The following is a 57671-nucleotide window of genomic DNA, read 5'->3' on the forward strand; positions in this document are numbered from 1 at the left end:
GAGGGCGGTCCGGTGAGCAGGTTCCTGGTCGTGGTACCGCCGTTCACCGGTCATGTGAACCCCGTGATCGGGGTCGCCGAGGAACTGCGCGACCGCGGGCACGAGGTCGCCTGGGCGGGCGACGCGTCCGTGCTGGCCAGAACGCTGCCCGGCCGCTGGCCCGTGCACGACACCGGCCGGGCGCCGTTGACTCCGCGGTCTTCGGGCCTGCGAGGGTTCGCGGCGCTCGAACACCTCTGGGAACGAGTGCTGATCCCGCTGGCGTGCTGGATGGAGCCTGGAGTTCGGCAGGCGGTCGCACGCGCGAGGCCGGACGTCGTGCTCACCGATCAGCAGGCACTGGCCGGTGCACTGGTCTCCGAGCGGGCCGGCATCCCGTGGGCGACCATGGCGACCACCTCGTCCGAACTGGTGGATCCACTGGCGATGCTGCCTCAGCTCCGGGTCTGGTTGGCGGGCCTGCTGGGCTGTCTGCGGACGCAGTTCGGCGATCCTGCGGCCGAAGGTGATCTCCGGTTCTCGCCGCACCTGGTCGTCGCGTTCAGCACGACGGCACTGGTCGGTGATCCCGTTGTGCCCGTGCACTTCGTGGGTCCCGTTCGGCGACGTGCCGACGGCGGCGGATTCCCGTGGGACGCGCTCGACCCCGCCCGGCCCAAGGTGCTCGTCACCATGGGCACGGAGAACGTCGACGTCTCCGCCGGTTTCCTGCGCGAGTGCGCGTCGGCGCTGCGGGACCGGCCTGGTGTGCAGGGCGTGTTCGCCGATCCTGGTCACAGCCTGCGCGACGTGGAAGGCGCCTTCGTCCGCGTGCCCTGGCTGCCGCAGCAGGCCCTGTTGCCGCACATGGCGGCCGTCGTCTGTCATGCGGGACACAACACCACCTGTGAGGCACTCGCGCAGGCGGTACCACTGGTGCTCGCCCCGATCAGAGACGATCAGCCGGTCGTCGCTGCCCAGGTCGCACGGGCGGGTGCGGGGGTGCGGCTTCGCTTCTCGCACGCGAAAGCCGCTCACATCGGCAAGGCGCTCGACGACGTGCTGACCGAACCGTCGTTCACCGCCGCGGCACGGCGCGTCCGGGACTCCTTCGTCGCCGCCGGGGGTGCGTGCGCGGCCGCGGACGTGGTGGAGAGGTTGGTTTGATCCGGCGCATTTCCCGCGGGTGTCACCGCCTGCGGGACACACGCAGACAGGTCGCGGTCGCTCCGATCAGTGCGCATGCCGCGGTCAGCGCCAAAGCCATGATCAGCGCGTCTTCGGCGGGGGCGCCGACCACGAGAGCCCTCGTCGCGTCGACTGAGTAGGTCACCGGGTTGAACCTCGTCACGACGCGGAGCCACGGCGGCATGGTCTCGACGGGCATGTAGGCGCTGGAGGTGAACATCAACGGGAACATCACCACGAACGTCACCGCCTGCATCGCTTCCAGTCTCGGCCGCCATGCCGCAATCGCGAGGAACAGCCAGCTCATGGACCAGCCGATCACCACGGTCACGCCAAGGGCGGCGAGCAGTCCCGACCAGGTCCCCGGCCGGTAACCGAGCACGACCACGGCGATCAGCACGACCGCGGCCAGCTGCACCACCAGCCTGACGGCGTCGGCGAGGGTGCGGGCCAGCACCAAGGACATCCTGGTCACCGGCATCGTGTGCAGTCGCCCCGCGAAACCCGTGTAGCCATCGCCGAGCAGGCCGTAGCCGGCGCTCATCGCGGCGCTGAGCGCGATGTTGACCAAGGTCGTGGGTAGCAGGAAGTGGAGATAACCGTCGTAGCGGGCGACACCGGGCATCACAGCGACTCCCGCGAAGACCTGGCTGAACAGCAGGAGCAGCACCGTGGGCTGGGCCAGGCCGAGGAAGAACAGCCGGGCGTCGCCGAAGGACTGCCGCAGGTAGCGGCCAGTGAGAACGCGGACCTGGTGCGCCAAGCCGCCCCGCGTTCGGTGCGAGGCTCGCCGCGCCGCGCGCATCAGCGTTTCCTCTGGGGGTCCCGGTACAGGCTGAGGTACACGTCCTCCAAAGTGGGCTCGGTGACCCGCACGTCGGTCACCACCAGCCTCATCGCATCCACCACCCGCATCGCGGCGACCGCCTGCTGGGCGTGGCGCAACGGGACCGTCAGCGTGCTGCCCTCGTGGTTCCGCACTGCCTCCAAGCCGCTCCTGTGCAGCCAGTTCGTCGCGGCCGCACCCTGCCCCGGGTTGAGGAACGTCAGGGTCAGCAGCCTTCTGCCGACGCCCTCCTTCAAGGTCCGCGGCGTACCCGCCGCCACCACTCGGCCACCTGCCAGCACGATCACGTCGTCGGCCAGGCGCTCTGCCTCTTCGAGGTACTGGGTGGTCAGCACGATGGTGATGCCCTCCTCGGCGAGTTTCTTGATCTTGTGCCACAGCCGGCGGCACGCCACCGGGTCGAGGCCCGTGCTCGGTTCGTCGAGGAACAGCACCAGCGGGCGGCCGAGCATGCACGCCGCCAGGTCCGTCCGGCGGCGCATTCCACCGGAATAGGTACGGACCAAGCGGTTCGCTGCCCTGGTGAGCCCGAACGCCGCCAACTGCTCGTCTGCCGCCGCCTGAGCCTGTCTGCGGCTGTCTCCGAGCAGGCGGGCGAGCAGGATGAGGTTGTCCCTGCCGGACAGCGCGTCGTCGAGGGCGGTGAACTGCGTCGCGACGCCGATCCTCCGGCGGACCTGGTTCCCCTGCCGTGCGACGTCGAATCCGCACACCCGCGCGACACCGGAGTCCGCGACACATCGGGTCGAGAGAACGTCGACCAACGTCGTCTTACCGGCGCCGTTGTGGCCCAGCACGGCCAGCACCCGGCCCGCCCCGACCGAGACGGAGACGTCGACGAGGGCATCGACGTCGCCATAGGACTTGCTCAGCCCTTCAGTGAGAACGCGGGGTTCCACGCAACCCCTCTCGGCGGCATACGTTGGGACAGATTGCCGATCACGATCTTCGATGAACACGATTTCGAGCGGCGAATCAGGGTATCCGCAGGCACCTCAGGGGAAAACCCTCGGCAGTGCCGAAACGGAATGAAGTGATTTCGCCGACAGTCGACACCTCGAGGAAGTGTGTGAAATGTGCGCGGGAAGTGCCGGCTCCGCGCCGTGGCGAGCTCCGGGGGCTGAATGTGACGACGGGGAGTCCCGGCCGGACCGGGGTGTGCGGAAGAACAAGTCCTGCCACGACTTCCCGCCGTCACCTGTCATGTCGCGCTGGGCGGAGCCAGTGACGGGGATCAGTTCGTGATCTTCACCTGGCGGTATCCGTCGATGCCTGCTCCGAGCCAGCGAACAGTCGCGGACGTCTGAGTGTTGCCTTCGCACTTGCTGCCGCGGTAGGTCTTGGTTTCCGGAGTGCCGTTGACGCTGACCGAGACGTCGCCGTGGTACCCGCTCGGACCCACCAGGCACCGGCCGTTGACGCGGATGCTCTTCACCGGAGTGTTGTTGTAGATGACCACGACGCAAGCCTTGTTGGCGGTGTCCGACTCGTTGCAGGGGGGCGGCCCTGCAAGGGCCGGGCCCGCCGCCAGCACCACGATGCCGACCGAGGCCGTGGTCGCGGCCACGATGCCCGCCAGCACTGCGCGTTTCCGATTCATGATCCCTGGATCCTATCGTTGATGATTATGAGTAAAATTTTCCGAACTTTTCTGAAATTGATCGCTCGGGTTGCCGGGGCAGCCGGTGCGACCGACACTCGCATTTGCGGCGACTGTGGATGTGGAGTTTTGTCATGAACAATGCAATTCGTCAAGCTGCAATCTCGGCACTCTGCGCCGCGGCCTTTGTCGGCGTGGTGACGACGTCGGCACAGGCTGCCGACGAGTGGACCGTCCACGGACCCGACCGCACTTCGTTCGAGGCGGCGAGCGCGGACAAGTCTGCAACCGAGGCCCTGTGCCAGAAAGAAGACGGGCAAGCGGTGGACAGCTACGACATGCCGACCGTGGGAAAAAACCAGTTCGTCGCCTACGTCCAGTGTCGAAGCAAGCGTGGATGAGCTGTGACCGCCCCTGGGGTTAAGGTGGCCCGATGAATGATTTGGAAAAGAACAAGGCGACTGCCAAGGCCTTCTACGAACTGATGTTCAACGAATGCCGGCCCGCCGAAGCCATCGCCCTGTACGCCGGCGACACGTACATCCAGCACAACCCGCACGTCGGTGACGGCAAGCCGGCGTTCATCGACTACTTCGAGCGCATGGCGGCCGAGTACCCCGGCAAGCGCGTCACCTTCAAGCGCGCCCTCGCCGAAAAGGACCACGTCGTCCTGCACTGCCACCAGAGCTGGCCGGACGAGGACTACGCGGGCATCGACATCTTCCGGTTCGACGAGAACGGGAAGATCGTCGAGCACTGGGACGTGCTGCAGGTCATCCCGGCCACGTCCAAGAACGACAACACGATGTTCTGATCGCCGTGGCGGTGGTCACGGCGCGACGGGTGCCCTATGGGGTGCGGCGCGCGAATGCGCCGCACTCCGCCTGTCGCATCAGTGGTTTCCGGCCTCGGGCGAGGCGAGCAGCGGCGCCGCCATGCTGCGGACCCAGCCGTCCAAGGTCGCTCTGTCCGCGCCGGTGAGGGCTGTGGTGCCGATCTTGCGGTAGAGAAACGCGATCCCGGTGATCATCGCGGCGACCAGTTCGGCGCGCAGGGCGGCATCCGGACCGTCGAGCCGCTGGGCGAGTCGATCGCCGAAGCCGCGCTCGATCCGCTCGCGGATGATCGCCCGGACGGTTTCGTCGTTGGCGGCGGAGGCGAGTGCCGCGATGTCCGTGTCTGCTCCGGACGTCGCGGACATGCCGAGGACGCGGGTGAGCAACGCGGAGACCAGTTCGTCCAGCGGTGTCTGCTCGATGATGAGGTCGGCCCCGGTGACGTTGCTCTCCGCGGCCTCGGAGAAGAGCTTCTCCTTCGAGCCGAAGTAGCGGTACACCAGCGTCTGGTTGACGCCCGCCGCGGTCGCGACATCGCGGGTGCTCGTTCCCGCGACGCCGTGCTCGGCCATCAGCGCGCGTGCCGCGTCCAGCAGGGCCTTGCGGGTCGCCACCGCGTCCCGGCGGCGAGGTCGGGCGACCTGATCGCTTTCCGTTGCCATCGCTGCCCTCCTGGGAAATCGTCGATCGACGACTTGAGTCTAGACCAGCGCAAACGCCTGGTGACGACCATCACGGACAAGTAAGTAGTCAATCGTTGACTTATGTTCGTCGCAGAGCTTATCGTCTAAGTCGTCAGTTGACTACTTAGGAGCCCCGCAATGGCCGAACTGCTCGCGTCGCGACCCGGAGCCGCGACATCCCACCGCAAGGGCACAGCGCCTACAGCCGTGCTGCTCGTGCTCGCGCTCTCGACGTTCGCCATCGTGGTGATGCAGAGCCTGGTGATGCCGATCCTCCCCGGACTGGCGAAGTCGCTGGAAGTCTCGATGGCGGACGTGTCCTGGGTGGTCACGGTCAACCTGTTGTCGGCGGCCGTGTTCACCCCGTTCCTCGGTTCCCTCGGTGACGCACTGGGCCGCAAGCGGGTTCTGATGATGACGTTGGGGCTCGCCACCGCGGGCTCGGTGCTCGCGGCGGTGTCCACCACCCTGCCGCTCGTGCTGGCAGGTCGTGCGCTGCAGGGCATGGGCTTCGCCGCGATGCCCCTCGCGATCGGGATCGTGCGATCGATCTTCCCGCCGCACCGGGTGCCCTCCAGCCTCGCGCTGCTCAGCGCGCTCACCGGGATCGGCGCAGGCGCCGGTCTGCTGATCTCCGGCGTCCTGGTGAACGCCGGCATGACGGCTCAGGGCATGTTCTGGATCTCCGCTGCCGCCACCGCGACTGGCCTGCTCGGCGTCGCCACCCTCATCCGGCTGCCCGAGCGGGTGAACGACTTCCGCGTCGACGTATGGGGCCTGCTGACGCTGAGCGGCGGCCTGGTGTGCCTCGTGCTCGGCATCAACCGCGGTCCGAGCTGGGGCTGGGGCTCCGCGACCGTGCTCGGCCTGTTCGTCGGCGCGCTGGTGCTGCTGGTGGCCTGCTACCTCGTCGAGCAGCGCGTGAGCAAGCCGCTCATCGACATGTCGATGATGCGCAAGCCGGTGGTGCTCGGCACCAACCTCACTGCCTTCCTGACCGGAGCCGGCATGTACGGCGCGTTCGTGCTCGTCATCCAGTTCGTGCAGACGCCGAGCCGTTTCGGTTACGGGTTCGGTGCCGACGCTCTCGGCGCCGGTCTGACCCTGCTCCCGCTGACCGCCGGAACCCTGGTCGCGGCCGCCGCCGTCTCGATGCTGATCAAGCACATCGGCCCGAAGTGGCCCATGGTGATCGGCACCGTCGTCGCCACGGCCACGTTCGCCTTCCTGCTGGTCCTGCACACCGAGCACTGGCACTTCTACGTCGCGACCGGCCTGCTCGGCCTCGGCCTGGGACTGGCGATGGGGGCGATGCCGACGTTGCTCAACAGCGGTGTGTCCCCGGAGCAGACCAGCGTCGCAAACAGCGTCAACCAGACGCTTCGGTCCGTCGGTGGTTCGATCGGAACGGCTGTCGCCACCGCGATCCTCGCGGCCAACACCTCGGCCGGTGTTCCGCTGCCTACCATCGACGGCTACACCACGTCGTTCGTGATCTCGGGCGCCATCTGCGTCCTCGCGATCGTCGCCGCTCTGGCCGTTCCCTACCGCCATCGTTCGAACGGTGAAACCGTCGTGGCGATCGAAGAGTCCGAGACCGAGGCTCGTCCGTCCGAGCTCTCGCTCGCGACCGCCCAGCGCTCCGGTGTGAGCGTCTGAACCGCAGAAAGCTCCAGAGGGGTCCCGCGGGCAAGCCCGCGGGACCCCTCTGGCGGTTGTCGCCGGTCGAACGGACCGTCAACTCGCCTTTTCGCCGGTGATCGAGACGACGAGGTATCGACCCTGGTGGTACGAGGGGTTTTGCGACGTACCGGACTGGCTGTCGCCCGCGCAGGCGGTCTTCCGGTAGGCCTTGATCCTGGGGTACTTCTCGTCGGCCACGTGGACGTCCCATCCGACCGTGTCGCCCGGACCCCAGTCGCCCTTGTAGGTCATGCAGGTGCCGTTGGGGGCGCGGAAGCTGTAGAGCCCGTAAGCGTCCCTGGCACTCCTGTTGTGGACGGCCAGGCAGAACTGTCCCTGCGGCGCGCTGCACTGGTTGTCGGGAAGATGCGTGGCGGCCTCGGCGGGAACCGCGAGAAGCGTTGCGGCTGCGACGATTGCGGCACTACCGGCCAGTGCCGCGCGAACTGAACGAATCATGATCTCTCCTCGTTTGTCGGACTGCTGCAAGAAGATCAGACCGGTTCGCTGACCATGACGGTCCACGCGCAGGTGGTCGCGTCGAACTCCAGGTGACCACTGGCCGGGCTGGTGGGAACCGTGGACTTGCACTGTTTTCCGGCGCCATCCGTGCAGCCGCTGTTGTTGTTGAAGAGAATCGTGTCGATCTGAGCCCCCGGTGCGACCGAGCTCCATCCGCCGGATGGGACGCAGGCGCCCTTGGCTCCGGGGGTGCTGAACCAGATGTACCTGCCGCCGGTCAGTTGCCACTGCGTCGCGGCTGTGGCGGGCAACGAGCTCGCCAGGGAGAAGACGCCGACGATCAGTGTGACGCCGCAGGTTCTGACGATGCCTCGGACACGAGGCTTGGTGTTCATGGTGGACAGTGTGGAAGTGAGATGTGCGCCACTCGGTCGAGTTTCACGCGCGCTGGATCTTTTTCCCTGTTCTGCGGACGTGAACCGAAGGCGTTCAGCTGTGCCCCTGTCGTTCGGTGGCTACTGAACGACCCACTGGCAGGTGGCGGCGTTGAAGCGCAGGTGCCCGACGTCGGGGCCGACGGGAACTGTCGATTTGCACTGAGTCCCTGCGCCGTTCGAACAGCTGCTGTCGTTCGTGAAGAGGAGCGTGCTGATTCGTGCTCCCGGTTCGTCCGAGTACGTTCCGCCCGACGAGATGCAGGCGCCGTTGGGAACGCTCGGAGAGACGAACCAGATGTACCTGCCCCCGAAGAGTTCCCACTGGGTCGCCGCGTGAGCGGACACCGAGGTCGCCATTGCGAGAGCACCGGCGACGAGGACGATTCCGCAACTCCGTGCGAGCCTGCGGGCGTGCGTACGAGTGTTCATATTGGACAGTCTGGGACGGCATGGAGCACGACCAGGTCGCATGCTCGATTTTCGTGTTTTCTTCCGCGTTCAGCGGACGAAGTGCGCCGATGTTCGGGGGCGCCGCCAGCGATGTGCGGAAATCATCTGCGACTCCGCGCAAATCCGGCACCCGACCGGCCAGAGGAGGGTGACCTGAAGGAAAGTTGCGGTGTGGAGACGGACAAGGGATGGGGATGATCACATCACGCCGGTCCCGGCGGCTGTGGCGCTGGTCGGCGACGTTGTTCGCCGGCGTGCTCATAGCCGCCGTCGCGGGTGCGCCGACGGCGACAGCGCAGGCGGCGAAGCTCGCACAGGGCGTGCGCAGCGCCAGGATCGAGCGAGCCCTGCTGACGGACAAGATCGAGCCTCGCCTGAGCTCCGCACGCGGCCAGGTGACCGCGTTTGTCGAACTGACCCGGACGCCCGCGGTCGACGCCTTCAACGGAGAACGGAGAAAGGGCACGGGCAAGGAGAAGGCCAAACAGGCCGTGCGCGAGGTCAGGGACGGCACCGTCCGTGCTGTCGACTCGGTCGTCCGGCAGTTGAAGGCAGCCGATGCCGGCGCCCGGCTCATCACCCAGACTGCGAACGCGGTTCCCGGCGCGGTCGTGACCGCTGACGCGGCTACCCTGCGGGACCTGGCCAAACGCTCCGATGTCGTCTCGATGCGGACCGTCGTACCGATGAGGCGGACCAACGCCGGCGCGGTGCAGCTGACGAGGACGCTCAACACCTGGCAGCAGACCGGGAAGTTCGGCGACGGCGTGCGCGTCGGCGTCGTCGACGACGGCATCGACTACACGCACGCCGACTTCGGTGGTCCCGGCACGCCCCAGGCCTACCAGGAGACCGACCGCACCAAGCCCAGCCCGTTGTTCCCCTCCGCCAAGGTGATCGGCGGTGTTGATCTCGTGGGTGACGATTACGACGCCAGCGGGACGACAGGAGGATCGCTGGTGCCCGAGCCGGATTCGAACCCGTTGCCGTGCAGCACCCACGGCACACACGTGGCGGGCACCGCCGCCGGGTTCGGCGTCAACGCCGATGGCAGCACCTTCACCGGTGACTACGCGAAGCTGACCGCCGACGAGCTCAACGCGATGAAGATCGGACCCGGCACGGCACCGAAGGCACTGCTGTACGCCATCAAGGTGTTCGGTTGTGACGGGTCGAGCGCCGTCGTCCCCCAGGCGCTCGACCTGGCGCTCGACCCTGACGGCGACGGAGACTTCTCCGACCGCCTCGACGTCCTGAACCTCTCGCTCGGTGAGGACTTCGGCATGGCGGACGACCCGAACTCGCTCTTCGTGCGCAAGCTGGCCGAGAACAACGTCTTGACGGTCGTTTCCGCGGGCAACAGCGGTGACGTCAACGACGCGGGTGGAACGCCGGCCAACGTGGTCGAGGCGCTGGCGGTGGGAAGCACGCTCGACGCGGCGATCAAGACCGACGTGATCGACATGACCGCGCCGGTCCCCGGACGGTTGACCGGGCAGTTCAGCAAGGCGTACACCCACTTCGGCACCCTCGACCTGACCGCACCCGCCGCCGCCCTGTCGCAGGCGAACAACGACGGTTGCGCGCCTTACTCCGCCGCGGACTCTGCCAAGGCGGCAGGCAACATCGTGTGGCTCGAGTGGGACGACAACGACGCGACCCGCGCGTGCGGGACCGCGGTGCGTGCGGGACACGCCCAGAACGCCGGCGCGAAGGGAGTGATTCTCGCGTCCACTTTGGAGCGATTCCGGGCCGCGATCACCGGAAACCAGGACGTTCCCATGTTCCAGCTGCGCGGCAGTGCCACGGCCGCGGCCCGCCCCGCGCTCATCGCCGGTTCGCTGCGGCTGCGGATGGCCGGAACGGGGATCGAGAGCGGACTGTCGTACTACCAGCCCGACGCGGACACCGCGAGCGGGTTCACCTCCAGGGGCGGCCGGCGTCCCGCGGTCAAGCCCGATCTCGCGGCGCCCGGCGACACCATCGTCTCGGCGTTGCGCGGCAGCGGAACCGGCTGGGGTGAGTTCTCCGGAACGTCCATGGCGGCACCACACACCACGGGTATCGCGGCGCTGGTTCGTCAGATCCATCCGGACTGGTCGGTCGAAGAGGTGAAGGCGGCGTTGATGGGCACCGCCGGACACGACGTGCACGACTCCTCCGGCCGCACCTTCGGACCGCAGCGCGTCGGCAGCGGGCGGATCGACGCCCAAGCCGCTGTCGACAACCTGGTGCTGCCTTACGTGACCGACGATCCCGGCGCGGTGTCGGTCAACTTCGGTGTGGTGGAAGTGTCCGGCCCGCTCGCCGTGACCAAGACCCTCAAGATCGTCAACAAGGGCGCTGCCCCGGCCGAGTACGCCGTCGGCTACGAAGCGGTGCACACGCTCCCAGGCGTCGAGTACACAGTGAACAAGAAGTCGCTCGCGCTGACCCCGCGCGGCGTCGCGAACGTCGAGGTGACGTTGAAGATCACCGATCCGAAGGCGTTGCGCAAGGTCATGGACCCGACGATGCAGGCGATGCAGTCCGGGCTGGCCCGGCAGTTCGTCGCGGACGCTTCAGGACGTGTCGTGTTCGTGCCGAAGAGCGGTGCCACCGTGCCGCTGCGGGTGTCCGTGTACTCGGCACCGAAGCCCGTGTCGTCAGTGAGGGCTCCGGACTCCGTGAGGTTCGCACCCGGTCGGGACCAAGCGGTGCTCAACCTGACCGGCGGGGGTCTCGACCAGGGTGCCGGTGCCGAGCGTTACCGATCGCTGGTCAGCGTTTTCGAGTTGCAGGCGAAATCACCGAAGCTTCGTGACTGCGGTCCCGATGTCGTGATCGAGTGCGCGGTCAACGAAACCGCGAAGGGCGGCGACCTGAGGTACGTCGGTGCGGCGTCAACGGCACAGCACACGAAAGCGGCGGGCAAACCGGACGACTCGCTGCTCGCGTTCGGTGTCGCCACATGGGGTGACTGGGCCAACATCGGCTCCACCACGCAGATATTCGTCGACATCGACACCAATGCCGACGGCAAGCCGGAGTTCCAGACCATCGTGGCCAAGATGCCCGACACCGACGTGCTGGTGGCCAACACCGTGTCTTTGACACAGCCTGACAACCCGAGCGTCGACGTGCAGCCTGTGAACGGGCAGTTCGGCGATGTCGACACCAACGTGTTCGACACGAACGTGCTGGTGCTGCCGGTGAGGATCGCGGCGCTCGGAATCGACCCGAACGAGTCGTCTCACCGAATCAGCTACACCGCGGGTTCCTTCGGTTTCTACCCGGCTCCGGGACAGGACACTGCGGAGATCGACCGGCTCAGTGGGTGGCTCTCGTATGACGTGCTGGCGCCCGGCTACTCCGTGCGGGGCGGGGGCGTCCCCGCGATCACCTACGTGGCCAAGCCGGGGACCGCACTCGTCGTGAACCGGAACCAGAACTCAGTCGTGGCGGACAAGCCGCTCGGCCTGCTCGTGCTGGAGCACCACAACGCCGCCCGCGACCGGGCGCGCGTGACGAACCTGGTGGCCGTCGGCGGATGACGTGCCACAGGACGAGAAATGTTGATTCAGTTGGTTTTCTCAGGAGGAGACCTTGTTCAAGCGAGTGCTGTCCACGCTTTCCGCTGCAGCGATCTTCTGCACGGGTGCTGTCCTGATCGCTTCGCCGGCGCAAGCCGCGGACACGCAGTTCAGGATCATCTTCGTCGGTTCCAAGATCCCGTCCTGGGCGAAGAGTGCTGAGGTGAACCTCTTCGACGGGCTGGGGGTCCGCTGCGTGAAGGATCTCACTCCAGGCCAGGACCTCGACACGGGAATCGTCAAGTCGGTTCCGGACGGGAGCAGGCCGGGCTCGGAGGCCAGGTCGGTTCGGATCGGCGTTTACAGCGCGAGGCGGTGCGACGAGGGCAACATCGACCCCCGTTTCTCGGGAACGTGGGAGGCCCCGCAGGCCGCTCTGTCGGGCGTCAACAGGTGGCGGATCGAGCTCAGCTGACTGCTCTGGCCGCTCGTGGACTCTCTCAGGAGGAGATCGTGTTCAAGCGTTTCATGTCCGTGTTGACGTCCTGCGCGATGTTCTGCGCGGGTGCCGTTCTCGTCTCTTCGCCGGCGCACGCCGCAGGCACCCAGTTCGCCATCATGTTGACCGGATCGAGGATTCCGGCCTACGCGAAGAGCGTGCAGCTAGACTTCCTCGACGGCACCTTTCGCTGTGTCAAGGGCTTCAAGGCGGGTCAGGACTTCAACACCGGAGTCGTCAGGGTGGTGCGGGACGGAAGTGCGCCGGGATCGCAGGAGCGGCAGATCTGGGTTGTGACCTTCGACAACGACCGATGTGGCTATCCCGCTGTCGGTGGCGGGACGTACCAGGAGGCTCCGCAGGCCGCCACGTCCGGTGTCAACAAGTGGTGGATCAACCTCTCCTGAGTCTTCGCTCGTACACGTCGAGCTCGACGAACATGTGAACTGAAGGAGGGAAGCAGGACGTACCGTCCACTTTGGAGCGCGTTGTGCGCGCTCCTGTTGTCCGACGACTCCTCAGCCGCGCATTCGGCTGAGGAGTCGTCGTCGATCTCGGGGCCGGTGACGGGAGAGAAGGGAGCACCGGTCCTGGCTTCTCACACCACGTTCGACCTGGCGCGGTTCGGGTACGTCCAATCGGAGTACTTCGTCGCCGGTGTGGCTGAGGTTTACGCGTCGGCACACCGGCGACGCCCGACGGCAGGTGGACTGTCACCACGTCGTCGCCGGCGGCCTTCAAGACGCGCGTGGTGGTGAACCGCCCGGTGCGCAGTTCTGCTTTCTCTTCGGCACGACCGAACCGTTTTCGCAGGAGCAGCTCAAGGCTCTCCACGGCAGTCATGGCGGGTTCGTTCGGGCTTGGACCCAGGCGACCTGTGCCGCGGTCACCGCGGGCTTCCTGCGTCCAGTGGACGGCTTGCAGATGCGAATCGTCGGTGCCCAGTCCGATGTCTTGAAGCCGTAGTGGCAGGTCGTGCTGTAGGCCCGCCTCACGTCCGTCACCGAGGCTCCTCGCGGCCTGACACGGCCGCGAGGAGCTGAGGCGAGATCAGGGCGCTCATCCGCTCCGGGGTGCCAGGGCATCCCCATCGGAGCCAGTCGACCACGGCGCCGACCACAGCGCCCGCGGTGAAGGCCGCCGTCGGGTCGTGAGAGCGCGCGACGAGATCGTCGTGGTGCCCGGCGGAGCCCCCGCCGGCGGGTTCGACCCGGCTATGGGCGCCTGCCGTGATGCGATCGAGCAGGTGGTTGATCACCCGAGCGCTGCCGTCCGGCCCGAGCAGGACTCGGTAGAGGCGCGCGTGCTCGGCGACGTGGGTGAACAGGCCCGTCAGCGAGTTCTGGGCCTCTCGGACGTTCGTGGTCGTGTCCGAGCCGGACAGCGGGGCGGACGTGACCAGTTCGTCGAACAGCGCGGTGCACGCCGAGGCCGCCAGGTCGTCCAGACCGGTGTAGTGCTCGTAGAACGTCGAGCGGTTGACGTCCGCCCTCTTGGTGACGTCCGAGATCGAGATCTGGGCGAGCTCGCGTTCGGTGATCAGCTCCATCAGGGCGGCCTCGAGGGCCGTTCTGGAGCGACGGGTGCGGCGGTCCGCGGGTTGCGCTGGCACCGCCCCAGCGTATGTCGCTCGGCGGCGGCACGAACTCCACGTCCGTGTCGGGGGGTGCAGGTGAAGGCCGCTGGAGGGGAGAGGCGGCCTTCACCTGCGCGGACCGCATTGCGGTGGCTGGTGGCGGGTGCGTCAGACGGTGACCGTCTGGATGGCGGTCTCCCACGGAGTCGCGGCTGCGATCAGGGCACGCCAGGCGCGCAACGTCTTGGGCGGCATGCCGATGGCGAGCACTCCCGTCAGCCGGTCCGCCCTGCGGTAGGCGATGAGGAACCGCTGCTGGTTCGGATCGCCGTCCACCACGAGCGCCTCGTCGTAGGCGCGCAGGTAGCCGTAGGCCTGGATCTTCAGGCCGTACTGGTCTGACCAGAAGTACGGGATCGGGGCGAACGGCTTCCGCTCGTCGGGGTTGAGCAGGTTGCGGGCGACGGCCATGCCCTGCTCGGCGGCGTTGGTGCGGTGCTCGACGCGCATCGTGGTGCCGAAGAGCGGGTTGTGCCAGGACGCCACGTCGCCGACCCCGTACACGTCGGGTGCGGCGGCGCTGAACTGGTCGCACACCAGCCCGCCGGTGATGGTGAGACCGCTGCCGGTCAGCCATTCGGTGTTCGGTGTGCCGCCGATGGCCACCAGCACGTCGTCCGCGGGGAGCAGTGTGCCGTCGGCGAGCCTCACACCGGACAGCGCGCCGTGGGCGGTGACGATCTCATCGACAGCGACCTCGGTTCTCAGATCGACGCCTCGGTCACGGTGGACCGAGGCCAGGAAACGACCTGCCTCGTCGCCGATGGCCTGGGCCATCGGGAGCGGGCCGGCTTCCAGCATCGTCACCTCGACACCCAGCCCGACCGCGACGGCAGCTACCTCGGCGCCGACGAACCCGGCACCGATGATCACGAGCCGCCGCCCGGGAACCAGCCGCGCCTTCAGCGTGAGGGCGTCCTCCAGCGTGCGCAACGTGTGCACGCCCGGTACCGACTCCGCGCCCGCCAGGGTGCGAGGGCGAACTCCCGTCGCTACGACGAGAGCGTCGTAGGACAGTTCGGTTCCGTCGGCCAGCGCCACGGTGCCGTTCGCCACGTCCAGCCCGCTCGCGGGCACGCCCAGTCGCAGGTCCAGGTCGAGCGCGTCGATGTCGGCGGTGGCGCGCAGAGCCAGCCGGTCAGGCTGCCACTCCCCGGTCAGGATTTGCTTGGACAGCGGCGGGCGGTCGTAGGGCAGGTGCGACTCGGCGCCGACGAACGTGATGGTGCCCTGATGTCCCGCTCGACGGAGCGCCTCCGCAGTGGCCAGGCCACCGGCGGAGGCACCCACGACGACGACCCGGTTCACGCTTCGGCCAGGTGGATCGCGGCGGCGGGGCACACGGCCGCGGCTTCGCGGACGGAGTCGTGCAACCCCGGTTCCGGTGTCTCGGTGAGCAGGATCGCGATGCCGTCCTCGTCCCGCTGGTCGAACACGTCGGGCGCGATCAGCACGCACTGTCCAGCCGCCACGCACGCGGGCTCGTCGACCGTGACCTTCATCGGACTCTCCTCTGTTCCTGTGGTCGCCCAGTAAGTGGTAGCCAACTACCGCTTACTGCATCTGAAGGTAGCATAAATGGTAGTTGGCTACCGGTTGCTAAGCTGGAGCGATGACCACAGGGGCGCGACGACTCCGTGCCGACGCGGCGCGCAACGCCGAACGGATCCTGAGGGCCGCTCGGGCGGCCTACGCCGAGATCGGCCCGGACGTGTCGCTCAACGAGATCGCCGATCGTGCGGGCGTGGGTGCCACCACCCTCTTTCGCCGGTTTCCCAACAAAGAATCGGTCGCCAGGGCGGCCTTCGGCCAGTGCATCGCCGAGGAGATTTCGCCCGCCATCGAACGCGCGCTGGCCGACGACGACCCCAGGCACGGCATGGTGACCCTGATGGAGGCGGCGGTCGCCATGGCAGCCAGGGAGCCCGGCACCGTGGGTGCGGCGCGCAACGCCGGTGCTGTCTCGCCGAAGATCTCCCCGCCGTTCTTCGAGGCGCTGACCGAACTCGCCCAGCGTGCGCAGCAGGCAGGTCGGCTGCGCGCCGATCTCGTCCCCGACGACCTCTACCGGATCATGGTGATGGTGTTGAGCCTGCTGTTCACCATGGACTTGGGGAGCAATGGCTGGAGCCGCTACATCAGCCTCGTTCTGGAGGGTCTTTCGCCAGTCGGCGCAGGTCTCCTCCCGCCCGCGGTCCCGCTGGCGGAGGCTCCTGCGCGATCGGGCGGTTGACATGGGGTTGACCTGCACCTCTCCGCTGGGAGCTCGAGTCACTCTCGTGCTGTTCTTGTCGGGTGACTGGAGATCGACCTGAAAAGGAATGCGCGCATCGCGGATGGTTTCTCGCGATGCGCGGAAATCCGCCTCGGGTGTGCTGAACAGCGGGCGAACTAGCGGAATCTGTGCTCCAAGAGGATGAGCATCCCCCGTTGGAAGCCTGATCGAATGGACTGGTTCGCGTGAGTGGTTATGTCAGGTGGGTCGTGCTCGTGGGCTCGTTCGTGGCCTACATGTTCGACGCACTGGAGATCCTGCTGCTGTCGTTCGCGTTGCCCGCGATCCGCGCAGAACTGGGCCTCACGACGACGCAGGGAGGTCTGCTCGCCACAGCGACGTTGCTCGGCATCGGGGTGAGCAGCGTGACCGTCGGATGGCTCGCCGACAACTTCGGGCGCAAGCGGGCGTTGATGGCGTCGCTGCTCGTGTTCGGGGTGTTCACCGCTGCCCTCGCGGTGGTGCCAGGTTTCACGGCGTTCCTGGTCCTGCGCTTCCTGGCGGGCCTGGGGCTGGGCGGGGTCTGGGGCGTGGTGTCGACCTACGTGGTCGAGACCTGGCCGGCCGCGCAACGGGGCCGAGCGGCAGCGTTCGTGCTGAGCTCGTTCCCGATCGGCGGAGTGGTCGCCGCGCTGCTGTCCGCTGTCCTGCTGCCGGACTGGCGCCTGCTCTTCCTCGTCGCTGGCGTGGGCACGGTGGTCCCGCTGGTCATCGTCGGTCTGTTCTTCGGCGAGTCGGCCGAATGGGCTCGGCAGAAGACGACTCCGGTGCGGGTGGCGGAGATCTTCTCCCCAGAGTTGCGCAGGCGATCTCTGCTCGGGGCGACCGTGGCCGGGCTGGCGTTGTTCGGCTGGTGGGGCGCGTCCACGTGGTTGCCGACGTACCTGCAGACCAGCAAGGGCATCGCGGCGGGGGTGGTCGCGGTGTTCATGCTGGTGCTGAACCTCGGGATGTTCGTGGGCTACAACGTCTTCGGGCTGATCGCCGACCGGATCGGGCGCAAGCGCGCGCTGGTCCTGTCGCTCGCGGGAATGGCGCCGACCTTGCCGCTGTACGTCGTCGCGGCCGACCGCGCGACGTTGATGTGGCTGGGCCCGATGTTCGCCTTCTTCGCGGCCTTCGCCGGTGTCTTCGGTGCCTACCTGGGTGAGCTGTTCCCGACCAGGGTGCGCGCGACCGGCACGGGCTTCTGCTTCAACGCGGGCCGTGGAGTCTCGGCTCTCGCTCCGCTCACCCTCGGCGCTCTGGCGGCGAGTGCGGGGTTCGGAGTCGGCCTGCTGGTCTGCGCGGGTTTCATCGCCTGTGCGGCCGTCGTCATGACATTCCTGCCCGATTTGCGCTACTCGGCCCCGGTGTCCGAAATCGCAGCGCGATCGCTCTGACCGAAATTGCGTGGGTGGCTTCCTTTGAATTCGGAATCAAGCCCAGGTTAAATCAGCGCCTCGGCTGATGTGGTCTCAATTATCGTCAGCGCCGGTCAAATTCACCGGTCGTCGAGGAGATCACGTGAGCGGTTCGGCGTCAGTTGGTTCGGACGGCTATGAGAAGTCGCTGAGCAACCGCCAGGTGCAGATGATCGCGATCGGCGGCGCGATCGGCGTCGGCCTCTTCCTCGGTGCGGGAGGGCGACTCGCGACGGCGGGACCATCGCTGATCTTGTCGTACGCCGTGTGCGGTCTCGCCGCGTTCTTCGTGATGCGGGCGTTGGGTGAGCTGGTGATGCACAGGCCGGTGTCCGGCAGTTTCGTCGAGTACGCGCGGGAGTTCATCGGTCCGTGGGCAGGGTTTAGCGCGGGTTGGCTGTACTGGATGCACTGGGCGATGAGTGGCATCGCCGAGATCACCGCGGTCGCGATCTACATGCACAAGTGGTTCCCGGACCTGCCGCAATGGGCGACCGCGCTGGTCTCGCTCGTCGCGCTGGTCACGATCAACCTGATCTCGGTGAAGTTGTTCGGTGAGCTGGAGTTCTGGTTCTCCCTCATCAAGGTGACCGCGATCGCGGTCTTCCTGGTCATCGGCGCCGCGCTGGTGATCGGTGCCGCGGACGTCGGCGGCACGCAGGCCGGTGCGCACAACCTGACCGACCACGGCGGCCTGTTCCCGGCAGGGTTCGGCGTTGCGCTGATGACGTTGCAGGCGGTCGTGTTCGCGTACGCCTCGATCGAGCTGATCGGTGTCGCGGCAGGGGAGACCAAAAACCCCGCGAAGGTCCTGCCCCGTGCCATCAACGGCGTGGTCTACCGCATCGCGATCTTCTACGTCGGTTCGGTGTTGCTGCTCGCCATGTTGCTGCCGTGGCACCACTTCACGGGCACGGAGTCGCCGTTCGTCACCGTGTTCTCGGCGCTGGGCGTTCCGGTCGCGGGCGACGTGATGAACGCGGTCGTGCTGACCGCCGCGTTGTCGTCGTGCAACTCCGGTCTCTACGCCACCGGTCGCATCCTGCGTTCGCTGGCGCAGAAAGGCGAGGCGCCGGAGTTCACCGCCAGGATGAGCTCGTCGCACGTGCCGTACGGCGGCATCCTCTTCACCGGTGCCGCCTACCTGCTCGGCGTGGTGCTGAACTACCTGGTGCCCAAGGAGGCGTTCGACGTCGCCATCGCGATCTCGTCGCTGGGCGTGGTGTCGACCTGGAGCACACTGATCATCTGCCAGATGCGTTTGCGGCAGAAGGCCTTGAGGGGGGAGCTCGAACGGCCTTCGTACCGGATGCCAGGCGCGCCGTACACCTCGTGGCTGACGCTCGCCTTCCTCACGGTGGTGATCGGGCAGATGGCGTTCGCCGGTGACGCGGAGAAGGTCGCGTTCTGGTCGATTCCCGTGCTGCTACTGGTGCTCGCCGTCGGGTGGCGGCTGGTGTGCAGGCGTGAGCGCACGGTCTCGTCTGCCGCTCTCGGGTCGGTTCCGCTTGACCGCGGGTGAGTCGGTGAACTCGGCGGCCGGTCACACGGCGGTGTGGCAGGCCGCCGGTCCGGGTGCCTGGGCGCTCGCCCATCTCGACACCTCGCTCCGGTTCGTCGCCGTCGACCCGTTGTTCCGTCGGGATTTCGGGTCCTCGGTCCTGGGCGGCGCGTTCAGCAGTGTCGTGCACCCAGGGTTCGCCGCGCAGCTGTGTGAACGGCTCGACGACCTGACGGCTGGACGTGTGAACAACGTCGTGCAGCACGCGGTGATGTTGAGGCGCGATCGGACGTCGGTGATCGTGGAGATGACGGCGCACGTCGCTCGTGTGCGCGGGACTGCGTGTGTCGTGCTTTCGGTGCGTCCGGAGCAGGCCGGGCGGCTGTCCGAGGCGTTGCGGTCCGTGCAGCTCAGCGAGATCAGCGCCTCGATCCTCGAACGCGTGGCAGCGGGCGTGTCCACCGCCGAGATGGCCAAGTCGCTCTGCCTGAGCAGGCACGGCGTCGACTACCACGTCGCCTTGCTCGTGCGGAAGCTCGGAGCGAGCAATCGGACCGGACTGGTGGCGATGGCCTACTCGGCAGGAGTGCTGCTGGCTGGACAGTGGCCGCCGAAGGTGAATCCGGATCTTGTCGTGTGAATGCGCGAGTGTTTCCGCAGAATGCGGAGAATCATGTCGGTTCGAGTGTGATTTCCCTAATCTCGCGCGATTCCTGAACTTTCGGGTTACCGGCCCGCAGGCACGTTCGTAGCCTCGAATTCGATGGACATTCCTGGAACGAACCGAGCTGCCGGCGCCGTTCTCGCGGTGGGCGCCTTCGCGGTGGGCATGGATCCCTCCGCGATCGCAGGCGTGCTCCCGTCGGTCGCCGCCGACCTCCAGGTCGACGTCGAAGCGGCGGGGCAGCTGGTGACGGTGTTCGCGGTCGCCTACGCCCTTCTCGGGCCGGTGCTCGCCATGCTGACCGGTGCCGTGCGGCGGCGGCCGGTGCTGCTCGCAGGGCTGGGGATCTTTTCACTCGGCAACGCGCTGACCGCTGTGGCGCCCTCCTACAGCTGGGCCCTGGGAGCCATGGCGGTGGCAGCGGCGGGCGCGGCGCTGTACACCCCGTCGGCGATCGCCACGATCGCCGCGCTCACCGGGCCGGGAGACCGATCCCGGCGGATGTCGACGGTCGTGCTCGGGTTGACGCTGTCCGCGGCCTTCGGGGTGCCGATCGGCACCGTGTTCGGGGCGGAATGGGGCTGGCGCGGCACCATGTGGTTCGTCGTCGCGCTCGGTGGGGCGGCGGCGGTCGTGGTCGCGTGCTTCGTGGACGCGCCGGGGTCAGCGCGTCATCACGGTCTCGCCGAACGGCTCGCCCCGCTGCGTGATCGCAGGGTGCTCCTGTTGCTCGCGGTAACGCTGACCGCGTTCACCGGAACGTACGCGGTCTCGTCGTACGTCAGCCTGGTGTTCGGCGAGGCGACCGGGGGCAGCGGCTACCGGCTCGCCGTACTCCTGTTCGTGTCCGGTGTGGCAGGTGCGGTGGGAAACGTGCTGGCCGGCCTGCTGACCGACCGGTTCGGAGCACGTCTGGTGCTCCTCGTCGTCCTGCCGGTACTCGCCGTCGACCTCGCGCTCGTTCCGTTGGCCGGCAAGACGATGACGGGCGCGCTGGCGGCGCTGGCCGTGTACGGGCTCACGGTGTGGAGTGTCACCGTTCCGCAGCAGCGGCGGCTCATCGCCGCCGCCTCCTCGGCACCGTCGGTGGTCCTGTCGCTCAACTCGTCGGCCATCCACGTCGCGGTCGCGCTGGGCACCGCCGCCGGAGGGGTGATCACGCGTTTCGCCGGAGCGGCGTTCGTGACCGCGTTCGCCGCCGTCCTCGTCGCCGCAGGCCTTGGGATCTCGGAAAAAGCCGAACGGATCCGGCTGGAAACACCACGAGTCGATGAGAGAAGTCAATGATCTTCGAAGACTGCGCGTACTTGAGCACGTTGTTCGGCTCCTTCCGGCGAAACGCGGACAGGGTGGCGGTGATCCACCCCGGTGGTTCACTCACCTACGCCGAACTGCTCGCTGAGGTGTTCCGCGTGGCCCGTGCGCTGGAAGGTCTCGGCCTGAGACGTGGTGACGGCGTGGCGGCGATCGCGCACAACACACCGGGAATCCTGGTCACCAACCTGGCGAGCCAGGTCCTCGGTTGTTACTTCGCCGGAATCTCCACCAGTGCCGCGACCGCCGAGCAGGCCAGGATGATCGAGTTCACCGAGGTCGCGGCCGTGGTGTACGAGCCCGCGCTGGCCGCGGACCGTTCCGAGGAACTCGCTGAGACCTACGGTGTCGAGGGCCTCCTGTCACTTGGCCCCTCGTCGACGGGGACCGACCTGCTGGCGCTTGCCGCCGACCTGCCGAGCACCGCGCTCACTCCGCGTGCCGGAGAACAGGACATCGCCGACCTCGTGTTCACCGGCGGCAGCACGGGCGGCAAACCCAAGGCGGCGGCCTACACCTTCGAACGGATGGGGGAGCTGGCCGAGTCCTGGCTCTCCATCGGCGACCAGGACGCGGCCGACGCCGCCTACCGCGCGGATGACTGCCGACTGTTGCGCTGCTTCGCGGTCACCGACGCTCCCGGCGTCGCCGTGCTGCCCGCGCTCCTGCACGGAGCCACACTCGTTCTCCAGCAAGGGTTCGACGCCTCGGCGGTGCTTCACGCGATCGAGCGGCAACGCGTCACCGTGCTCTCGCTCTACCCGTCGGACCTCTACCGCCTGCTCGACCACCCCGACGTGACCCGCACCGATCTTTCGACGCTGCGACTGGTGGTCTACTACGGCGCGCCGATGTCCCCGGCCCGGCTCCGGCAGGCGATCGAGGTCTTCGGGACCGTGTTCTATCAGATCTACGGGCAGTCCGAGACCCGCATGCTGTGCACGCTCCAGCCGGAGGATCACCGCGTGGACCGGCCGGAGCTGCTGCGGTCGGTCGGACGCCCTCGTCCCGGCGTGAAACTGGAAATCCGTGCGAGCACTGGGAATGCCGCCGTCGGCGAGCTTGGTGAGATCCACGCGCGAACGCCTTACCGGATGAACCACTACTGGCGGGAACCGCATCTGACGGCCGAGACCGTCGACGGCGACTGGACGCGGACCGCTGATCTCGGCTACCGCGACGCCGCCGGGTATGTCTACGTCGCCGGGCGCCTGCGGGACGTCGTGGTCGTGGGAGGCTTCAACTGCCACGCGGTCGAGATCGAGAACGTGCTCATGACCCATCCGTCGGTGCGCGCGGCGGTCGTCGTCGGGCTGGAGGATCCGCGGACCGGAGAGGCAGTACACGCCGCGGTGGTGCGCCGGCCGGGAACGGAAGTGTCCGAAGTGGAGCTCGGCGAGCTCGTGCGGCTGGATCTCGGTGAACTTCAGCGGCCCAGGTCGGTGCTGTTCCTCGACGAGCTTCCTGTGACTCGGTCCGGAAAGCCGGACAAGAACGCGGTCCGGCAGCTGTTGATGCTCCAGGGCGCGTCCGGTCGGGGTGTCGAGCCGAGATAGCCGGACGAGTGGCGACGAGGAGGCCGGACTTCTGATTGTCGCCGCGAGGCTGTCGCATCGCTGTCAGCCTCTCCGCCAGGCGAATTGTGATGTCGACGGCGTGAATCATTCGGAGGCGCTGGGCGAAACCCGCCGGCTGCGTGTGGTGACAGCCGAAGAGTTTAGGTCGTGACGACCGTAAATGAGAACCGTTGCAGTTGTGGCTGGTGTAAGCCCGGAAGCCGTGCGCTCGGGTTCAGTCGCCAGTTGCTTGAGCGGTGAGTGCGGTGTCGCGATCAGTTTCGATCACAACGCCGCCGATGCAGAACTCTGGTGAGCCTTTTTCGTCTTGTTTCCGCTGGTCGCACCTGGCCTTGACCGGGTGGGAGCCGACTGGGTTCGTCCGGATCGGCGTGCTGCTGATCCGCAGGCCGGTCGCGATCTTGTTGGTCGCGCTCTCATGGCGATCACCAGGCAGGTTTGTAGTAGGTAGCGCGATCTGACCACGTTGTCATCAGCACAACCCGCCGCGCCATTACCGTCGTAACAGCACAATCACACGCGCCGACCAGCTGCAACAGGATGAAAAGGCTCGGTACCTTCAGATGTGGCGTGATTCTCAAGCCGGCCGTGCAGCTTGGTATCTTTGTTCACTCGGCTGGCTCCGCAGGGGTGTTGAGAACATCGTGTGAGCTAGCGCAATTGCCTGCCGAGGCCCCTGAAGGGCTGCCGACAGGCTGCGCGACTCCTGTTCTTCTGAAATGGTGGTTCGTGCCTGCGGAACTCTGGAGGAAGTGGTTCCTGTCAGCTGAGATTGACCCACCAGTTCTTGGTCTTGATGCCGTCCGGAAGGTTGCGCGTCACCCGGTTGCTCGTGTGTCCGGATTTGCAGTGACTGTCACTGAAGAGGTAGAAGTCCAGGACGTGGGGACGACCGTCGTCGATCGGGTTGAAGCTGATCCCGGAGTTGCGGTCCTTGTCCGCCACGAGATTGTGAACGCATTGCCTGGCCAGTGCGCCCACCTCGACGCTACCCACGTTGGCCGGGATGGCTGTGCCGACGAACATGATGTTGTACGTGCGAGATGCGGCTTGTGCCGGTGATACGGCGACGAGCGTCCCGCGCAGAAGATCGCCGTCGCTGTGAAAGTGGCGGCGATCCGCCTGATCGTCTTTATCCTGCTGACTCCTCGGTTGCGAAGAAGGTTCGCCTGGACAGGTTCTCTGCCGGAGGGGTCCTGAGAGGCTGTCGATGGGTGGCGAGCCGAGGTGAGTGCGCACTGCGTTGCCCGACTCCGGTGTTGTCGGGAGTTGTGCCCTGAGGACAGCCTGTACGGCGGCGCCGTCTGCTAGTCCGGCGTGCACCGCTGCTCTCTTGCTTCGTGCACCGTTGCTGTCCTGGTTGCCCTCAAGCACAGGTCGTACACGTTCGGGTGGTTGCTGGCCCAGCGCTGTTCTCCTGCGTCAGCAATCGTCACGCGAGTCTCGGTGGCTTCCCTTGGAATCCAGAAGGTGGACTGGCCCCTCAACTTGACCTGGTCGCAGTCGTGGGCCAGTTCCCTGCCGTACCCGTTGTACGAGGTGTAGCAGGCGTTCATGACGAGGTCGGACTTGTTGCTGAACAGGATGAAGTGCTGATCCGTGCCAGCGGCCTCGGCCGGTGTGGACGCCAGTGCGGTGCACACCGCGAACGCCAGTGCCGCGCCGGCGTGGACGATTCTCTTCATGGTTCTTCCTTTGGGGAGTGGACGCCGACGCTGTACCGCGGGGCTGGATGTGAACGGGCAACAGGCTGCTTTTCGGTGGTTGACCCCCGAAAAGCAGCCTGTGGGGCGGCGCCTGCTAGTCCGGCGTGCACGGCTGCTCGGTGGCTTCGTGCACCTTCCCCGTCCGGGTCGCCCTCAGGCACAGATCGCGGTTGTTCGGGAGGTTGCTGCCCCATAGTTGTCCCCATTGGTCGCTCACCGTCACTCGCGTGTCGGCGGCTTCCCGAGGAACGAAGAAGGTGGACTGGCTGTTCAGCCTGACCTGGTCGCAGTCGTGGGCCAGTTCCTTGCCATTTTTGTCGCGCGAGGTGTAGCAGGCGGTCATGATGATATCGGATTTGTTGCTGAAGAGAGCGAAGTGCTGTTCAGCGGCGGCAACCGCAGCCGGGGTCGACGCCAGTGCGGTGCCGACTACGAACGCCAGTGCCGCGCCGCCGTGGGTGATCCTCTTCATGGCTCTTTCCTTTGCTCTATTCTTGTAGTTGAGAGCGGTTCTATGCGCATCTATGGCTGATGCGTTGGTCAGTCTTTGCGGAAAATATTTCGTAGTTCTCGGAGAAGGTCTCTGCGGCACGAGAACGGGTGAAGTGTGCCGTTGCTGGACTTTCGCTGAAATAGTCCGGCCGGTGGATGAACTGACGGCAGGCCGCTTTCGGCAGCCGATTTCCGAGAGTGGCCTGCAGGGGTGGCGACTGCTAGTCCGGCGTGCACGGCTGCTCGGTGGCTTCGTGCACTGACGCAGACCTGCTCGCCCGGAGGCACAGGTTGTACGAGTTCGTGTGGTCTCTGGCCCAGAGCTGGATCAGTCCGTCGCTCACCGTCACTCGCGTTTTGGACGTCGCGAGCGGAATCCAGTAGGTGGACTTGCCTCCAATCCTGACCGCGTCGCAGTCGTGGGCCAGCTCCGTGCCGTTTCCGTCGCGCGAGGTGTAGCAGGCGTTCATGACGACGTCGGACTTGTTGCTGAACAGGACGAATCGCTGTTCCTGGGCGAGTGCGGCCGGGGTTGACGTCAGTGCGGCGCCGGCCACGAAGGTCAGAGCTGTGACGACGTGGAGTGTTCTCTTCATGGCATGGTTTCCTTGTGCGTTACTGTTTCTGCTGTGCGCGAGTTCTACCTCTAGCGCCTCGTGGTTCGTTCCTGTTTCGCGCTCTGCGGAAATTAGTTCGAAGTCGGCGGAGTGGAAGGTGACTTTGAGTCGCCGTTTTCCGAGGTGACCTGCGGCGGCGCCCGCGAGCGGGCCGCGCCGGCTCCTGGATGGTGTCCGGGATACCTCTGCCGGTGTGCTTGATCGCGACTGACCGGGATTTCGAAGAAACTGGGCGACAAGGAGGCGGATTACCTCTTGCGGTGAGTGTCCTGTGTCACTAATCTCCGGAGCAGTGCGGGTGTTAACGCTAACACTCACTGTGGAGGTTGGTGCGATGATGCACGACCGAAGGACATTTCTCGCCGCGGGAGCCGCTGGACTGGCTGGGCTGGCACTGGGCGGCCGCGCGAACGCGATGGCGAATGCCGCGGCGTACGAAACGGTGCTGAGCGGCAGTTTCGCCAACTACGGCGCCCTCGACGGCGCGTGGAACTACCGCTACCCCTGGGGATCGGACCACAACGGATCCGCCAGGATGTACGCGAGCCCGTCGGATCGCAGTCACGTGTTTCTCGAGTCCGGGGGCGTGCTGGCGCTGAAGGCGGTCCGCGTCAACGGGGAGGAGGGCAAGAGTTCTCACGACCCTCATCTGCCGATCCACTACCGCTCCGGGGCGCTGCACGCCAAGGAGCAGCTCCTGGTGAACGCCACGTATCCGACCTGGGAGGTCAAGGGCGAGTTCCAGGCCCCGTCCGCGAAGGGGACCTGGCCGGCCTTCTGGCTCACCGCGGTCAACGGCTGGCCTCCGGAGAGCGACATTCTCGAGTTCAAGGGGGATGACCGGAACTGGTTCAACACCTTCCGGACTCCCAGTGATGTGTCGAACTCGATCGCCACCGTGTCCTCGCCTGGCTCATGGCACGGCTATCGGGCCTGGATCACCAAGGTGAACGCCACCGACGTCGACATCCACTACTACCTCGACGGCAAGTGGATCGGGCAGCACCGCGGCGCGAACTTCGTCGGCAAGCCCATGTGGTTGATCATCAACCTGCAGATGGAGGGGTCGTCCGGGTCGCCGGGGCCGACCTCACCGACCTTCTTCCGTGCTCGCAACGTCTACATGGGACGTGAGCGTGCCTGACCCGGCCGGTTGAGTCCGAAGACCAGGAAGAGCCCGTGGGCGAAGGCTCTTCCTGGTCGGCGCGGCGGCGGCTCGCGGTCAGTAGTGGCCGTGGTTCGTGAACGTCGAGGGCGAACCGTTGACGTACCACCTGACGTAGTACAGCGAGTCCATCGTCATGCCGGGGCACGGGTCGGAGGGGGTCCGGAACCTGTCGCCGAACTCCTCGCAGGTGATCTTCTCCCACGACGTGCTGGTCGCGGTGTTGCGGAGCGACTCCGCGTTCCCGTTCGTCGGGCAACCGCCCTTCTTCTTGTAGTTCAGGGCCCACTGGCCGTAGGACGCGACGGCCCCGTTGCTGGAGTACCAGGTCTCCACTCCGCTGTAGGTGCAGATGCGCCGGTTGGTCTGGGCGTCCGCGGCAGGGGCGGCGATGGTGGTGATGCCGATCCCGGCGAGGAAAGTCAGGGCGAGTGCCGTGACGCGACGAGCGCGGTTCGTTGTCTTCACTGCGCGACTCCGTTCAACAGGTTCTCGTTGGTGCATCACCAGCGTGTCGGAGAAAGTCGGCCGGGGACGCCGTCGGACGGCGCTTCCTCAAGCGTGGCAAAGAACTTCCGCATCACGCGGAGGCCGGCGTCACAGTGTTCGATGAACCGTGGTGAGGGATTACCCCCGGCTGAGTCCCTGGCTTCCCGGACCGTGACTGCGCGGGTGCTCGTGGTGGCTAGCGTGACGCCGTTCACCCGGCCGGGTGACATTCTGTCCAGTGTGGACTTTGTTGTCGCACCGATCGGAGCAGGAGAATTTGTGATGGCAAGCAGGGTTGTCGGCGCGTTCGTGGTGGCTGCCACGGCCACTATCGCATCGCTGGCGCTGGCCACTCCGGCGAGTGCGCACACGGCTGCGGCGAAAGCCGAGTGCGTCAAGGAAGATGCGGTGCTGAGCATCGACCTCCGCGCCTACGTCGGAAACACGAACACGGTCCTGGTGAAGGACGGGACCGAGGTGCTCGTCGACACCAAGTTCGGTGAGACCTACACGAAGAAGTTCGTTCGTGACGGCAGCGTCGCGCACACGTTCACGGTGGTTGTGAAGGCTTCCGACGACCCGCAGTACAACCACGAGGGGACGTACAAGACGCCGCCCTGCGTCGAGAAGCCGCCGGTGAAGCCGAGCAGCAGCACGCCGCCGTCGCCCTCGAAGCCGCCGGTGGTCCCCTCGACGCCGTCGTCGGTGCCGTCCACGCCTGTCTCGTCGTCGGTCCCGCCGCCCGTCGTCCCCGCGCCGGAACCGCCGCTTGCGAACACCGGTGCGTCGACGACCTGGCTGCTGCTGTCTGGCCTCGGCCTCGTGGGCGCAGGTGCCGCCACGGTGCTGTTGGTCCGCCGCCGCAGGGCCTGATCTGCTGCACGCGAAGGGACCGCTGGTACGCCGGCGGTCCCTTCGTCGTTCCCGGCTTCAGCTCCTGCTGCCGGCTTTGGTCGGAGCACCACTGAGGAACGTGCGCAGATCCACCACCTTCGCCGGACCGGCCGTCGCCTCGTCCCGGTGCACCCGCGCGCCGAGAGCGTCGCGCAGGGCGGGGTGCTCGCTGAGCGAGACGGGCAGCATCAGGTACAGGCCTCGGGGGAACGTCACTCGCAGCCAGCCGTGCCGCCTCGAGTAGAAGACCATCTCGACGTCGGCCCGGTAGTAGCGGAACGCCCGCGTGCTCGCGGCGTTGCGCTCCAGGATCTCCTGGGACTCGGCGGCGTGTTCGAAGGACTTCTCCGTCTCGAACCCACCAGGCATCCGCTCCACCAGATCCGATCCGCCGGAGAGGTCGCCACCGCCCTCGGGCCCGAATCCGGCGTACCAGCCTCGGGATTCGCCGCGCAGGAGCTCCTGCGCTTCCCGCGCCTGGTTGTATTGACGTGACAGCATGACCACGTCGTGCTCGGCCATGGGTTCGACCCGGAGAACACGCATTCCGACGTTGACCTTCTCGCCGCCCACCGGTACCACGTAACGGTTGCGCAGCAGGGACGGCATGTTGAGGCGCAGCAGCACCTCGTGGGTGAAGACCTCGTACTCCATGCCGGCCAGGCTGGTGCTGTCCGGCCGCCAGAACTCGGGTGTCGCGAGGCTCGGGCGTGACAACGACGACGCCGTCAGCAGCGCTGCCCACCGGTTCACCCCGGAGGCCGCCGGCAGAGCCCACGGATGGCCCTGCTCGAACACCAGGTTCGTCAGCTCCTGATTGACAGGGCTCGGCATGTCGTTCTCCCACAACGGATCCACGCCCGTGGAACGGGATTCTGCCCGCACGGGCGGCGCGCCGGGGACGACCAGCTGAGAGGGAACGAGCACCCGCACGTCACCTTCGACGGTTCCGGAGAACCGGGAGGCGGTCGGATCCTTGCTCTGCCACCAGGTCTCGGCTTCCCGGCGGTTGCCGGCCAGTCCCGCCACGGCGAACGCGGCCGCCCGCACACCGCGCACGGGTGCGCTGAGCACTTCGGGCGCCTGCCAGGACACTCGCATCTCGACCAGGAAGCGCTGCCGCAGCTGGAACTCGGTGGACGCGGACTTGGTCTGTCCCCAGTAGATCTGGAGGTGGTCGTCGTTCTGCTCGATCGACGACTCCCTGCCGAGGCGGTATCCCGCGCCGGCCTCCAGGCCTCCGTGTCCCGAGGCACCGGTCCTGCCGCGCAGGTCGGCGGAGACCTCCAGCTCCTCCGACCGCGACGTGCTGCTGGGGTGTTCGGTGAAGGCCTTGCCTCGCAACATCATGGACATCTCGGGCCGGTCCAGTTGGGACGTCGTTCCCGTGGTCTCGGCCGTGACCCTGACCCAGAGATACCGCGTGGACCCCAGAACGGACGGGATCGGCCACCAGCGCACGACACCGCCGGCGTTGAGAAGGGTGAACTGGTTCAGCAGAGCCGAGGAAGAAAGCGACGCCTCCAGCTCACCGAGCAACGGGGTGGGCAGGTGACCGGCCCCGTTCGGACCCTGACGCAGCACACCCTGCTCGGTGAGCCATCCCTTGACGAGTTCCAGCACGCCCTCCGCGTGCAGCACTTCCGGGTGCGACGACCCGGGAAGCATCGCCAGGTCGAAGTGCCCCTCCGGTGCTTTCGGCTCGGCGCGGGACACCCCGTCCGGCACGGGCAGCCCGAGGTCGGAGATCCGTCGTTCGGGCACGACGAACTCCAGCCCGTCCCGGACCTCCAGAACCCGTGTCGTCGTGGTCATGTCCGGTGAACGGCCGGTGATCTGGTTGACCACGCCGCCGTTCCGCCACCGGATCAGGCTGACCTCGAAGACGGGATCCGCTCGGTAGGTGTGCATCGGCCCGCTGTACGTCCCGCGGGTGATGCCCATCGGGTACGTCGCCGAGCCGTGGTCGGCGGTGAACTTCCGGTGCGCCGACGCACCACCGACGGCGGAGACCCGCCCGTTCAGGGAGTGGCCGCCTCCTCCCTCAGCGCCCTCGTCCTTGCCGGAGCCGAAGTTCGTCACCACGCCCACGTCGAGCCGGCCTCCGTGGCTGTGAGAACTCTCTTCCGCGCGCTTGTACTTGGTGGACGCGCTGGTGTTCTGCCAGATCTGCAACGGAGCACCGTCGCCGTGGGCGGTCATGTGGCGTGGATGCGCCGCGACCACCCGCACTTGTAGAACCTGATGCCGGCCGTCGGGTCCGTGAGGCAACTCGACCCGCCTGCCGGAGCGGCCGGCGAGTGCCGGGAAGTGCGCGGCTACTTCGGTGAGGGAGAAGACCTTCTTCAGCGCGGCCGGCCAGTTCCCGCGGTCCTGCAACCACTCCGCAGGCATCTTGTTGGCGATCGCGTACATGTGCGCCGCGGCCCTTTCCACGCCGGAGACGTCGAGGAACGAGCGGAAGACCGCTCCGGTGCCGTTGCTGAGGAAGTCCACCGTGCCGTGCACGGGCAGGGCCGGTCGTGGCGTGATCCGGCCCGCGTTCGCCAAGACGTCCGCGGTGACCGGCTCACGGGGCACGTGCAGGTGCGGAACGACGACGCGGGCGACCACCTCGCCAGGCCTGTCGATCCACCAGCGCTCCACTCGGTCCCCGGAACGCACGGCCAGCTCGTAGACGACGTTGATGATGTGCTCGTCGGCTTTGCCACCCATGTCGATCCGCTGGCCGGTCTTCGCGGAGCCGGAGACCTCCTGCTTGGTTCCCCGGCCGAAGCTCGCGGACAACCCGGCCTGCCCGAGCTGCAGATCGATCAACGGGTCCACGTCGAGCCGGGCCCGCACGCCGAGGAAGCCGCCCACGTTCCAGCTGTTGTTCCGGTGCCCGCCAACGGCGGAGACCTGCGATGCGCGCAGGTTGATCGACATGGCCCGAGCGTCATCACCCGTCACGCCGCCGACGCGTTCCAGGAACCTCGCCCTCACGGACAGCTGGTAGGTCTCGCCGCCCAGTCGCACCGACCGTTCCAGCCCGGACAGCAGGCTCGCCACGTCGCCTTCGAGCACGGCGCGTCCGAAACCGCCCAGCAGCACGAGGTCCGCGCCTGACAGATCGACGCGCCGCTGACCGGTCCATTCCTGGTGCTTCTGCACCAGGACCGTGCGGAGCTGGTCGTGGACGAGCTCTGCACCGGGAAGGACGAGGGCTGTGCCGAAGCCCATTCCACGCCGCGCCGCGAGGGCGAGAGGTTCGCGTGGGTGCGGTGGCGGCAACGGTGTGTCCAACCGCTCCGGGCGCCGATAGGCCGACTCCGGCACGCCCAGGCCCGGCTCGGCGGCCTCGGCGAGCGGCGCACGTACGTAGGGCGGCGTCGGCCCGGGACCGTCGGAGCCGGTGGGCAGCTCCCTCAGCCGGCTGGCGTCCGGGCCGAGCACGCGGCGCTCGAAGTCCGCCGCCTCCGGGCGGGGCACCGCGATCTCGGTCGGCACGATCCGGGTGACCGGTTCGATGTCGTGCGTGGTGCTGTGCGGTCGCACGGTCACCCGCAGCCAGGCTCGATAGCGCGAGTGGTCGTCGGTCGTCTGCAACACGGTGTGGACGCTGGTCTCCTCGGTGTGGCTGTGGCCGGCCTTGCGGCTCAGCCCCGCCCTCACCGAGACGAACTCCATCGGGGCGGCGAGCACCCGCCCGCCGAGAGTGACCGAGCTCTTGCCGTCCCACCGGCGTTGCACCTTGGTCGAGCCCCCGACGTCCTCGCGCACGGCGACTTTGGCGCTGTCGCCCAGGTACTCCAGGCCTTCGATCACCGCGCGGAACGTGACGTGCCCCTGGAACGAGCTCCCGTGGCCGGTGGTGAACGTGACTCGGTCCGTCGCGATCTCGTTGCCGAGGAAGTACCGGCTGCGGTTCATCACCGCCCTCTCGTTCAGCAGTCCGAGAGTCCGGTTCATCAGCTCCCGCACCCCGTGCCCGGGAAGCCCTGCGGAGTGCAACCGCCGCTGGAACTCCGCGGTCACCGGGATCAGGTCGACGGCGTTGACGATCTCGCGCGCCCGGTGCGGACCGGCGGCCGGTTCTCCTGCGGCGTCCAGGGGTTCGGGGTGGGGGACGTGCCGCAACCCACCTGGAGCGGTCAGCGATTTCGGGAGGTCCACGGTCAGCCGGGCGGGCGTCACCACGTCGTGGAGGCGTTCGACACCGTTGAGGAACACCTTGACGTGCAGGCCACCGCGGAACGGCGTTCCCGGTTGCATCCAGATCTTCCGGTCGAAGATGACGTAGTTGTGCTGGTGCGTGGATCCGGAGCGGTGCGCCGCGAGTTCCAGGAACGGGCCGGAAGTCAGCGATGACAGGGTTTTGAGACCGGTGGAGGCCGTCGCGAGGAAGATCGACTCGGCTGACCGGCCCTTCTCCCACTCCGCCTTCTCCGACGTGGTGAGGCTTCCCCAGTTCACGTTGTACCGCTGGACGTCCGAGGCCTCGCGCGGCGGCAGCGGGCGGACGTCACGCAGCACCGGCCGCAGCCACAGCACCTGTCCGTCCGCCGTGGTCAGCTGTCCCTGTTGCAGGACCGTCTCCCAGAAGTCCAGTTCGCGGTTCTGCTCGGCCTCCAGCGTGCGCACGGCGTTGTCGGGAGCGGGGCCCTGGAGCAGCGTGCGCAGTGCCGACCGGAGATCGGCTTCGAGAGCGGGACTGTCCCCGCCACGTCGCACCTCGCGGACGATCTCGTCCGTCCACGAGCGCACCAGGTGCTCGTCCCAGGAGTCGACCGCGCGGATGGCGACCTCTCCCAGGGAGTCCATGCCGTCCTGGCCCACGTACCAGGGGAGCTCCGCATGTGCCGTCTCGGCGGTGCTCTCGCTTCCCATGAGCTCCTGGAGCGTTGGTCCGCGTTGCGCCGCAACGGGTTCGGGATCACGAACCTCCGTTCGGAGGTCGTCGCCGGCAGGTTCCGCGCCGTCCTCGTGGGACGGTGCCGGTTCGGTCTCGGAATGGGCACGTTCGTCGGAGACACGTGGCGGCGTCTCGCTGTCCACGCTCGGCCGAGGCAGGTCTGTGCGGGCCGGGCCTGCCGTCACGGTGATCACGGCTTGACGCCGGGCATCGGGGCCGTCCTCCCGGTGGGTGCCTGCCGGATACTCCCTGCCCCGCGACCGGGCCTCGACCTCGAAGTCGGCCGCCGCGGGCGTCAGCGCCCGCCCGGAGGCCGCTGTGGTCAGGTGCCGGTCCACGCTGCGGGCGAAGGCCTTCCGCACCGCCTCGGCACGGTGCAGTCCGTTCTGGACGGCCCTGGACTCGACGGGCTGACCGAGCAGCGTGCCGTTGCCGTGTCCGTCGACGGTCACCTTGGGCAGCGCACGCCCCTCGTCGAACGCCGCCAGCCCTTCGTGGACGGTACGTGCTGCCAGGTCGTCGATCGCGCGCAGCTCGGCGTTCGAGAGCCGGTTCGACCCGGCACCGAAGGGGATTCGCCGCCCGAACGACGACTTCTCGACGGTCGTGCCGGTGGCCGGGTCCACCACCAGCCGCTCGAGCGCGCGGCCGTCGGGGGAGGTGGCCATCACCGCGACCTTGCCGTCCGGCAACACCGTGACGGGGAAGCGGTCGAGCGGTCGTCGCCGGACATCGCGGAGGACCGGACCGCCTCCCTCCCCGCAGAAGTCGTGGTGCAGCACACCGAGGTCGTTCTCCAGCCGCATCTCCGCCCCGGTGAGCGTGCCGTCTCCCGAGAAGTGGAATCGGGCGCCGGTGACTCCGTCGGACACCGTGAAGCCGCCGGCAGAGCCTTCGGAGGAAGCCACGCTGAACCGGCGCAGGGCCTCGCGCGAACCGAGCAGCTCGAACGACCGGGCCCCGTCGCCCTCGTCCAGCACGCGCACGGCCAGATCGCGTGGCATCCCGCTGAACCCGGTCTCCGCGCTGCGCAAGGAGATCTCGGGGAAGACCTCCTCGGGAATCGACGCGAGCGGGACCGGCGTGCCGGTCTCCCGCGCCGGCCTGACCTGTTCCGGTGGGAACGTGGCCCACTCGCCGCCGTTGGTCACCACCGTGGTGGCGCCGCGTTGCCCCGAGGTGACGAGCCTGAGGAAGTTCGTCGGGGCGTACACCGGCTTGTCCTGACCGAACCGCTCGGCGAGCGCCCGCTGGAATCCTGCCGCCGGACCGCCTTCGGCTCCGGTCTTCGACGCCAGCAGGGTGATCGCGCGAGCCTGGCCCGCCGTGATCGCCTGGCGGAACGGTTCGGACTGGGCGACGAGCGCCGCCAGGTTCTCCCCGTCGACGCCGTACCTCTGCTGTCCTACCTTGACGGAGAACAGCGTTCCGGCCCCGGCCGCGTCGACGTAGAAGGTGCTGCTCGGCCACGGCGCCGGTCGCGCGGTCTCCACGCCCGACCGCTGGGTCGCGTTGACGTCGTGCTGCCGCAGTGGAAGCTGGTGCGTGACGCCCTTGCCAGGGCGTCCGGCCCACTCCTGCACCCGCTGAGGGTCGGGTCCGAAGGTGATCCCGACGACCTGATCGCCTTCCCGCAGCGGAGAGGCTTGGACGTCGCCGGCGCGGAACCATGTCTGCCGACCGGCCAGGTCCCGGCCGGACACCGGCAGAGGCCCCTGGGGAAACGACAGCCACTGGCCGTTCTCGGACACGGCGACGGCGGTGCGGACCTGCCCTTCGCCGCCGAACTCCACCCTGCCTGACGGCGCGAACACCGGTTGCCCGTAGCCGAACCGCTCCGCCAGCGCCTGCTGGAAGTCGCGTGCCGCACCACCGGGGCCGGTCAGCCGGCCGGAGGCGGACGCCAGCAACGGGAAAGCGGTTACCTCGGGCGACGAGTGCGGGCCCCGTCCGGTCGCCGACTCCAGCACGGCGCGGAACGGAACCGACTCCGCGACGACCCGTGCGAACGTCTCCCCGTCGATCCGCAGCGACCGACCGTCGCCGAGGCGGACCTGGAAACCGCTCGGCCCCGCAGGGGACGCGATGAAGAAGGCGTCGTCGGACCAGGGAGCATCGCGGTGCCGGGTCGTGCCGTTGTCCTCGATCCACCGTCCGAGTGCCGCGTGGTCGCTGGAACCGGTGTCGTGGAACGACAACGCCCGCGGCCGGGCGCCGTCGTGAACCAGTTCCGCCTGCACGTCGGCGGTTCGGAACAGCTGGGGAAGACCGCTGTCGTCCAGCCCGTGCAGTGAATCGGGCGCGAGATGCGCGCGCCACCGAACACCATCGTCCAGCAGTACTGGCCGCCCGTCCGCTCCCTCGGCCGGCAGAACCCTTCCATCGGGGGCGAACACCGGACGCTGGAACCCGAACTCCTGCTCCAACGCCCGCGCGAACTCGACCGAACGACTGTCCGCGGCCGGGAGGTCAGGAGCCTTGGCCGCGTCCGACGTCAGCAGCGCGAGTGCCTGGGGCCCATCACGCAAAGCATCGCGGAACACCTCGGTGTTCGCCACCACCCTGCCGAACACGCCGCCCTCGACGGCGAGCCGGCGGCCGTCCTCGGTGTGCACGATCGCGCGTCCGTCCGAAGTGGACTCCGCGTCCACGAACAACGTCCGCTGCGGAAACGGTGCCGCGCCACTCACCTGCGCGCCGCCCGCCGCCCAGCTCACCGCCCGGTCGAGCGCTGAGCCCTGGCGGTAGGAGACGCCGGTCACCCGCCCGTCGCTGATCAGCGGTGTCGCCCGCACAGCGGCGGGGTCGAACGACGTCAGCTGCCGGAACCGGTCCTCGCCCAGCACCCGCGCGGGTCCCGAGGAGAATGTCCGCCAGACGCCACCGTCGGTGACGTGGGTGCCCCAGGTTGCCTTCTCGCCGTTCCACCTCTGTCCCATCACCTTGGTGGCCGCGACCACCGGCTGCTCGTAGCCCAGCTGACCGAGCACGCGCTGGAAGTCGTGGCCGCCACCACCAGGACCGTTCACCGCCCCCACGAGGCAGACGATCAGGCTGACGGCCTCGGGCTTGAGCCTGTCCATCGAGTCGCGGAACGGTCGCAGGTCGTGGAGCAGGTGCCCGAAGGTCTCGCCGCTGACCTTGAGCGGCTGCCCGTCTCCCGTGGTCACCACGAACGACCCGGTGAATCCGTGCGCGTGGACGTAGAAGCTGTTCTCCGGCCACGGCGCCGCGATGGTCCGCGCGACCGCGCGACCGCCTTCTGTGACGAGGTTGGGTGCCAGTCGCGTCGTTCCGTCGTACGCCGTTCGCGTGACGGACAGGACCTCTCCCAGTTCGGCCCCGGTCACGAACGTGATTCCGACCGGCTCGCCGTTCTTGTCCCGCAGCCTGTGCACCTGCAGCTCGGACGACCGGAAGGCCACCTCACGTCCGGACGCGTCGATGCCGGTGAAGCGCGGAGCGACGGGCGTCGAGGGTTCCGTGCCCTCGGCGACGGGTTCCAGGCGTCCGGTGACCCGCGGATCTGGTGGGGTGACTGGGGAATTGGGTGCCACCGCGGCGAACCGGGACAACGCGCCTGTTGACTGCTCACGCGGTCCGGCGCCGCGACGGTCGTCCACCGGTGGTGTGGCCGGGTCGGAGCCATGGCGGACCGGCCCACCGGCCGCCGTCTGGGGAACAGAGCCGGGGAGACCACGAGAGGGAGACTCTACCGCGATCGCCGGAAAGCCGGTCCGCGCCCCTGTTTCGGGCCGGGTGACATCGCTTCCGGAAACCTTCTCCGCTCCGGACAGGCGGTCGGCGCCGGGCCTGCCGGGGTGTGCCTGGGGTGCTGTGGATCCCGGCCGGATCGGGTCTCGGCCGATGCCGGCAGAGGTGCCCGCGGGGAGAGCGGCGGCACGGATGCCGGCCGCCGTGGTCACAGCGGAAGGTGTTTCGGGGTGAACGACTTCGCCCGGCGGTGTGGTCGTCGTACGCCGCTCGACCGTCCGTCCGATCGGATCCGTGGCTGGATGGTCGGTCGCGGTCTCACTGTGAACGGATTCGGTTCGCACTCGTACGTCGTCACCGCTCGTCGCGGGGTTGTGAACGTCGGCGGGGGCGGTCCCACGGCGGAGGTTCGCTGAGGGGGCGAGGTGGGCCTGGAGAGCCGCCTGGCCGGGCGAGCCGCCGGTACCTGGTGCCGGGTGGGCTGCTGAGGTGGAGCTGGAACCGGGGCGGGCAGGGAGCGCTGCCTGGGCAGGAGGGGAGAGGAAGTCCATGTGGAGGGCTGGTGGGGTCGACGCTGCGCGGGTGCGGCTGTCGGCCGGTGTCACCGCCTGGCCGACGGGAGCGTGTGGGGTGCTGCCGGCCTGCTCGCGCGGGGCGGTGCCGCGTCGCGTGTCCGCGGGCTGCGAGGTGGTGTCCAAGGTGTGGATATCGGGTCGGGTTTCTCGATGAGGCGAGGCAGGAGCGTTCGGCGTGGGAAGAGCGGGTCGGGTTGCTCGGCGGGGTGGGGCCGCTGTGGTTTCTTCACCTGGACGCACTGGTCCGGTTCCCTGATGCGATGCCGGGACCGCACCAGCGACGCCGCTGTCGGCCCGCGGCGCGTTCACATCGCCGGCAAGCAGCCGTTCCGGCACATCTGAGGGCTCGCTCGCGGCAGGGACGGTGACCGGTTCCGCTGTTCGCGCCGGTGTGTGGCGCTCGCGCGTGACCGCGTGCGGTGCGGAGTTCTCGCCGACGCCGGTGTCGGCTGCCTTCACATCGGCCATCACGCGTGCCGGCCTCGCGTCGCCGCGCTCGACGTCGTGGAAGTCACCGAGAGCCCTGGAGTCCCGGTCGGCGCCTGCCTCCGGCGCACCGCCCCTGCCCCGGCTGTCGGCCGGACGTGAGGCGTCCGCAGGACGTGTCACGAACTGGCCGCCCGTGACGGTGTTCTCGTGCACACCGGACTGTTCCGGAGACACTCCGGAGCCGGGGACGGTTCGCTCGGCGACGACCGGACGACCGTCCTCCGAGGACTCGACGGCGGGACGGTCAGCCTCTGGGGTGCTCCGTCCCTCACCGACGTCCCGGTTGGTGTCACCGGACCAGCCCGTGCCGCCCAGACGCGACTCGGAGACCAGACCCGAGGCGTGACGCCGGTTGCCGCCGGCCGATGGTTCGACGGGACCCGCCTCGGATCCGACGGGGACGCCTGCTCCGTTCACCTGGTCGCCGGGGCCGGCGGCAGGCTTGACCGCCACCGGCTGAGCGCCACCTGAGCTCGCTTCCGCGGGGAACGTCAAGCCCTTCAACGGTTTTACATCGGCAGCGGGGATGTTCGGTGCCGTGGGGCGTCCCTTGCCGCTGCCTTCGAGCGCGCCGAAGATGCCGTCCATCACGCCACCAGGACTGCCGGTGGCCGCGTTGGTCACGGGATTGCTGATGGCGGCGGCTGGAATCTGCAAGACCGAGTGCCCGAGTGAACCGAAGGCGCGGATCCCTCGCGGCATGGTCCGCCACGCCTGACCACCGGCCTTGGCCAGGGCACGGCCGAAGCCTGACGCGAAGCCGCCGAGCGCGCCACCGATCAGGCCGCCGATGGCGCCGCCCTTCACCGAGGCGACGTCGAAACCCTTGCGCTGACCGCGGGCGATCTGCAGACCTTGGATGGCGGAGTCCAAACCCACCATGAAGGACGCGCCCAGCGCGGCGCCAGTGAGGGTCGAGATCGCCAGTCGGCGTCCGAGGTTGACGATGCCGACCTCGAGCAACCTGGCCATCAGGCCACGCAGCAGTGTGCCGATACCGACTCTGGCGGCCGCGATCACCGAGGGCACGGCGAAGGCTCCGAAGATCGAGGCGAGCAGTGACGCGATCGCCGCGGCGAGCATTGCCAGCATCGCCACGACCATGATCTTGGTCTTCTGGATGTCGGCCGCCGCGTTCTCCAGCATCTCGGAGAACACCGCGGCCTGGTCCTTGAGCTGCGCCGCGCCGTTGTGCAACTCGACCGCGAGCAGGTCTCGGACGCTGGTGCCGGTGGTGCCCTGCAGTACCTGGGAGAAGTTGTTCGCTGACGCGGTCAGATCTGCCGCGAACTGGTCGAGCTCCTGGACGAGCCTGTCCCAGGCCGCGCTCAGCGCCCACAGATCGTTCTCGTCGCCCTCCGGCCACGGCATGCCGACCGTGTACTCGAGCAACTTCTGCAGCCTGTGTGGCAGATGAGTGACCATGAGCCCCTTGTCCCGCTGAGGAGGGCACTCACAGGACACCTGACCCGAAGGCCGTACACGTGCACGCTGACGGTTCCTCGAAGGGCCCTCGCTGGATGCAGCGCCACATCGCGCCGCAGTTCGTCCGAAATGGACGCTGCGGCGACGTTGTCCGGAGGGCGAGCAACGGCCGGGTCGTCACGGGCTGCCCGCAGAGCACCGGATCGTCGGGCATTGTGGACAAGCCCTCCTTCACCGGGTCGCCGTGTCGGGTGCTCGCGAGGTCGGAACGTCGGCGCCTCGTTGCGCGTTGTCCAGCAGTGAACCTCACCGCCGCGACATGGGGTGGCGTTCGGGCTCAGGTGCCGGGAAATCCTTCACGAACGGGCCTGGGGTTGCTGAGGGGAAACCCGCGAGCAGGTGATCGGGGATCGCCGCCGGGCATCGGGAGTCAGGAATCGCCGACACTGTGTCGTTCCCGTTGTGTTCCGGGCAACGGCACCCGCGGCAGACGCGGTCCGGGGCGAAGGCTGGTAGCGGAGGTTGTCCTGTGAGTTGGCGCAGGCGGGTCGGATTGTTCTCGGTCGTCAGCTCGATGGTGGTGGTGAGCACCGTGTTCCCGTTGTCGGCGGCCGAAGCGGCGCCCAAGCAGCAATGTCTGCCACCGCCGCTGCTGAGCGTGCCCACGGTGCCGTGGGCGCAGAAACGGCTTGCGGCACATCAGGTGTGGCAGTTCACCAAGGGTGAAGGGCAGATCGTCGGTGTGGTGGACACCGGTGTGGACGCGGGTGCGGCACAGCTGTCCGGGCGTGTCCTGCCGGGAGTGGACGTTCGCGTCAACGGGTCGAGCAAGGCCGACAACGACTGCTTCGGCCACGGGACCTTCGTGGCGGGCATCGTCGCGGCCGCGCCCGTGCCCACCACGCCGTTCAGCGGTATCGCACCGGCGGCACAGGTCCTGCCGATCCGGATCGCGGACAACTCGACCGACACGTCACCCGACGCGCTGGCGAAAGGTATCCGAGCCGCGGTCGATCTCGGAGCCAAGGTCATCAACGTCTCCGCCAGCACCAACTCCGTCGACCCGGAGATCGACACGGCGGTCGACTACGCGACCGCCAAGGACGTGCTCATCGTCGCTTCCGCCGGAAACAGCGCGGAACAGGGAAATCCGACCCCGTACCCGGCTTCTGAAGGCGCGGTCATCGCGGTCGGGGCGGTCGACAGCGCGGGACTGCGGGCTCAGTTCTCGCAGACCGGCAAGTACCTGTCGCTGGCGGCTCCCGGCGTCGACGTGGCCAGCCTCGGGCCGGGCGGGCCCGGACAGTGGCAGGCGAGCGGGACCAGCTACGCCGCGCCGTTCGTGACCGGAGTCGCGGTGCTGGTGCGGGCCTACCACCCCCATCTCACCGCAGCCCAGGTCAAGCACCGGCTGGAGGTGACCGCCGACCGGCCGCCGGCGAACGTGCCGGATCCCGGCCTGGGCTGGGGAATCGTCAACCCCATGACCGCGGTCACGGCGATCCTGCCGGAGGAGAACGCTGGCGCGACGGCGTCGGCGCGGGCACCCGGAACGGCCCCACGCCCCGACCGTCCCAGCAGGGACGTCATCGGCGACCTGCTGGTGGCAAGCGGTTTGTTCCTGGCGATGGTGATCATCGGGGCGGTCCTTCTCGCCGTGCGTCTGGGGCCGACCGGCACGCGCCGCAAATGGGCGCCGGCCCGGCGAGTGGTGATCGCGGAACCGAAGAGCGAACCAGAGGCCGCCACCGCCCTAGTGCCGCGTGATCCCGCTGTGCTTGCTTGACGTTGTTGTCCACGAGCTTCCTGACGTTCTGTTGGACCAGGCGGGCCTTGCCGAGGACTTCGTCGGCGGTAGCGGTCCATCGGAACGGTCGCGCGTTGGTGTTCCGGTGGATGACTTGGTGGTGACGCTCCCGAACCAGATCTCGATCTGGGCATCCAGAACGAGCCGATCTGGCGGAGCAGCGACCCACGTGCGGTTCTCCTGCAGCCAGGATGCCATCTCGGGCGTGTCGTGGTTGAGAGGTTGTCCAGCACCGCGTGGACCTCCTGGCTGGCGTGAGGCGCGACGGCCTTCTTGAGCAACGCCAGGGAGTCCGCTCAACCGCAGGTGGGTTTGCACTCGCCGAAGACCTCGCCGGTGGTGATGTTCAACGCGGCGAACAGGTTCGTGGCGCCGTGCCGTTTGTGGTCGTGGGAGCGTTTTCGGTCGCGCCGAAGCTGAGCGGCAGGAGCGAGCGGGGTGAGATAGAGCCCGACCACGTCGGCGATCTTTCGGCGAACAAGGGATCCTCGGACAACTTGAACGTGCCTTGCCGGTGGGGTTTGAGCCCGTTGTCGCGCCACGGCTTCGCCATGTGGCGTGCGGCATGGGACCGATCGGTCAGTCCGGCTTGGTCGTTCTGCGGAATTTGGTCCGCAGAAGGCGCGAAACGCCACCGCTGGGCTGAGCTGGCTATATGAGGTGGTTCAATGGGTCGTGAAGGCACAAGTCCCTGATTCAAGGTTCCGACTCACGAACCAGAAAGCGGACATCGCCATGACCCTCTCCGTCATGGCGACGAAGTTCCGCAAGCCGGGACGACTCGCCACCGCCGCGCTGCTGGCCATCGGAGCCGTCGTCGCGCTCGCTCAACCATCCTCGGCTGCGACGCCGTACAACGTCATGATCATCGGCAAGGACATCCCTGCCGGCGTGGGCAGCGTCGCCCTCCAGATCGATGGCAACTTTGACTTCGTTTGTGTCAAGAATCTCCAGACCGGTGTGGACAAGAACACCCACTTCTCCATCAGTCCCGGGCAGAGGCTGTTCTTCGATGTCGCCCACGACAGTGTCTGCGGAAAGCGAGAATGGGACCCCAGTCATGTCGTAGCGCCTTGGGACAACGGTGGCCTCAAGAACTGGTGGCTTTCGTTGCGCGGTACCGTCTGACGGACGACGTGGTCTCATGGCCTGACCGGGTCGATGTCCGGAGTCGGCCGTACGTCCATACGCCACCGGGCAGTTCTTGACGGTGACGTCGCGCGGTCGCGCCCAGGGGCCGGCTGGCGCGACGTACCAGGTGACGCTGTCGCTCGACGTGCTCGCACGCTGAGGACAGTCTCGTCGACGAGGTTCTCTCGCTGCTCCTGGTGTCGGCACGGACTGCCTGACCAGCCGGGGAATCGGGACTGTGGTCGGTGACGTCTGCCGACCGCCTGGGGTGAATCCTGCCGCTCCTACCTGCTCCGGCAGGGTCTTCGGCGTGAGGTCGACGCGGACGAGGTGCTGATGCGGGAAGCGCGTTCCCTCGACGCATGTGCGGCTGATCCTCTCCGGCTACGTCCGAGTGTCCACGATGCTCAGTGGCGGACCCGGCTGGGTTGCAGTGTGGTGAGGGGGCAGCTTTGGTGCGAAGGATTTGATCCGGTTCAGCTCTGCGGTGGTTGTCGGAGTGCTTCGTGAGGTGGCGTTTTTACCCGAGGCCGGCATCGCGATCACACCGGCGAAAGCGAGCGCGGCCGCCTGCGTGATGCAGAGGGCCGCATACGTGGGTGCGTTGAGTGGCATCTTCCGCCGGTCTTCCGCACGCCAGAACACGATCCGAGCCCGAGCAAGGTCACCGGAGACACCAGGTGGCCGAGTTTGTCGAGTTCAGTGCGCAGCTGCATTCTGCGCAGATCTTTCCGAATTTATCGGAAATTGAATCGCGTGAAGTCACTGTGCCTGTATGGATACCTACACTCCGTTCACGGTGACCGTGAAATGGAGTTGATGATGAAGAACAGCGCACGTCGGGTGGCGGTCTCAACGCTGGTTGCCGCCGCGTTCATAGGTGTGGCGGTAACGCCGGCGCAGGCCGCCGTCCTGTGGGAGGTCTCAGGTCCGGTGCGCACCTCGGCGCAGGTTGCGTTCGACGAGGACATTCCTCCCCTCGAGGCGAAGTGCAGGCGCGATGACGGAGTGCCCAAGAGTCGGGTGACCGGGGTCGAGGGACAGCCCAGGTACTGGGCCACGGTCACGTGCAACAGCAAGCGGGTCTAGCGCACTACAGCCGGACGTGACTCAGGGACAGCGGCAGCTGTCCCTGAGTCACGTCCGGTTTCGTTATCACTTCATGACGGGCGTCTGCAACAGGCTGATCGACCGGCGGCGGTTGATGAACTGCGCCCGGCCGACCGGCAGTGTCTTCGGCCGGATGTTGCCCAGGAACATGCCTTCGTCCTTCGGGCACGAGAACAGGGCGACCGCGGTGCCCAGCTCCCAGATCCGCCGCAGCACCGGGCCCATCATGGCGCGCCCCACACCCGAAGTGCTGCGGGCGATGACGAGGTGCAGGCCGATGTCAGCGCCGTGCGGCAGCAACGGCACCAGCGGCTGCAGCGGATCCATCAGGCCGCCGCCTTCCGCCAGTTCGAAGTCGTCGATCAGGATGAACAGGCGTCCGCCCGTCCACCAGTCGCGCTTGCGCAGCCGGCTCGGCGCGATGTCCGCGCCGGGAACCCTGCTGGACAACAACTGCGCCATCTCCTGGATCGTCGTCGAGAGTGCCTCGGTGCCGACGGTGTAGTTGACCTGGTTGTCCTGCGGAACGGCGTCGTGCAGCTCGCGCCGGAAGTCGACGAGCATGACGCGACCCTCGTCCGGCTGGTAGTGCCGGGCGACGGATGCCGCGATGTGCCGCAGGAGGTTCGTCTTCCCCGTCTCCGCGTCACCGAAGATCAGCAGGTGCGGGTTCGTGTCGAAGTCGTGCAGCAACGGCCCGAGCGTGTTGTCCTCGAGGCCCAGCGCGACGGTCATGTCGATCTCCGGTGCGGAGGACACCGGACCGGGGAGTTCGCTGACGGCGAGCTCGTGCGGGAGCAGCCGGACCTTGGGGGCCGCAGGAGCCCCTGGCACGGCCAGCGCCTCGGCCAGTGCGGCGGTCGCCTCCGCGACGTCGTCGGTACTGCCCGCGCCGTCGATGCGCGGGAGCGCTGTCAGGAAGTGCTTGCCGTCGCGGGTCAGACCGCGTCCCTTGATCGCCGGGACGGTCGCGGCGAGCCTGCTGTTCACCTCGGACTCGATCGGGTCTCCCAGCCGGAGCTCGAAGCGGGTGCCGAGAACGTCCCGCAGCCACGGCCGCATCTCCGACCACCTGTTGGTGCTGATCATGAGGTGGATGCCGAAACTGAGCCCGCGCGCGGCGAGCTCGCTGAACTTGTCCTCGAGCTCCTCGTAATCCTGCTTGACCGAGAACCAGCCGTCCACCACGAGGAACACGTCACCGTAGGGATCTTCGTCGGCGAACCTGCCCTGCTGCCGGGCTTTCCGGTAGGTGGTCATCGAGTCGATGTTGTGCAGCGCGAACAGCTGTTCACGCTTGGCGAGCAGGTTCCCCATCTCCAGCACGGTGCGGGTGACGCGGTCCCGGTCGAGCCTGTTCGCGAGGCTGCCCATGTGGGGAAGTCGTGCCAACGAGCTGAGCGTGCCGCCGAAGTCCAAGCAGTAGAACTGGACCTCGCGCGCGGTGTGCGTCAGCGCGAGGGCACCGATCAGCGTCCGCAGCAAGGTGCTCTTGCCGCTCTGCGGACCGCCCGCGACACCGACGTTGCCGTTCTCCGATGCGAGATCTGCGACCAGCAGGTCCCTCTTCTGCTGCACCGGGAGGTCGATCAGACCGACCGGAATGGACAGAGCAGGCGTCTGGTAGTCGCCGACAGGGCGCGGCCCGAGTTCTGGGTGGTCGACCAGAGGCGGGAGGAGCTGGTCCAGGGAGGGGGCCTGTTTCAACGGCGGGAGCCAGACCTGGTGAGCGAGCGGACCGATGCCGCGAAGCCGTGAGATCACCACCTCCAGCATCGAACCCGGTGACTCCTCCACCTGCGAGGGTTCCACCTCCGGCAGAGCCGCGACACGAGGAGCGAGGTACTCGGTGCCGAAGGCGACCAGTTGCTGCTCGACCTCCGCGCGCCGGCGCCGTCTGCCGACGGGGGCGTGGTACGGGCCCGAGCAGTAGGCGCCCTTGAAGCGAATCAGGGTCTGCGTGTCGGACTTCAGGTAGCCGTTGCCCGGGGTGCTCGGAAGCTCGTAGGCGTCCGGTACACCGAGCACGCTGCGGCTTTCCATGGCGGAGAAGGTGCGCAGGCCGATGCGGTATGAGAGATGGCTCTCGATCTTGTGGATGCGCCCCTCGTCGAGCCGCTGACTGGCGAGCAGCAGGTGCACTCCCAGACTTCGGCCGAGCCTGCCGATCATGGCGAACACGTCGACGAACTCCGGCTTGCTGGCGAGCATCTCGCTGAACTCGTCCACGACGATGAACAGCGCTGGCATCGGTTCCAGGGGCACACCTTGCGAGCGGGCCTGTTCGTATTCACGCCGCGAGGCGTAGTTCCCCGCCGCGCGCAGGTGCTCCTGGCGGCGGCTGAGCTCGCCGGTCAGCGCGTCCTGCATGCGGTCCACCAGTTCCAGCTCGTCCGCGAGGTTGGTGATGACCGCCGACGTGTGCGGCAACTCGTCGAAACCGAGGAAGGCGGCACCGCCCTTGAAGTCGACGAGGACGAGGTTCAGCTCCTCCGGCGAGTGAGTCGTCACCAGCGACAGGACCAAAGTGCGCAGGAGCTCGCTCTTTCCCGACCCTGTGGCGCCGACCATCATGCCGTGCGGACCCATGCCCCCTTCCGCGGACTCCTTGAGGTCGAGCTCGATCGGAGTGCCGGTCGACGTCATGCCGATCGGCACCCGCAGACGTTTGCGGGCGGTGGCTCGCGCCTTGCGGTACGAGACCGCGTCGAAGGTGCGGAGGTCGCCCAGACCGAGCAGGCTGGGCAGTTCGTAGTCGCTCGCGAGCGGTTCCTCGGTGTCCTGGACCTCGCCGACCCGGTAGCGGGCGAGAAGCCGGGCGAGGGCGCTCGTCTCGTCCAGGCTCAGGGCGTCCGCCCGGCACAGCGGGGTGGAGACGGGCTTGCCCAGCCGGTTGAACGAGACGGTGCTGAGCTCGTCTCCGGCGACTTCGAGATGAAGTGTGTGCGGGCGTTGTTGCCACGCCAGGGATTCGGAGACGTCGAGGATGACCGTGTTGCGGTAACCCTCTTCTCCGACACGGTGTTCTGAGGGGAGGGACACGCCGTCGAGCACGATGACGACGAACGGCTCGGTGGCCGAGATGGGACTGTCCGGTTCGTACGGTGGCCGACCGGTGAACTCGGCGCCTCCGAGCAGACCCTCGATCTCAGTGACGCTGTCCGCGACCAGGCGCCGGGGCCCGGTGGCGTCCAACGAGTCCGTGCTCTGGTTGTGCGGCAACCACTTCACCCAGTCCCATTCCTGGCGGGTGTCGTCGGAGACGCACAACGCGACACGCACGTCGGCAGGGCTGTGCACGGTCACCAGCTGGGCCAGCATGGACCTGGCCAGGTTGCGCACCTCGCCGGTCTTACCGCGGACCTGGACCCTCGCGAAGCCGCGCAGGTAGACCGCGATCGGTGCTCTGTCCAAAGTGGAGTACGCGCGGACGAACCGGCGAAGCGCGTGCGCGGACAGGGGTTCCAGGTCGTCCAGCGGTTTCGACTCGGGAGGCAGCAGCTTCGTCGAACTGCGCTGCTTGCCGAGGCCGAGGCGAACCTCGCTGAAGTCCTCGTGCGTGGAACGCCGTTCCCAGAGACGATGGCTCAGGGACAACGACCACAGGGAGTGCGGGTCCGGGTGCGTCCACAGGGCCGCCCTGAGCTGGGTCGACAAGGCAGATCGCAGTTTGCCGCGAAGCTGCCCGAGGTAGCGCACGTAGTCGCGTCGGTCACCGTGCAGCTTCTGCTTGTGATCGACGCCCGCGCGCAGCATCTGCGCCACCAGCATGCCGATCGCGGACAGCAGCATCAGGCCGCCGCCGACGTAGGCGAGCGCGCCGGACCCCGGGCGGACGAACATCAGCACCATTGCCAACGAGCTCAAGGCCATTGGTGCGTACATCAGAACCGAGCTCACTCCGCCTCCCGTGTTCTCGGGGATGGAGGGAGGCGGTTGCAGTTCGATCTCGTCGCTGGGCGCGACAGGACCAGGCCGCCGCGCCCGCCGAGTGAACACCTCGGTGGCCATGATGATCTCCTTGGTGAAGGGTTTCCCTTGACGTCTTCGCCCGAGTGCCCGCGGTAGAGATCGCGAGGCGGACGAGCAATAGGTTCCGCGCCAGGTGGTCAGCCTGTTTTCGCCAGGAAGAATCCGGGGCCTTGATGGAAGAACGTACACAGCATCGCACAAATGTGCCGGCAAGGCTAAGGTTCGCCCTTGGTGATAAGGCGGTGGACGTAGCCTTGCCCGGTGATGTGCAGCTGATCGATCTGCTGCCGTCGGTGTTGTCTCAGTTCGGCAAAGAATGGGCCGATCAGGGCGTCGAACACGAGGGCTGGATCGCGCAAAGAGTGGGCGGCCAGCCGATGCGCGAAGATCAGTCGATCACCGAGCTGAATCTGCTGGACGGGGAAACCGTTCACCTCCTTCCGCGCAATGCGGATGCGGCCGCTCTCGACTACGACGATTTGGTCGACGGGGTGGCCGAACGGATCCGATCCGATTCGGCCCAGTGGTCACCGCCCCGCACGCGCTGGATGTTGCGATTCATCGCGCAGCTGGCGTTCCTCATCGGGCTGGGCGTGTTCGTCGCGGGCGACGAGGCGCCCTCGTTGTGGGTGCTGCCCGGCGTGCTCGGCCTGGTGATGCTGATCAGCGCGGGCGCCGTCGCGCGAGCTCTGAAGTGGGTCGTGGATGGAACCCTGATCGCCGGTGCGGGCGTGCTGTACACGACCGCGGGCGCTTGGCTGGCTGCGGTGTCGATCGCTCCGGACAGCGGTCTCAGGGTGTGGCTCACGGTCGGTGCCGCGGCGGCGGTGGTGGCGATCGTGCTGGGTGTCGTCGCTGTCGCTGACGGAGCGATGCTCTTCGCCTGTGCTCTCGTGTTCTCCCTGTTCACCCTGATCGCGGCGGTGTTCTGGAGCGTGGCGGGATTCCCTCCGGTCAGGGCGGCGGCGATCAGCGTCGTCGTGAACCTGGTCGCGAGCCTCTTCCTCCCGGGCACGGCGTTCCGCCTCGGCCGGCTGAAACTGCCGATGCTGCCGACGGAGGCGGCCGAGGTGCGGGAGGACATCGATCCCGTCCCTCATCGCGTGGTGATCGAGCGGAGCGCCCTCGTCTCCGGTTACCTGAAGGCGCTGTATCTCGGCTACGGGGCCGCGCAGGCCGTTCTGCTGGTCGTGGTCGTTCGTTCCGGGGGCAAGTGGGAGCTCTGGACGGCGATCGCCGTCGCGTCGTTGCTGGTGCTCCGATCACGACACCTCTCGGGAACGTTGCCTCGATGGTCGCTGCTCGCGCCGGCGCTGGTGGCCACCACGGGCGTGCTCATCGCCCTGGCCGCCGGTGGTGACCTGCTCCACCGGACTCTTGCCTTCACCGCGCCGATGTTCCTCGCCGGAGCCGGTCTGGTCGTGTTGAGCGGCTACCTGCCCGGAAGGAGGCTGCGACCGTACTGGGGACGGATCGTGGACATCCTCGAATACGCCGCGGCTCTGTCGGTCGTTCCTCTGCTGCTGGCCGTTCTGGACGTGTACTCGCTCGTCCGGGGGTTGAGCGGCTGATGCAGTCCCGTCGAGATCAAGTCCAGGCGTACTTCTTCGTGGTTGGACGCCTCGTGGCCGGACTCATGCAGGGACGTCCCGACGTCCTGGAGCATCCGAACAAGAGGTTCAACAACGGCACCGTTCTGGGCATCCTCCTGGCAGGCCTGCTGGTCGCCGTCTTCGGCATCGTCGGGTTGTTCGCCCCCTCCGGCAACAACTCCTGGCGCGCGGACGGAACCATCGTCATGGAGAAGGAGACCGGCGCCCGCTACGTCTACGTGGCGGGCCAGTTGCGACCGGTGCTCAACACGACGTCGGCGTTCCTCGCTGTCGGTCAGCACTCGAAGCCGGTCGCCGTCAGCAGGAACTCCTTGACCGGTGTGGCGGTGGGCGCGCCGATCGGCATACCGGGAGCGCCGGACGGGCTGCCCGCCACCGATCGGCTGAACACCGGGGAATGGACGGTTTGTGCCCGCCCGCCGGACGGCAGCAGCGTGGCCAGTCCTCCGACCGTCACGGTGCACCTGGGTCAGCCGGCGGTCCACCGGCTCGCCGGTGACAAGGGGCTCGTGGTCGTCACCCCTGACAAGACTAGCTATCTCGTGTGGAAGGGCAGTCGCTACCGCATTACCGAGAAACTCGTTCTCGAGGCGTTGGGCTACGACGCCGAGAGGATGCTGACCGTTGCCCCTGCCTGGCTGAACACGATCCGCGCCGGTGCGGACCTGAAGGCACCGGTGATCGCCGGCGTCGGTGAGCCGGGGGCCACCGTCTCCGGCAGACCAGGGCGAGTGGGGCAGCTGTACGAGGTGGACAACCCCACCTTGTCGTCCGTGCAGTTCTACGTGCTGACCGGCAACGGGCTTCTCCCCGTCAGTCGCACCGTGGCCGCGATGCTGGTTGTCGCACCAGCCACGAAGGCTGCTTATCCGGGTGAACCGGTGCGCATCATCAAGACCGGACCGGACGTGCTCGCCAGTGTGCAACTGGCGGCCGGCGCGCTGGGAACGGACCTGCCGCAGTCACCCCCGGACGTGGCCGACGTCGATGAGGGCATGTTGCTGTGCATGAACTTCAGTGGATCGCCGGGAGAAGGCGGGACGTTGGTGACGGTTCCGCGGTCCGCCGAGACGACCGCCGTCGCTCCGGCCGGCAAAACAGTAGAGGGCGCTACCGCCGATCACTTTGTCATTCCGGCGGGGCTCGGTGCGCTGGTGACGTCGTCGCCGGCCCCAGGAGTGACCGGCGGAACCGAGTACTTGATCACCGATCTCGGGGTCAAGTTTCCACTGGCCAATGATTCGGTGGGGACCTCACTGGGTTACGGGAATGTGTCCAGAAGGTTGACTTCACCCGTCCTGTTGAACCTTCTTCCGACCGGGCCGGCGCTGGATCCCGCGTTCGCCGTGACCGAGAGGTTGATCAGTCCCTGATTCAAGAAGCCCTCGTGAGGGTTTTTCCTTGGTTTGGGTCGCCGGTCAGTTCTCTCGCCGCGGCGAGCGGGTGTGAACAACTCTAATTAACGCCACAACGCGCCTTGAATGTGCCGATGCAGGTTTCGGCTCAAACAAGATCGAAAAAGAAGGTAGAGGAAATGGCTCAGAACACCAGGCTCACTCCCGAAGACGTGATCGCGATGGCGAACAAGCACACCGCGGTCGCCGACGACATCTCCTCGCAGCAGCGGCTCCTCGACGGCAACATCCAGAACCTGGTCAGCACCAACCAGGGTGCGCTGATGACCAAGCTGACCAGCGTGCACGCCGACTGGAACACCAGCACGACCGACATCGTCACCAACCTCCGCACGATGGCGACGACCCTCCAGAGCGTCGCTCAGCGCCTGCGCACCGAGGATGAGCAGAACGCCCAGGCCGTCAACATCTGACGCCGGCCTTTCGAGTCAACTTCACAATTCTCACGAGGAGACAGCCGTGACGAGCGGATTGATCAACTACCAGTACGCCGCGATCTCTGAGGGCGTCAGCCAGATGCGCCGGGTCAACGGCAACATCCAGCAGCAGGTCGGTGACCTCCAGACCCAGGTCAAGACCCTGATCGGCGACTTCATGGGTGCGAGCTCGCAGAGCTACGACGCCTGCGCCAGCAAGATCACGCAGGACCTGAACACGAGCAACGACAAGCTCAACACGCTCAGCACCCAGGTCAACAACGGCGCGGAGAACATGAACTCCGCCGACGGTCGCGAGGCCAACCGGTTCGCGTTCTGACAGCACGGGTGGTGCCGGGGCGAGCCTGCCCCGGCACCACCCGTTCGCATTGCGTTCTTCTTGAACCCCGGCAGGAAAGGTGTACGTGATGGCCAAATCAGAGAACCGGACCTATGTCGATCCGGAAGCGGTGCGGTCGACCGCTGATCGGATCGGCGTGTTGATGGACGACCTCCAGACCTTCTACACGCTCGGTGGTCTGGAAACCAAGGCGGGCAACTTCTCGACCGCGTCCTGGCTGCAGAACCTCGTGCACAACCGGCAGCAGGGAATCGTCCAGCACGCCACCGACGTCAAGATGGTCGCGGGCGACATCAAGGACGGGCTGCACCAGATCGTGTCCACGTTCGAGAAGACGGACAAGGACAACGCGGACAGCCTCGAGCGAAGCCTCTACCACGGCGTGAACGAGATGAGGATCGACGCGTACAAGTCCTCCGAGGGCGCGAAGGGGTCCGGGGAGCCGGCGCATCCCAACGGCCAGGCCTAGGAGTACGGAGCTGGAGGCGGGCCTGACTGCCCTTCAGGTGCACGTTGTGGCTCGCCGGCCCCGCTGACGCATCGGCGCCTTCGGAGTTTCTTGAACTGGAAGTAGCGAGGAAGAACAGGTATGACTGCCCCCCAAGGTCAAAACGGCACGAACCCGCAGAACGACACGGCTGCTCCTGGTCTGGACGTTGACCAGATCAAGAACATCCCGCAGTTCAGGGCTGCCGCCGGGGACGCGCTGAACAAGGACGCGGTTAATTCCTGGTCTACTCTTCGCGGCTACCTCCAGGCTGCGGTCGAGCAGTTCGAGCAGTTCGAGCAAGGGTTCACCGCAGAGGTCAAGAACCTGTCCTTCGCCTTTCAGGGGACGGCTGGCGACCAGTTCCAGAGTTTCGCGGTCGATTCCGTGCTCAAGCGGAGTCAGGCCGTCACGAACGCGGTGAGGGCCTACCCGAAAGCCGCGGAAGCCGTGCAGCAGGGAGTGACCTTCTTCCAGACGAAGGTCGCCGAGATCGAGGCGCAGGCCGCGGCGCGGGTGAAGGTTCTGGTGGAGAAAGTTCGCAACGTGCTGGCGCTGGCCGCGCAGGCGGGACTCGAGGTCGACGGCTGGGCGCTGATGGAGACCGTCGTTCAGTCGGATGCCGAGAAGAACACGATGCCAGAGCTCCGTCGCGCGCTGCTTGACCTCGGTGCCGCCTATCAGAACAACGGCGCGGCGCTGACCGCGTTCGACCCCCGTTCGATGCAGCCCCCGAAGGGCTCCGGGAAGAAGGGCGACGGGAAGAAGGAGGGTGGTACCGGAGGCGCCGGCGAGAAGAAGGAGGGCGAGCCCGAGAAGAAGGAGGGTGGTACCGGAGGCGCCGGCGAGAAGAAGGAGGGCGAGCCCGAGAAGAAGGAGGGTGGTACCGGAGGCGCCGGCGAGAAGAAGGAGGGCGAGCCCGAGAAGAAGGAGGGTGGTACCGGAGGCGCCGGCGAGAAGAAGGAGGGCGAGCCGGAGAAGAAGGAAGGCGGGACCGGCAGCGGCGGCGGTGCGACTGGCCCCGGCGAAACCGGGAAGAAGGAAGGCGAGCCCGAGAAGAAGGAGGGTGGTACCGGAGGCGCCGGCGAGAAGAAGGAGGGCGAGCCGGAGAAGAAGGAAGGCGGGACCGGCAGCGGCGGCGGTGCGACTGGCCCCGGCGAAACCGGCGAGAAGCAAGGCGACGACAAGGAACAAGCTGCTCGCAAGGACGGGCTGGACGACGCCCGCACTGCGGCCAAGAAGTCCATCGACGACCTGCTGGCGAAGACTCCTCCCGCAGGTTCGTCGCCCGAAGCGGACGCTCGGCGACAGGCCCTCGAGGATGCGAAGAAGGCAGTAGACAAGGCTTTCGACTCGATGCCCCCTGAGGAAAAGGGTGGCGCGGGTGGTACAGGGCCGGGTGGTACGGCTCCGGGTGGTACGGCGCCTGGCACTGGCCCGAAGGACGCCGAGAAGGGCAAGGAAAAGGGCGGTACGCCTGAGGACGCTGCGCGGCAGAGGGCGTTGGAAGACGCCAAGAAGGCCGCCGGTGACGCGATTGACGGCCTGGGCAAGGGCGCCGAAGGCGGCGGCAGCGCGCCGGGCGGCACTGCTCCGGGTGGTACGGCGCCTGGCACTGGCCCGAAGGACGCCGAGAAGGGCAAGGAAAAGGGCGGTACGCCTGAGGACGCTGCGCGGCAGAGGGCGTTGGAAGACGCCAAGAAGGCCGCCGGCGACGCGATCGACGGCCTGGGTAAGGGCGGCGCGGGCGACACCGGCGACACGAAGCCGGAAACGGGCACGAAGGCGTCGGACAAGGGGCAGCCCGGCACCTCGCCCGAGGAAGAGGCTCGGCAGAAGGCGTTGGAAGACGCCAAGAAGGCGACCGACGAGGCAGTCGACGGTCTGATGAACCCTGGCGGCGAGGGATCAAAGCCGCAAGACGGTGGCTCGCCTGAGGACGCCGCGCGCCAGAAGGCGTTGGACGACGCGAAGAAGGCTGCGGGCGACGCGGTCGACGGTCTGATGAACCCTGGCGGTGAGGGCGGGAAGTCCGGAGAGGACTTGAAGCTCCCGGACGGCCGGACTCCGGAGGAGTACTCGAGCCAGAAAGCGATGGACGAAGCCAAGAAGAAGGCGGACGACGCGCTCAAGGGCCTGGGCCCCTCCGGTGGCGCCGACGCGTTCCCCAACGGCCAGCCCGGAACCAGCGGCGGGGAGAAGCAGGCGACGGATCCCGTGCGCACGCAAGCGCTCGAGGACGCCAAGAAGGCCGCGCAGGACGCGATCAAGGCGCTGGAGAGCCCCGGTGCCGGCAGCGGCGGAACCGAAGGCAAGCCGCAGACCACTGGCGGTCCGGGCTCTGGCAGCGAGCACGGTGCGGATCCGATCAGGCAGAACACGCTGTCGGATGCGAAGAAGGCCGCCATGGACGCCATCGGCGACCTGCAGAAGGGCGCTGACCCGGCCAGGTCCGCCGCGTTGGAAGACGCGAAGAAGGCCGTCGGTGGCGCCATGGACGGCCTGATCAAGGAAGGTGCGTCGGGCAAGGGCGGCAGCCAGCCGACGACCTCCGGTGGCCTCCCCGGTGCCGGGAAGCCCGCGGACAGCGTGCTGTTCGGTGGTGAGCCCGGTGGCGGTAAGGCGGGCGGCGCTCCGGGCGGTGGTGCGCCCGGCGGCGGCATGCCGGGCAGTGGTAGCGGTAGCGGTAGCGGTGGTGCGCCGGGCGGCGGTGCACCTGGCGGCGGTCCGGACACGTCGGGTCAGCGTGAGGCTCAGCGCGCTGCGCAGGAAGCGATCAGCGCACTGGGCAGTGGTGGATCTGGTCTAGGCGGTGACACGGGTTCGCTGGGTCACGGCAAGGCTCCGGGTAGTTCGTTGCATGGTGGCGGTGCGCCGGGTGGTGGCACGCCGGGCGGCGGCGGTATGCCGGGTGGTGGTGACCACGGTGGTGCTCCGGGCAGTGGCCATGGTGGTGGTGCGCCGGGTGGTGGTGCTTCTGGTGGTGGTCCGGACATGTCGGGTCAGCGTGAGGCTCAGCGTGCCGCGCAGGAAGCGATTCGTGCACTGGGCAGTGGTGGATCCGGGCTAGGCGGTGACACGGGTTCGCTGGGTCACGGCAAGGCTCCGGGTAGTTCGTTGCATGGTGGCGGTGCGCCGGGTGGTGGCACGCCGGGCGGCGGCGGTATGCCGGGTGGTGGTGACCACGGTGGTGCTCCGGGCAGTGGCCATGGTGGTGGTGCGCCGGGTGGTGGTGCTTCTGGTGGTGGTCCGGACATGTCGGGTCAGCGTGAGGCTCAGCGTGCCGCGCAGGAAGCGATTCGTGCACTGGGCAGTGGTGGATCCGGGCTAGGCGGTGACACGGGTTCGCTGGGTCACGGCAAGGCTCCGGGTAGTTCGTTGCATGGTGGCGGTGCGCCGGGTGGTGGCACGCCGGGCGGCGGCGGTATGCCGGGTGGTGGCGACCACGGTGGTGGTGCGCCGGGTGGTGGTGCTTCTGGTGGTGGTCCGGACATGTCGGGTCAGCGTGAGGCTCAGCGTGCTGCGCAGGATGCGATTCGTGCGTTGAGCAGTGGCGGGTCCGGGCTCGGCGGTGACTCGGGTTCGTTGGGCCATGGGAAGGCGCCTGGCAGTTCGTTGATGGGCGGCGGCTCTGGCGGTGGTGCTCCGAGCGGTGGTGCTCCGAGCGGTGGTGCTCCGAGCGGTGGCCACGGTGGTGGCATGCCGGGTGGTGGTGCTTCTGGTGGTGGTCCGGACATGTCAGGTCAGCGTGAGGCTCAGCGTGCTGCGCAGGATGCGATTCGTGCGTTGAGCAGTGGTGGGCCTGGGCTCAGTGGCGATTCGGGTTCGTTGGGCCACGGCAAGGCCCCAGGCAGCTCGTTGATGAGCAGCGGTTCTGGCGGTGGCGCGCCGAGCAGCGGTCTTGGCGGCGGTGCACCGAGCGGAGGTGCCGCGCCGAGTGGAGGTGCCGCGCCGGACATGTCGGGTCAGCGTGAGGCTCAGCGTGCTGCGGAGCAGGCGATCCGTTCGCTGCAAAGCGGTGGAGGTTCTGGGTTCAGCGGTGACTCGGGCTCGTTGGGACAGGGGAAGACTCCGGGCAGTTCGTTGATGGGCGGCGGTTCGCCGAGCAGCAGCCCTGTGGGTAGCGCGCCGGACATGTCGGGTCAGCGTGAGGCTCAGCGCGTGGCGGAACAAGCGATCCGGGAGTTGCAGCGCGGCAGCTCGATGCCCACCGGCTCGTCGCCCAGCGGAACTCCCCAGTCGCTCTCCAGCTTCCTGGGAGGCAGTTCGGGTTCGTCGGGTACGGGTTCCAGCGGCTCGCTGCCGAGGTTCGGCGGCAGCGGTGGACTCGACGGTGTCACGGGTTCCGTTCCCACAGGCCCGATGAGTCCTGAAGCAGCGGCCAACGCGGCGCGCCAACAGGGCTACCAGGTGCCGGGTTCGGGCGGCACGACTCCGGCGCCGGTCTCCCTGCGCGCCGGTGGTGGCGCTCCGATGGGAGATCCCGGAATGGGCATGCCCCCGCCGATGATGGGTGGCGGAGGCGCCGGTGCCGGATCCCAGCAGCAGCAACAGGAACGTGAGCGCACCACCTGGCTCGAAAGTGACAAGAGCGACTGGCAGGACGAAGAAGCCGGTGTCTCTCCTTCCACTCTGGGAAAGGCGTGAGTCGCGTTGGCCAACGACGAATCTCCTCCTGACGTCGAGCAGGGAAAGTCATCACTCGAACAAGTGGTGCAGCAGCTGTCCACCGCCGACCCGCAGGCGTTCTACCTCCAGGCGCACTGGTTCGGACAGGCGATCCTCGAGCTCGAGGACGTCAAGAACAAGCTGACCAAGTACCAGCGGATGCTCGAAGAGTCCTGGCGCGCAGGAGAGAAGCAGCAGTACAACAAGGTGAGTGGCGTGATTCGTCACTTGGAGCTGCTCATCTCGGCAGTCGGGGGATCGGGCTACCCCGAGCTCTTCAGGCAGGCGGGGGACGCGGTCAGCGACAGCAAGCGACGCCTCCACGAGCTTCAGGCGGTGGCCGGCGGGGGAAAGGGCGAAGAGTCACGCGGTGACGTCGACCAGCGGGCGACGAAAGTGCTGGAGGACCTCTCGGCCGCGTACCGGGAGTTCGGCGGCAAGCTCACGCCTCTGCCTGATCACACCGTCCTCGCGCGGTCGGTGGTGCACGAGTCGTCCCACCAGGTCCAGGACGGCTCGATGACGCGGACCGGCCATGAGCACGGTCCCGCGATCGCCGCCCCGGCGGGCGCCGGCGCCGCGGTGGCCGTCGGCGCTGTGATGAGTGCGCGCGCTCCGGTGAGCACGAGTGCCCGGTCGAGCTCAGGCCAACACGAACGGGCCGATGTCGCGCCCGCACAAGTGCACATGGCGTCGTCTTCCGTCCCGAATGGACAGTTGCGCTCGAGGGAGCCGTCCCCGTTCGCCAGGTTCTCGCAGCTCGCGAGCGATCGTGTTGCCGGCGAGTCGTTCAGCGATGAGACGGTGATGGCGGTTCCGGTCGCGTCCTCGCTCTCTGCGGGGACCGCGGCGTCCTCGTCGTCCTCTGGGGTCGCGGCGTTCTCGACTTCCTCGAGAACCGCGACGTTCTCGCCTCCCGCCGCGATCGCTGGGTTCTCGTCCTCCGCAAAGGAACAACCGCGAGCGTCGGTGCTCGGCCGATCACCTGCTCCCGGTGTGAACGGTGCGTCGAAGGAATTGTCCAGGCAGGCTGTCGACCGCGAGATCGCCGCTCTGAACACGGCGCGACCGGCCCAGCTGACGACCACCTCTGGGCCTGCCATCGCCACGGAGGTCACGACTCCGGCGAAGACGGTGCCGGGTGACGTCCGGTTGAGCGATCCGGGTGCGGTGCGTGCCGCGAGTCTGCCTCAGGCCCCGCCCTCGGTGCAGCTTCTCGGCTCTGCGTCTTCTCCCGCTTCCGTGCGAGTTGACTCGTTCGAACAGATTCGGTCCCAGTTGCCGGTCGGGGCAACGGCTTCTCTGGCTTCGGCCGCGGGACTTCAGGTGCGGCCGGTCACCGCCGTCGGTGTCGAGCCGCTGTTGATGTCCGGAGCCCAGCCCGCGGGTCTGCCGGCCACCGCCGGTGCGGGTGCCAACTCCATGGGGGTGCCCCCGACCAGCCTGATGCACCAGTCCGGCGCGGCTATGGGTGCTCTCGGGGCAACGGGTCGTGCGGGGAGCGTCTGGGTGAAGGCGGAGCCGGGCAGTTGGAACGGTGCTCAGCCCGTCGTCGGCCAACTCGGTCGTCAAAGGGGCACGGGCGGCGTCACGGCGCAGGACGAGTCCCGCAACAGCGGGGCGAGAAAGGAATAAGAATGAATGACTGGGAACGGCAGTTCAAAGAACTGGAAAACGCGAACGAG

General features: G+C 67.6%; 47 protein-coding genes (2 of these 47 running past the window's edge). 30 read left to right on the top strand and 17 right to left on the bottom strand.

Annotated features, from left to right (window positions below):
- Nucleotides 1-16 carry the 3' end of an alpha/beta fold hydrolase gene (locus JNUCC0626_RS47790; RefSeq protein WP_394617230.1) on the top strand. It extends 794 nt beyond the left edge of the window, so the window shows 16 of its 810 coding nt (coding positions 795-810); its start codon lies beyond the left edge, outside the window; it ends in the stop codon at nucleotides 14-16.
- Complete coding sequence (locus tag JNUCC0626_RS47795) at nucleotides 13-1146, top strand: glycosyltransferase (protein WP_394617231.1); 1134 nt, start codon at nucleotides 13-15, stop codon at nucleotides 1144-1146. The genes JNUCC0626_RS47790 and JNUCC0626_RS47795 overlap by 4 nt, the downstream gene beginning before the upstream one ends.
- Nucleotides 1147-1168: 22 nt before the next feature.
- Here JNUCC0626_RS47795 and JNUCC0626_RS47800 read toward each other — a convergent pair whose 3' ends face one another.
- The 3 genes from JNUCC0626_RS47800 to JNUCC0626_RS47810 form a co-directional block, all read right to left on the bottom strand.
- On the bottom strand, nucleotides 1169-1972 hold the full coding sequence (locus tag JNUCC0626_RS47800) for an ABC transporter permease (protein ID WP_394617232.1): 804 nt from the start codon (nucleotides 1970-1972) through the stop codon (nucleotides 1169-1171).
- Nucleotides 1972-2913, bottom strand: coding sequence for an ABC transporter ATP-binding protein (locus JNUCC0626_RS47805; RefSeq protein ID WP_394617233.1), 942 nt, complete (start codon nucleotides 2911-2913; stop codon nucleotides 1972-1974). The genes JNUCC0626_RS47800 and JNUCC0626_RS47805 overlap by 1 nt, the downstream gene beginning before the upstream one ends.
- 335 nt (nucleotides 2914-3248) lie before the next feature.
- On the bottom strand, nucleotides 3249-3614 hold the full coding sequence (locus JNUCC0626_RS47810) for a hypothetical protein (RefSeq protein ID WP_394617234.1): 366 nt from the start codon (nucleotides 3612-3614) through the stop codon (nucleotides 3249-3251).
- Between the two features lie 134 nt (nucleotides 3615-3748).
- Here JNUCC0626_RS47810 and JNUCC0626_RS47815 point away from each other — a divergent pair, with 134 nt between their 5' ends.
- Both JNUCC0626_RS47815 and JNUCC0626_RS47820 read left to right on the top strand, forming a co-directional pair.
- On the top strand, nucleotides 3749-4015 hold the full coding sequence (locus JNUCC0626_RS47815; RefSeq protein WP_394617235.1) for a hypothetical protein: 267 nt from the start codon (nucleotides 3749-3751) through the stop codon (nucleotides 4013-4015).
- Nucleotides 4016-4047: 32 nt separating this feature from the next.
- Nucleotides 4048-4428, top strand: coding sequence for a nuclear transport factor 2 family protein (locus JNUCC0626_RS47820; protein ID WP_394617236.1), 381 nt, complete (start codon nucleotides 4048-4050; stop codon nucleotides 4426-4428).
- A gap of 78 nt (nucleotides 4429-4506) precedes the next feature.
- Here the strand turns inward: JNUCC0626_RS47820 and JNUCC0626_RS47825 are convergent, their stop codons facing one another.
- The gene (locus tag JNUCC0626_RS47825) at nucleotides 4507-5112 is read right to left on the bottom strand and encodes a TetR/AcrR family transcriptional regulator (RefSeq protein ID WP_394617237.1); all 606 of its coding nucleotides are present in this window, start codon (nucleotides 5110-5112) and stop codon (nucleotides 4507-4509) included.
- Between the two features lie 159 nt (nucleotides 5113-5271).
- Between JNUCC0626_RS47825 and JNUCC0626_RS47830 the strand changes: the two genes are divergently transcribed.
- On the top strand, nucleotides 5272-6792 hold the full coding sequence (locus JNUCC0626_RS47830; protein WP_394617238.1) for an MFS transporter: 1521 nt from the start codon (nucleotides 5272-5274) through the stop codon (nucleotides 6790-6792).
- A gap of 78 nt (nucleotides 6793-6870) precedes the next feature.
- Here JNUCC0626_RS47830 and JNUCC0626_RS47835 read toward each other — a convergent pair whose 3' ends face one another.
- On the bottom strand, nucleotides 6871-7275 hold the full coding sequence (locus JNUCC0626_RS47835) for a hypothetical protein (RefSeq protein ID WP_394617239.1): 405 nt from the start codon (nucleotides 7273-7275) through the stop codon (nucleotides 6871-6873).
- Between the two features lie 35 nt (nucleotides 7276-7310).
- Nucleotides 7311-7673 carry a hypothetical protein gene (locus JNUCC0626_RS47840; protein WP_394617240.1) on the bottom strand — a complete coding sequence of 121 codons (363 nt, stop codon included), beginning with the start codon at nucleotides 7671-7673 and terminating at the stop codon, nucleotides 7311-7313.
- Between the two features lie 250 nt (nucleotides 7674-7923).
- Here JNUCC0626_RS47840 and JNUCC0626_RS47845 point away from each other — a divergent pair, with 250 nt between their 5' ends.
- The 6 genes from JNUCC0626_RS47845 (at nucleotide 7924) to JNUCC0626_RS47870 (ending at nucleotide 13142) form a co-directional block, all read left to right on the top strand.
- Nucleotides 7924-8052: a hypothetical protein gene (locus JNUCC0626_RS47845; protein ID WP_394617241.1), complete on the top strand. Its 129-nt coding sequence runs from the start codon at nucleotides 7924-7926 to the stop codon at nucleotides 8050-8052.
- Between the two features lie 307 nt (nucleotides 8053-8359).
- Nucleotides 8360-11698, top strand: a complete 3339-nt coding sequence (locus tag JNUCC0626_RS47850) for a S8 family peptidase (RefSeq protein WP_394617242.1) — start codon at nucleotides 8360-8362, stop codon at nucleotides 11696-11698.
- A 52-nt stretch (nucleotides 11699-11750) separates the two neighbouring features.
- Entirely contained in the window at nucleotides 11751-12152 is a 402-nt protein-coding gene (locus JNUCC0626_RS47855) for a hypothetical protein (protein WP_394617243.1), read from the top strand.
- Between the two features lie 38 nt (nucleotides 12153-12190).
- Nucleotides 12191-12583 carry a hypothetical protein gene (locus tag JNUCC0626_RS47860; RefSeq protein WP_394617244.1) on the top strand — a complete coding sequence of 131 codons (393 nt, stop codon included), beginning with the start codon at nucleotides 12191-12193 and terminating at the stop codon, nucleotides 12581-12583.
- Between the two features lie 156 nt (nucleotides 12584-12739).
- A complete protein-coding gene (locus tag JNUCC0626_RS47865; protein ID WP_394622259.1) occupies nucleotides 12740-12934 on the top strand; it encodes an alpha/beta hydrolase domain-containing protein in 195 nt (64 codons plus the stop codon).
- Nucleotides 12882-13142, top strand: coding sequence for an alpha/beta hydrolase domain-containing protein (locus JNUCC0626_RS47870; protein ID WP_394617245.1), 261 nt, complete (start codon nucleotides 12882-12884; stop codon nucleotides 13140-13142). The genes JNUCC0626_RS47865 and JNUCC0626_RS47870 overlap by 53 nt, the downstream gene beginning before the upstream one ends.
- Before the next feature lie 34 nt (nucleotides 13143-13176).
- On the opposite strand, the gene JNUCC0626_RS47875 is transcribed toward JNUCC0626_RS47870, so the two are convergent.
- From JNUCC0626_RS47875 to JNUCC0626_RS47885, 3 genes are all read right to left on the bottom strand, one after another.
- A complete protein-coding gene (locus JNUCC0626_RS47875; RefSeq protein WP_394617246.1) occupies nucleotides 13177-13788 on the bottom strand; it encodes a TetR/AcrR family transcriptional regulator in 612 nt (203 codons plus the stop codon).
- Nucleotides 13789-13920: 132 nt separating this feature from the next.
- The gene (locus JNUCC0626_RS47880; RefSeq protein WP_394617247.1) at nucleotides 13921-15120 is read right to left on the bottom strand and encodes an NAD(P)/FAD-dependent oxidoreductase; all 1200 of its coding nucleotides are present in this window, start codon (nucleotides 15118-15120) and stop codon (nucleotides 13921-13923) included.
- Nucleotides 15117-15314 (bottom strand): ferredoxin, encoded by a 198-nt coding sequence (locus JNUCC0626_RS47885; protein WP_394617248.1) that lies wholly within the window; start codon nucleotides 15312-15314, stop codon nucleotides 15117-15119. The genes JNUCC0626_RS47880 and JNUCC0626_RS47885 overlap by 4 nt, the downstream gene beginning before the upstream one ends.
- Before the next feature lie 110 nt (nucleotides 15315-15424).
- Between JNUCC0626_RS47885 and JNUCC0626_RS47890 the strand changes: the two genes are divergently transcribed.
- The 6 genes from JNUCC0626_RS47890 to JNUCC0626_RS47915 all read left to right on the top strand — a co-directional run bounded on the left by JNUCC0626_RS47890 (nucleotide 15425) and on the right by JNUCC0626_RS47915 (nucleotide 22525).
- A complete protein-coding gene (locus JNUCC0626_RS47890; protein ID WP_394617249.1) occupies nucleotides 15425-16045 on the top strand; it encodes a TetR/AcrR family transcriptional regulator in 621 nt (206 codons plus the stop codon).
- A 227-nt stretch (nucleotides 16046-16272) separates the two neighbouring features.
- Nucleotides 16273-17469, top strand: coding sequence for an MFS transporter (locus tag JNUCC0626_RS47895; protein WP_394617250.1), 1197 nt, complete (start codon nucleotides 16273-16275; stop codon nucleotides 17467-17469).
- A gap of 190 nt (nucleotides 17470-17659) precedes the next feature.
- Nucleotides 17660-19012, top strand: a complete 1353-nt coding sequence (locus tag JNUCC0626_RS47900; protein ID WP_394622260.1) for an amino acid permease — start codon at nucleotides 17660-17662, stop codon at nucleotides 19010-19012.
- Complete coding sequence (locus JNUCC0626_RS47905) at nucleotides 18999-19631, top strand: helix-turn-helix transcriptional regulator (RefSeq protein WP_394617251.1); 633 nt, start codon at nucleotides 18999-19001, stop codon at nucleotides 19629-19631. Before JNUCC0626_RS47900 ends, JNUCC0626_RS47905 begins: the two co-directional genes overlap by 14 nt.
- Nucleotides 19632-19754: 123 nt before the next feature.
- Nucleotides 19755-20942, top strand: coding sequence for an MFS transporter (locus JNUCC0626_RS47910; RefSeq protein ID WP_394617252.1), 1188 nt, complete (start codon nucleotides 19755-19757; stop codon nucleotides 20940-20942).
- On the top strand, nucleotides 20939-22525 hold the full coding sequence (locus JNUCC0626_RS47915; RefSeq protein ID WP_394617253.1) for an AMP-binding protein: 1587 nt from the start codon (nucleotides 20939-20941) through the stop codon (nucleotides 22523-22525). Before JNUCC0626_RS47910 ends, JNUCC0626_RS47915 begins: the two co-directional genes overlap by 4 nt.
- Nucleotides 22526-23308: 783 nt before the next feature.
- Here the strand turns inward: JNUCC0626_RS47915 and JNUCC0626_RS47920 are convergent.
- The 4 genes from JNUCC0626_RS47920 to JNUCC0626_RS47935 all read right to left on the bottom strand — a co-directional run bounded on the left by JNUCC0626_RS47920 (nucleotide 23309) and on the right by JNUCC0626_RS47935 (nucleotide 25340).
- A complete protein-coding gene (locus tag JNUCC0626_RS47920) occupies nucleotides 23309-23785 on the bottom strand; it encodes a hypothetical protein (protein WP_394617254.1) in 477 nt (158 codons plus the stop codon).
- Nucleotides 23786-23853: 68 nt separating this feature from the next.
- Entirely contained in the window at nucleotides 23854-24231 is a 378-nt protein-coding gene (locus JNUCC0626_RS47925) for a hypothetical protein (RefSeq protein ID WP_394617255.1), read from the bottom strand.
- Nucleotides 24232-24346: 115 nt separating this feature from the next.
- Nucleotides 24347-24724: a hypothetical protein gene (locus JNUCC0626_RS47930; protein WP_394617256.1), complete on the bottom strand. Its 378-nt coding sequence runs from the start codon at nucleotides 24722-24724 to the stop codon at nucleotides 24347-24349.
- A gap of 241 nt (nucleotides 24725-24965) precedes the next feature.
- Nucleotides 24966-25340, bottom strand: a complete 375-nt coding sequence (locus JNUCC0626_RS47935; protein ID WP_394617257.1) for a hypothetical protein — start codon at nucleotides 25338-25340, stop codon at nucleotides 24966-24968.
- A 355-nt stretch (nucleotides 25341-25695) separates the two neighbouring features.
- Here JNUCC0626_RS47935 and JNUCC0626_RS47940 point away from each other — a divergent pair, with 355 nt between their 5' ends.
- A complete protein-coding gene (locus JNUCC0626_RS47940) occupies nucleotides 25696-26505 on the top strand; it encodes a glycoside hydrolase family 16 protein (RefSeq protein WP_394617258.1) in 810 nt (269 codons plus the stop codon).
- A gap of 78 nt (nucleotides 26506-26583) precedes the next feature.
- Here JNUCC0626_RS47940 and JNUCC0626_RS47945 read toward each other — a convergent pair whose 3' ends face one another.
- Nucleotides 26584-26994 carry a hypothetical protein gene (locus tag JNUCC0626_RS47945; RefSeq protein WP_394617259.1) on the bottom strand — a complete coding sequence of 137 codons (411 nt, stop codon included), beginning with the start codon at nucleotides 26992-26994 and terminating at the stop codon, nucleotides 26584-26586.
- 303 nt (nucleotides 26995-27297) lie between these two features.
- Here JNUCC0626_RS47945 and JNUCC0626_RS47950 point away from each other — a divergent pair, with 303 nt between their 5' ends.
- Nucleotides 27298-27888, top strand: a complete 591-nt coding sequence (locus JNUCC0626_RS47950; RefSeq protein WP_394617260.1) for an LPXTG cell wall anchor domain-containing protein — start codon at nucleotides 27298-27300, stop codon at nucleotides 27886-27888.
- Nucleotides 27889-27945: 57 nt separating this feature from the next.
- On the opposite strand, the gene JNUCC0626_RS47955 is transcribed toward JNUCC0626_RS47950, so the two are convergent.
- Nucleotides 27946-38973 (bottom strand): hypothetical protein, encoded by an 11028-nt coding sequence (locus tag JNUCC0626_RS47955; protein ID WP_394617261.1) that lies wholly within the window; start codon nucleotides 38971-38973, stop codon nucleotides 27946-27948.
- A gap of 562 nt (nucleotides 38974-39535) precedes the next feature.
- Between JNUCC0626_RS47955 and mycP the strand changes: the two genes are divergently transcribed.
- Entirely contained in the window at nucleotides 39536-40792 is a 1257-nt protein-coding gene (mycP, locus tag JNUCC0626_RS47960; protein ID WP_394617262.1) for a type VII secretion-associated serine protease mycosin, read from the top strand.
- A 317-nt stretch (nucleotides 40793-41109) separates the two neighbouring features.
- On the opposite strand, the gene JNUCC0626_RS47965 is transcribed toward mycP, so the two are convergent.
- Nucleotides 41110-41271: a hypothetical protein gene (locus JNUCC0626_RS47965; protein ID WP_394622281.1), complete on the bottom strand. Its 162-nt coding sequence runs from the start codon at nucleotides 41269-41271 to the stop codon at nucleotides 41110-41112.
- A gap of 292 nt (nucleotides 41272-41563) precedes the next feature.
- Here JNUCC0626_RS47965 and JNUCC0626_RS47975 point away from each other — a divergent pair, with 292 nt between their 5' ends.
- On the top strand, nucleotides 41564-41941 hold the full coding sequence (locus JNUCC0626_RS47975; protein ID WP_394617263.1) for a hypothetical protein: 378 nt from the start codon (nucleotides 41564-41566) through the stop codon (nucleotides 41939-41941).
- An 813-nt stretch (nucleotides 41942-42754) separates the two neighbouring features.
- Entirely contained in the window at nucleotides 42755-43033 is a 279-nt protein-coding gene (locus JNUCC0626_RS47980; RefSeq protein ID WP_394617264.1) for a hypothetical protein, read from the top strand.
- A gap of 66 nt (nucleotides 43034-43099) precedes the next feature.
- Here the strand turns inward: JNUCC0626_RS47980 and eccCa are convergent, their stop codons facing one another.
- Nucleotides 43100-47065 (bottom strand): type VII secretion protein EccCa, encoded by a 3966-nt coding sequence (eccCa, locus tag JNUCC0626_RS47985; RefSeq protein WP_394617265.1) that lies wholly within the window; start codon nucleotides 47063-47065, stop codon nucleotides 43100-43102.
- Between the two features lie 134 nt (nucleotides 47066-47199).
- Here eccCa and eccD point away from each other — a divergent pair, with 134 nt between their 5' ends.
- The 8 genes from eccD to JNUCC0626_RS48025 form a co-directional block, all read left to right on the top strand.
- Nucleotides 47200-48597: a type VII secretion integral membrane protein EccD gene (gene eccD / locus JNUCC0626_RS47990; RefSeq protein WP_394622261.1), complete on the top strand. Its 1398-nt coding sequence runs from the start codon at nucleotides 47200-47202 to the stop codon at nucleotides 48595-48597.
- Nucleotides 48597-50012, top strand: coding sequence for a type VII secretion protein EccB (gene eccB, locus JNUCC0626_RS47995; protein WP_394617266.1), 1416 nt, complete (start codon nucleotides 48597-48599; stop codon nucleotides 50010-50012). Before eccD ends, eccB begins: the two co-directional genes overlap by 1 nt.
- Nucleotides 50013-50173: 161 nt before the next feature.
- On the top strand, nucleotides 50174-50467 hold the full coding sequence (locus tag JNUCC0626_RS48000; protein WP_394617267.1) for a WXG100 family type VII secretion target: 294 nt from the start codon (nucleotides 50174-50176) through the stop codon (nucleotides 50465-50467).
- A gap of 46 nt (nucleotides 50468-50513) precedes the next feature.
- A complete protein-coding gene (locus JNUCC0626_RS48005; protein WP_394617268.1) occupies nucleotides 50514-50810 on the top strand; it encodes a WXG100 family type VII secretion target in 297 nt (98 codons plus the stop codon).
- A gap of 88 nt (nucleotides 50811-50898) precedes the next feature.
- The gene (locus JNUCC0626_RS48010) at nucleotides 50899-51300 is read left to right on the top strand and encodes a hypothetical protein (protein ID WP_394617269.1); all 402 of its coding nucleotides are present in this window, start codon (nucleotides 50899-50901) and stop codon (nucleotides 51298-51300) included.
- A 120-nt stretch (nucleotides 51301-51420) separates the two neighbouring features.
- Nucleotides 51421-55965, top strand: a complete 4545-nt coding sequence (locus JNUCC0626_RS48015; RefSeq protein WP_394617270.1) for a hypothetical protein — start codon at nucleotides 51421-51423, stop codon at nucleotides 55963-55965.
- Between the two features lie 63 nt (nucleotides 55966-56028).
- Nucleotides 56029-57621: a hypothetical protein gene (locus tag JNUCC0626_RS48020; RefSeq protein WP_394617271.1), complete on the top strand. Its 1593-nt coding sequence runs from the start codon at nucleotides 56029-56031 to the stop codon at nucleotides 57619-57621.
- 2 nt (nucleotides 57622-57623) lie between these two features.
- A protein-coding gene (locus tag JNUCC0626_RS48025; RefSeq protein WP_394617272.1) for a YbaB/EbfC family DNA-binding protein crosses the window boundary here: on the top strand, nucleotides 57624-57671 show its beginning. The gene runs 399 nt beyond the window's last position; the window shows 48 of its 447 coding nt (coding positions 1-48); it begins with the start codon at nucleotides 57624-57626; its stop codon lies beyond the right edge, outside the window.

Origin of the sequence: Lentzea sp. JNUCC 0626 (genome assembly GCF_043632865.1) — a bacterium.
Taxonomy (GTDB): Bacteria; Actinomycetota; Actinomycetes; order Mycobacteriales; family Pseudonocardiaceae; genus Lentzea.

What these genes read in the sequence shown, in the direction of transcription:
- JNUCC0626_RS47930 (WP_394617256.1), bottom strand. Translation starts at nt 24,724, where the DNA reads ATGAAGAGGATCACCCACGGCGGCGCGGCACTGGCGTTCGTAGTCGGC.
- JNUCC0626_RS47910 (WP_394617252.1), top strand. Translation starts at nt 19,755, where the DNA reads ATGGACATTCCTGGAACGAACCGAGCTGCCGGCGCCGTTCTCGCGGTG.
- JNUCC0626_RS47950 (WP_394617260.1), top strand. Translation starts at nt 27,298, where the DNA reads ATGGCAAGCAGGGTTGTCGGCGCGTTCGTGGTGGCTGCCACGGCCACT.
- JNUCC0626_RS47825 (WP_394617237.1), bottom strand. Translation starts at nt 5,112, where the DNA reads ATGGCAACGGAAAGCGATCAGGTCGCCCGACCTCGCCGCCGGGACGCG.
- JNUCC0626_RS47840 (WP_394617240.1), bottom strand. Translation starts at nt 7,673, where the DNA reads ATGAACACCAAGCCTCGTGTCCGAGGCATCGTCAGAACCTGCGGCGTC.
- JNUCC0626_RS47810 (WP_394617234.1), bottom strand. Translation starts at nt 3,614, where the DNA reads ATGAATCGGAAACGCGCAGTGCTGGCGGGCATCGTGGCCGCGACCACG.
- JNUCC0626_RS47900 (WP_394622260.1), top strand. Translation starts at nt 17,660, where the DNA reads ATGATCGCGATCGGCGGCGCGATCGGCGTCGGCCTCTTCCTCGGTGCG.
- eccD (WP_394622261.1), top strand. Translation starts at nt 47,200, where the DNA reads ATGGAAGAACGTACACAGCATCGCACAAATGTGCCGGCAAGGCTAAGG.
- JNUCC0626_RS47975 (WP_394617263.1), top strand. Translation starts at nt 41,564, where the DNA reads ATGGCGACGAAGTTCCGCAAGCCGGGACGACTCGCCACCGCCGCGCTG.
- JNUCC0626_RS47830 (WP_394617238.1), top strand. Translation starts at nt 5,272, where the DNA reads ATGGCCGAACTGCTCGCGTCGCGACCCGGAGCCGCGACATCCCACCGC.
- JNUCC0626_RS47815 (WP_394617235.1), top strand. Translation starts at nt 3,749, where the DNA reads ATGAACAATGCAATTCGTCAAGCTGCAATCTCGGCACTCTGCGCCGCG.
- JNUCC0626_RS48010 (WP_394617269.1), top strand. Translation starts at nt 50,899, where the DNA reads ATGGCCAAATCAGAGAACCGGACCTATGTCGATCCGGAAGCGGTGCGG.
- eccCa (WP_394617265.1), bottom strand. Translation starts at nt 47,065, where the DNA reads ATGGCCACCGAGGTGTTCACTCGGCGGGCGCGGCGGCCTGGTCCTGTC.
- JNUCC0626_RS47915 (WP_394617253.1), top strand. Translation starts at nt 20,939, where the DNA reads ATGATCTTCGAAGACTGCGCGTACTTGAGCACGTTGTTCGGCTCCTTC.
- JNUCC0626_RS47940 (WP_394617258.1), top strand. Translation starts at nt 25,696, where the DNA reads ATGATGCACGACCGAAGGACATTTCTCGCCGCGGGAGCCGCTGGACTG.
- JNUCC0626_RS47925 (WP_394617255.1), bottom strand. Translation starts at nt 24,231, where the DNA reads ATGAAGAGAATCGTCCACGCCGGCGCGGCACTGGCGTTCGCGGTGTGC.
- JNUCC0626_RS47820 (WP_394617236.1), top strand. Translation starts at nt 4,048, where the DNA reads ATGAATGATTTGGAAAAGAACAAGGCGACTGCCAAGGCCTTCTACGAA.
- JNUCC0626_RS47835 (WP_394617239.1), bottom strand. Translation starts at nt 7,275, where the DNA reads ATGATTCGTTCAGTTCGCGCGGCACTGGCCGGTAGTGCCGCAATCGTC.
- JNUCC0626_RS47800 (WP_394617232.1), bottom strand. Translation starts at nt 1,972, where the DNA reads ATGCGCGCGGCGCGGCGAGCCTCGCACCGAACGCGGGGCGGCTTGGCG.
- JNUCC0626_RS47850 (WP_394617242.1), top strand. Translation starts at nt 8,360, where the DNA reads ATGATCACATCACGCCGGTCCCGGCGGCTGTGGCGCTGGTCGGCGACG.
- eccB (WP_394617266.1), top strand. Translation starts at nt 48,597, where the DNA reads ATGCAGTCCCGTCGAGATCAAGTCCAGGCGTACTTCTTCGTGGTTGGA.
- JNUCC0626_RS47885 (WP_394617248.1), bottom strand. Translation starts at nt 15,314, where the DNA reads ATGAAGGTCACGGTCGACGAGCCCGCGTGCGTGGCGGCTGGACAGTGC.
- JNUCC0626_RS47980 (WP_394617264.1), top strand. Translation starts at nt 42,755, where the DNA reads ATGGAGTTGATGATGAAGAACAGCGCACGTCGGGTGGCGGTCTCAACG.
- JNUCC0626_RS47935 (WP_394617257.1), bottom strand. Translation starts at nt 25,340, where the DNA reads ATGAAGAGAACACTCCACGTCGTCACAGCTCTGACCTTCGTGGCCGGC.
- JNUCC0626_RS47890 (WP_394617249.1), top strand. Translation starts at nt 15,425, where the DNA reads ATGACCACAGGGGCGCGACGACTCCGTGCCGACGCGGCGCGCAACGCC.
- JNUCC0626_RS48000 (WP_394617267.1), top strand. Translation starts at nt 50,174, where the DNA reads ATGGCTCAGAACACCAGGCTCACTCCCGAAGACGTGATCGCGATGGCG.
- JNUCC0626_RS48015 (WP_394617270.1), top strand. Translation starts at nt 51,421, where the DNA reads ATGACTGCCCCCCAAGGTCAAAACGGCACGAACCCGCAGAACGACACG.